Below are 57,671 nucleotides of genomic sequence, written 5' to 3'. Positions count from 1 at the left end.
TGGAGCGTTATCCTTTAATACCTCACAAAGGTAAATTATCGCCTTTTGAGGTCAATTTGATGAAAATGCGTTAATAATAATCAAGGTTGTTTGTGATAGATTTAGGCTCATTCAGTTGGGAAGGCACGTTAAGCCAACCGCCCCTTTAGCCTGACTCTGCTAGAATCCGCGTCTATTCGAGTATTTGACTGCCTCACCATACATAACAACATTGCTGCACAACAAGGAATGCAAATGAAGAAACTGCTCCCCCTTCTCATCGGACTCAGCCTGGGCGGCTTTAGTGCGATGAGCCAGGCCGAAAACCTGATGCAGGTCTATCAGCAAGCCAGGACGAGTAACCCGGACCTGCGTAAATCAGCTGCTGACCGGGATGCCGCATTCGAAAAAATTAACGAAAGCCGCAGTCCTTTATTACCGCAACTTGGATTGGGTGCGGATTATGGTTATACCAATGGCTACCGCGATGCAAATGGCGTAAACAGCAATGTTGGCAGTGCCAGCCTGCAATTAACGCAGACCCTTTTTGATATGTCAAAATGGCGCGCGCTGACCCTGCAGGAAAAAACCGCAGGTATTCAGGACGTGTCTTATCAGACTGATCAACAGTCTTTGATCCTCAATTCTGCAACAGCTTATTTTAACGTATTGAGTGCAATCGATTCACTCTCCTATACCGAAGCGCAGAAACAGGCTATTTATCGCCAGTTAGATCAAACCACTCAGCGTTTTAACGTGGGTCTGGTGGCTATCACTGACGTGCAGAACGCCCGTTCACAATACGATACTGTGCTGGCTAATGAAGTCACTGCGCGCAATAACCTGGATAACGCACTGGAATCCCTGCGTCAGGTGACCGGCACTTATTATCCGCAGCTGTCTTCCCTGAACGTCGACAACTTCAACACCACGCGTCCGCAGCCGGTCGCCACACTGTTGAAAGAAGCAGAAAGCCGCAACCTGAGCTTGCTGTCTGCGCGTCTGTCACAAGATTTAGCTCGTGAACAAATCCGTTATGCTGAAACCGGCCACATGCCGACCGTGGATCTGACTGCCTCTACCGGCATCAGCAACACCAAGTACAACGGCGACAAAACCGGTGGCGCATCCAGCTATCAGGATGCCGATGCAGGCCAGAACAAAATTGGCCTGAGCTTCTCCCTGCCACTGTACAGCGGCGGTTCTGTCACCTCTCAGGTGAAACAGGCTCAGTACAACTTTGTAGGCGCCAGCGAGCAGCTTGAAAGCGCGCACCGCAGCGTAGTGCAGACCGTACGTTCTTCGTTCAACAATATCTCTGCGTCCATCAGCAGTATCAACGCTTACAAACAAGCCGTTGTCTCTGCGCAAAGTTCTTTGGATGCGATGGAAGCCGGTTACCAGGTCGGTACCCGTACTATCGTTGATGTGCTGGACGCGACCACCACGCTGTACAACGCCAAGCAACAGCTTTCCAGTGCGCGCTATACCTATCTGATTAACCAGCTGAACATCAAATCAGCGCTGGGAACACTGAACGAAAGTGATCTTCTGGCACTCAATGGTGCGCTGGGTAAACCGGTTCCGACGGCACCGGATCAGGTAGCGCCTGAAACGCCAAACCAGGATGCTGCGGCGGACGGTTATAACAGTGACGGCACGCAGGCAGCGGCGCCACGCACTGAAAGAGCCAGCGCAACAACCACCACCAATACCACCAAAAAAAGCGGCAATCCTTTCCAGAACTGATCCTGAAAAGTCGCCATTTTTGTTGAGCGTAAATCCCTAAAGCAGCCTGAAAAGGCTGCTTTTTTTTGCCTTGGTCACGTCCCTCTGTAAAGTCTGGTAACAATTGACCTGCGCTGCTTTAACAATCACCCTGTTTCCCCTATCCTTAAGCCCTACTGGGAAAGGGCAAAAAGCCCTGTATATGGGATAAGAACGATGAAACGGACACAACACGTCAACCTCGCTACCTTCCGTAAATCATGGCGTAGCGCTCGAATCACTCCTGTCGCACTGGCTGTCGGCGCTGTATTCATGCTGTCAGGCTGTGAGAAAACCGATGAAACGGTGTCTTTGTATCAGAACGCAGACGACTGCTCTAAAGCGAATCCGTCTGGCAGCGCGCAATGCGTCGCAGCCTATGATGCAGCGAAGAAAGACGCCGAAAAAACCGCACCGAAATACGCCTCACGTGAAGACTGTATTGCCGAATTCGGCGAAGGCCAGTGTACGCAGACGCCAGCGCAGTCCGGTGTGGCTTCTGCCGAAGGCCAGAGCAGCGGCAGCATGTGGATGCCGCTGATGGCGGGTTACATGATGGGCCGCATGATGAGCGGCGGCGCTTACGCGCAGCAGCCACTTTTCAGCTCTAAAAACCCGGCCAGCCCGGCGAACGGCAAATTCGTCGATGCGACAGGTAAAAACTACGGCCCGGCAACTGCGGGCGGCCGTACCATGAACGTGCCGAAAACCGCGATGGCACCGAAACCTGCTGTCACTAAAACCATCACCCGTGGCGGCTTTGGCGAAAGCGTAGCGAAACAAACGTCAATGCAACGCAACTCAACTGCCGCTCCGCGCAGTGCTGGCCGCAGCATGGGTGGCTAAGACGCACATGAAACGTTTACCGATCACCGAGCGCCCGGACTGGCGCGAAAAAGCCACGGAATTTGGCTTCAATTTTCACACCATGTATGGCGAACCCTACTGGTGTGAAGATGCTTATTATCAGTTCACGCTGGCGCAGATCGAAGAGATCGAGGACGCTACCGCCGACATCCACCAGATGTGTTTAAAAGTGGTCGAACGCGTGGTGGGTGACGATGCGCTGATGGCCAAATTCCAGATCCCAAAACATGTCTGGGAATTTGTCCGCAGTTCGTGGCGTACCCAGCAACCTTCGCTGTATTCTCGGTTGGATCTCGCTTACGACGGTGTCAATCCGCCAAAGCTTCTGGAAAACAACGCCGATACGCCGACCTCATTGTACGAAGCGGCGTTCTTCCAATGGCTGTGGCTTGAAGACCAAATCGCGGCCGGTAACCTGCCGCAGGATGCCGATCAGTACAACAGTTTGCAGGAAAAGCTGATTGAGCGTTTTGCCGGGCTGAAAAATCAACACGGTTTTTCACTGCTGCACATCGCCTGCTGTCAGGACACCGAAGAAGATCGCGGCACCGTGCAATATTTGCAAGACTGTGCGCTGGAAGCGGAACTGGCCAGCGAGTTTCTGTATATCGAAGAGATCGGTCTGGGCGAACGCGGCCAGTTTACCGATCCTCAGGATCAGGTGATTTCCAACCTGTTTAAGCTGTATCCGTGGGAGTTTATGTTCCGCGAAATCTTCGCCACCAAGCTGGAAGATGCCGGTGTGCGCTGGCTGGAACCGGCCTGGAAAGCCATTCTCTCGAATAAAGCCTTACTGCCGTTGCTGTGGGATATGTTCCCGGATCACCCGAATCTGTTACCGGCATACTTCGCAGATGATGCGCATCCGGAACTGGATCATTATGTGGTGAAACCGCTGTTTTCCCGCGAAGGCGCAAATATTAAGGTGATCGAGAAAGGTCAGGAAGTCGCGAGCGTGGAAGGCCCGTACGGCGCGGAAGGCATGATTGTGCAGCAGTTCCACCCGCTTCCGGTTTTTGACGGCAGCTATGTGTTGATCGGCAGCTGGCTGGTGAACGATCAGCCTTGCGGGATCGGCATCCGCGAAGACAAGGCGCTGATCACTCAGGATCTGTCACGTTTCTATCCGCACACCATCGTCGGCTAAAAAGCGTAAGAAAGGATAATGAAAAAATCATTATCCTTTTTATTTTCCGATTCAGCCCACCTGCACTGAAAGCATTGAGAGCGATCCCATCACCAGCCCCTCGGTCGGCTGAGTCACCGGCTCAACGCCGTCCCACGCCCCCAGCACATACAACAGCGGAAGATAATGATCCGGTGACGGATTAGAAAGCGCACCGCCTTCGTGATCCATAAAGTTCACCAGCGGATGATCCTTCGTGTCGCCCTTCCAGCTCAGATTATCTTTCACATATTGATCGAACGTGATCGCCCACGGATAAGGCTCGCCGTTACCGTCCCATTTCACCATCCGCAGGTTATGCACCACGTTGCCGCTGGCGACAATCATCACACCCTCATCACGCAGCGCGGCCAGTTTTCTGCCAAGCTCGAAGTGATATTCCGGCGGCTGTGTGCCGTCAATACTCAGCTGAACTACCGGGATATCGGCGTCAGGATACATCTTAATCAGTACGCCCCAGGTGCCGTGGTCAAAGCCCCATTCACTGGTATCCGCCAGCACACTCACCGGGCTGAGCAACTCCTGCACGCGTTTTGCCAGCGCGGGCGAACCCGGTGCCGGATAGCGCTTGTCGAACAACGCCTGCGGGAAACCGCCGAAGTCATGAATAGTGCGCGGATTTTCCATCGCCGTCACCGCCGTCCCACGGGTAAACCAGTGGGCTGACACCGCCAGAATCGCTTTTGGCCGGGGTAATGTTTCGCCCAGCGTATGCCAGGCACGGGTGTAGATATTGTCTTCCAGCACGTTCATCGGGCTGCCGTGGCCTAAGAAAAGTGCGGGCATACGTTGAGTCGTCATCATAAATTCCTTACCGCAAAATAAAAGAGAGCGGCGCTCACCAGCGGACTGCCGCGTAATGAAAATACGGTACTCTTTTTCAGTACGGGTTACAGCCGCATAACCATGAAGGAGATGTTCAATAAATTTGAAGGGAAAAATCAAAGGCAGTCTGGCTGGATTTTATTAACAGCATTCGTTCAGACAAAAATCAGCAATAAAAAGCAAAAAGGCCGCATAAGCGACCTTTTCTACACAATACCGCCAACAGTTAACTGGCCTGACGGGTCTGCGCCTGGCGATATTCCACCAGATCGGCAATGGTCACTACCGGCATATTGTGTTGTTTCGCAAAAACAATGGCTTCTGGCGCGTGTGCCATGCTGCCGTCGTCGTTGGTCAGCTCGCACAGCACGCCGAAAGGTTTGAGGCCGGCCAGCGTCACCAGATCGATGGATGCTTCAGTGTGACCACCACGGGTAAGCACGCCGCCCGCCTGTGCGCGCAGCGGGAAGATGTGCCCCGGACGGCTCAGGTCAGAAGGTTTCACGCCGTCTTTAATCGCGGTGCGGATGGTGGTGATACGGTCAGCGGCAGAAACGCCGGTGGTTACGCCTTCAGCCGCTTCAATGGTCACGGTGAAAGGCGTCTGGAACTGACTGGAGTTGTTCTCCACCATCATCGGCAGGTCGAGCTTTTTACGGCTGTCTTCGTTCATGGTGAGACACACGATGCCGCTGCCGTGGCGAATAGTCAGCGCCATTTGTGCAACGGTCATGTTTTCGGCGGCAAAGATTAAATCGCCTTCGTTTTCACGATCTTCGTCATCCAGCACCATCACACCAACGCCGTTACGAATGGCGTCAATAGCACGCTCAACACGTTCAGCAGGTGTACCGAATTCGGAAAGTAGGGTCTGATTCATGGTAAAAATAACCTCATGTTCTGTATGTGGATTACCAGAATCAGGGCGTCTTGAGGAGGCTAGCTGCAGCGGCCTGATGGCGTGCTACAGTTATAAAAAATAACGCAGCGGACAAATTTTGTCCGGCTTGAATCGTTACTCTCTCCCATCCGGACTTTAACCGTCGGCCCCGGAATTACACCGGATCTGCTGACCTCTAATCCCGAAGGATTGAGCGCTCGCGGGCTTCCACGTGGAAGGGATTAAGATCCTTCCGATATTCTGTGGTTTACCGCCGGTGGGGACTTTCACCCCGCCCTGAGAATAAGCAAATCAACTATAACGCCAATAAATGACCAGAGCAATCCTGCGGATTGGCCAATTAGTGCCCCGGAAGGTTTATAGAAACGTCATCTGCGATTACACTAAGCAAAAGCACCTCCTTCGAGAAAAGGAAATAACATGATTGACCCGAAAAAAATTGAACAAATTGCCCGCCAGGTTCACGAGTCTATGCCGAAAGGGATCCGCGAATTTGGTGAAGATGCCGAGAAGAAAATCCGTCAGGTATTGCAGGCACAGTTCAGCCGTATGGATTTAGTCAATCGCGAAGAGTTTGACGTGCAGACTCAGGTTTTACTGCGCACCCGCGAAAAACTGACCGCGCTGGAACAACGTCTGGCCGCACTGGAAAGTAAACTGACCGACGCCGAAAAATCGCAAGACCCGGTCTGATTTTCCGCTCGTCAGAAACGATAAAGGCCTGCTCAGCAGGCCTTTTTTATGTCTCGCTCTCAGACAGTTACCGTGTGTGAAGCACCGTTTTAGCACGCGGTAAAAGTAGCCAGAGCGCGGCAAACACCATCAGCGCGTACGCGGCTTTCCAGCCCACCATTGCCAGCAATACGCAGCACAATACCGCGCCGAGCATCGCCATCCACCTCGAACGGCCTTTGAGGATCCGCGCCCCGGCAAGCATGCACAGCAGATAGATCAGGATGAAGATCCCATTGGCGTAAGTGATCAGCGCACCAAGTGGCAGATGGAGCCAGTAAATCAGCAGCGTGAACAGCACGCAGCAACCGACGACCAGATTCAGTGCGGCAACCGGCACCCGCTCTGAGGACAGCTGCGCCAGCCTGCTTTGCGGCTTGAGCTGCGCCTGCGACCACACCAGCCGCGCGAAGCTTTGAGTATAAATATTTACGCTGGCGAAGCAGGCCAGATAGCCAATGATGCAGGCCACCCACAACGCTTTTTGCCCGAACAGCTGCACCACAATACCCGGCAGTGATGCGCCCGCTTCCCGCCCTTCTCCCCACGCATGGAATTTCAGCACCGCCACGGTACAGCCCCAGTAGACGGCTCCGGCAACCAGCATACCGATGAGTAAAGCACGCGGAAAATCCCGTTCCGGGTTACGAAATTCTGTCGCCAGATGGGCGAACGCTTCCAGCCCGACGAAGCACCAAAACATCACAGCCAGCGCATCAAACAGGTTTGATGGCGAAATATCCCGAATGGCCGGCAACGGAATTTCCGGCAGCGTAATATCGCCTTTCCACCAGATGGCGATGACCAGAGCAATCACCAGAGCCGCAATCAGCGTCTGAATATTGGCGCTCGAACCCGCGCTGCGCGTGCCAAGGAACCAGATCACCAAAAGCGTACCAAGCTGAACCAGCAGCAGATTTTCGCTGCTCCAGCCAAATGCTGCCTGCCAGAAGCCGGCGGCGATGTGCAACGCAGCAGGTAAACCAACCGGGATCACCGATAAAAACAACCAGCCGGTCACGCGTGCCATGTGCGGCCCGAAGGCTTTACCCACAAAATGGGCCGCCCCGCCCGCGCTGGGAAAATGTCTCCCGAGTGCAGCGAAGCCGATGGCTATCGGAAACACCAGCAGAATAAGCACCGGCCACGCCCACAGGCTGTCGTTTTGCGCCAGCTGCGCCGCCAGCGCGGGCACCGCGAATACACCGGTGCCGAGCAATGAGGTGGAAAGCAAACCGACGCCCTGCGCCAGACTGAGTTCCTGTTTTAATCCGCTCACAACAGAGTCACTTCCGTTTTGGGTTCTGAATTGAAATTTCGATAAAGAAAAAGGGCTTATCAGATAAGCCCTTCGGTCAGTCCGCGGAGGACAGAATCAGTCCTGCGCTTTGATCTGATTGATGATCTTGGTCGTAGACAACCCGTCTTCAAAGTTCAGCACGCGGACTTCGCCGCCGTTGGCCCAGACTTCATCACAACCGGCGATTTGCTCCGGTTTGTAGTCTCCGCCTTTGACCAGCAGATCCGGCAAGATCCCGGCGATCAGGCGCTGCGGGGTATCTTCTTCAAATGAGACCACCCAGTCCACGGCGCCTAGTGCACCCAGCACGATCATACGGTTTTGCAGCGCATTAACCGGACGGGTTTCGCCTTTCAGACGTTTGGTGGACGCGTCGCTGTTCACTGCGACGATCAGACGATCGCCGAGTTTACGGGCGTTCGCCAGATAGGAAACGTGCCCGGCGTGCAGAATGTCGAAGATGCCGTTGGTCATCACCACTTTCTCGCCGCGCTGACGCGCCATCGCCACAGCCGCTTTTAACTGTTCTTCCGTCATTACGCCGAAACCGACGTCCGAACGGCCACCGATGGCGTTTTCCAGTTCGACCGGAGACACGGTGGATGTGCCGAGCTTACCGACCACCACACCTGCGGCGGCGTTGGCCAGGAAGCAGGATTCTTCCAGCGTATTCCCTGCCGCCAGCGCAGCCGCCAGCGTGCCGATCACCGTGTCACCGGCACCGGTTACGTCATACACTTCCTGCGCCTGGGTCGGCAGATGCAGCGGCTCTTTGCCCGGCTGCAACAGCGTCATACCGTGTTCGGAACGGGTCACCAGCAGCGCAGACAGCTCAAAATCAGCAATCAGCTGCATACCACGCGCGACCAGTTCGTCTTCATTCTTACAGCGGCCGACCACGGCTTCGAATTCTGACAAGTTAGGTGTCAGCAACGTCGCACCGCGATAGCGTTCAAAGTCAGATCCTTTTGGATCAACCAAAACAGGAACGCCCGCTTTGCGCGCCAGCTGGATCATCTTCTGCACTTCAGTCAGCGCGCCCTTGGCATAATCTGACAGCACCAGCGCCCCGCTTTCCGGCAGAGCCTGCTCGATTTTAGTCAGCATCGGTTGCAGATCGACGCCTTCGAAACCTTCTTCGAAGTCGAGGCGGATCAGTTGCTGGTTACGCGACAAAATACGCAGCTTGGTGATGGTCGGATGCGTCGGCAATGCCACGAAATCGCAGTGAACCTTCACTTCCGCCAGACGTTCGCTCAGTGCGCGAGCCGCATCGTCCACGCCGGTCAGACCGATCAGACGGGAAGAAGCACCGAGGGACGAAATATTCATCGCCACGTTAGCCGCGCCGCCTGGCCGTTCTTCGATGGTATTCACCTTGACCACCGGCACGGGTGCTTCCGGTGAAATACGGTTGGTCGGGCCATACCAGTAGCGGTCTAACATTACGTCACCGACCACCAGCACGCCGGCACGGTGAAAATCAGGCAAAGTCACTTTCATCCCAAGACTCCAAAACAGGTAAAACCAGACATAAAAAGAGTGCGGCGGATAATATCACACCCCGAATAAAAACCCTCAGCCGAGCCATTTCGCCCAGCTGGCGCGGATTTGCTCACGTTCCGTTGCAAAGCTGCCTGCTGCCACTTTGCCGCTGTGTTCCTGCAATGCAAGGTGATGGATTTCATCGCGCAACGTGACATAAGCGTGGGTCAGATCCCGCGCTTCTTCCTCCGGCATGATGTCGTTTTGCGCCATCAGTTCGAAAATTCGCACGTTATCCGACCAGCGCGTTAGTTTCGGCTTTTCATGCGCAAACCGCAGGACCAGATATTGTGCAATGAATTCAATATCAGTGATGCCACCCGGATCGGCTTTCAAATCAAACTCGGCAGATTTTTTGCTGCCGAGATGCGCGTACATTTTTTCGCGCATCTCGCGGACTTCTTTGCGCAACTCGTCGCCCTCGCGCTCGCGGCAGAGAATATCGTGGCGCGTGGCGTTAAACTGCTGTGCCAGCTGCGGATCGCCGTACACGACGCGCGCGCGCACCAGCGCCTGATGTTCCCAGGTCCAGGCCTCATTCGCCTGATAGTCAGCGAAGGCTTCAATAGTGCTGACCAGCATACCGGACGCGCCGGAAGGGCGCAGGCGCGGATCAACCTCGTACAGAATGCCGGAAGCCGTACGCGTGCTGAATAAATGCATGATGCGCTGCGCCAGTCGTAGATAAAATTGTCGCCCGTCGATACTGCGCTCGCCGTCGGTCATCACCTCCGGTGCACAGTCGAGCAGGAATACCAGATCCAGATCGGAGCTGTATCCCAGTTCCCAACCGCCCAGTTTTCCATATCCAACCACCGCAAACCCGCGCCCTTCACGCTGCGCAAGATGCGTCGGCTGACCGTAACGCACAACCATCTGATCCCAGGCCTGCTGAACAACCACGTCCAGTATTGCTTCGGCCAGATAGGTTAAGTGATCGCTGACTTTCATCACCGGCAGCGCCCCGGAAATATCCCCAGCGGCGATACGCAGATGTTGCGCCTGTTTGAACTGGCGGACGGCTTCAAGCTGCTGTTCTTCATCTTCCGTCGGCACGCGCATCAGGTACTGGCGCAGTTCGTCGCGGTAAGCGCCCGGCTCAATCGGATGATAAAGCGTGCGTGAATCGAGGAGTTCATCAAGCAATAACGGATGACGCGCCAGCTGTGAAGCGACCATCGGCGAGGCGGCACACAGGCGGATAAGCTGTTTAAGCGCACCCGGATATTCCACCAGCAGCTCAATGTAGGTCGTGCGCGTGACGATGTTCAGCAACAGCTGCATCAGGCGCTGCAAAGTCACATCAGCATTTTTATAGGTGCAAACCTGCGCCAGCAGGCGGGGCATCAGCAAATCCAGCTGATCGCGACCGCGCGGCCCGATGGTGCGTTTATCAACGTCCCGGCGAAATTCGCCGATTTGTTGCAAAATATGCCGCTGCGCACCCTCGTCCAGCTGCGGCACCCAGGGTGCCAGCTCGGACGGCTCCAGTGAATCACTCCATAAACTGCTGAAGGATGACTGCTGCTGATCGTCCTCGGTATCCGGCGTGTCATCACCAATCAGATCGTTAAACACGGCACGCACGGCTTGCATGTGAGCATTCACTGCGTCAAGCAGCTGCGGCCAGTCATTGAAATTCATGCCCCACGCCAGACGCGCCTGATTCAACTCGTCTGCAGGCAGCGTTTGCGTTTGCTCGTCGCCGATAGCCTGCAGCAGATTTTCAAGACGACGCAGGAACAGATAGCTGGCGCGCAGTTGCATCACTTGTTCGACAGGCAGCAGCCCGAGTTTTTCCAGCGCCTGCAAGGTCGGCAGCAAAGCGCGTTGTTGCAGCGCAGGCTCTCGCCCGCCGCGGATCAATTGGAAAACCTGCACGATAAATTCAATTTCGCGGATCCCCCCCGCGCCCAGCTTGATGTTGTCTCTCAAACCCCGGCGGCGGACTTCGCGGGCGATCATCCCTTTCATATTGCGCAGGGACTGGATCACGCTGAAATCGATGTAACGGCGGAATACAAAAGGCTTCAGCATCTTGCGCAGTTCCTGACTGCTGATGTCTTCCGCGCCGCCCATCAGCCGCGCTTTGACCATCGCGTAGCGTTCCCAGTCGCGCCCCTGTTCCTGATAATAATCTTCCAGCGCCGGGAAGCTCATCACCAGCGGGCCGCTGTCGCCGAACGGCCGCAGTCGCATATCGACGCGGTAGACAAAGCCGTCCAGCGTCGGCTGATCCAGCGCTTTGATCAACCGCTGACCGAGACGCAGGAAAAACTGTGAATTCTCCAGTTCACGGCGGCCACCACGGGTCTGGCCGTTTTCCGGATACGCAAAAATCAGGTCGATATCAGACGAGAAATTCAGTTCGCCGCCGCCGAGTTTGCCCATTCCGAGGATCAGCATACGTTGCGGTTCACCGGTTTCGTTGACGGGCGTACCGAACTCGCGGCAGCAGGCCTCATACAGCCAGTCACGGGCGCTGACGATCAGCAATTCCGCCAGTTCACTCAGCTGCTGTAACGTATCCTGTGCTTCGCTGGTTTGCGCCGACTGTGACCACGCAATGCGGGTCAGCGTCCGGCGTCGGAACAGCCGCAGCGCCTTCATGAGCCCGTTCTCATCGGTCACACTTTCCAGCGCAGCCTCCAGCCACTGGCGGTAAAATTGCCATTCCTGCGCCTGTGGCGGATTTTCTACGATTTCATGCCACCACTGCGGAAATGCCAGCAGGCTGTCGGTCACAAACTGACTGCTCGCCAGCACCGCCAGCTGATCCTGGTCGGGAAGCGGCAGTGGTTCAGGATGTTCACGCCATTGCTCAAGCAAACTCTCGGCGTGGCTTTGCAAAACAGGAGAAAGTGGCAACATGAAATCAGATTCCTTGCAAAAAAAAGCCCGGGCAATGAGCCCAGGCTTATCAGTCAATTAACGTGGCTGGCCGTTTAACCAGAACGCATCCATCATCACCGCATGGGAACGGGCGGAATCCTCCAGCGCCAGTTGCTTCTGGATAATCGCCTGTTGCAGCTCCGTCCAGCCCGCCAGATAGTCAGCGACGTCGCGTTCAGGATAGGCACCCGACAGCAAATGGAAGGTGATGATCTGACGCTTCAGACGCGCCAGCTGGTCGCGATAACCTTCTTCGGTCAGCGGCTGTGCAAAGGCCTCTTTCAGATCGGCAGCGGTACGGCCAAGCATGATGTCAGAGAAGCGCTTGAAGGAGCCTTCCAGTTTCTTCGCCGATTTATCATCGATGAACGGCGTCCAGCCTGACGTGGTCAGCCATGATGTGAGCACTAACTTACTTTTCAGATAGGTCGCGCTGAAGGAGACGTCTTGCCCATCGGCAGATTTCTGTTCCAGTACCGGCACCAGATCGGTCAGCAACGTGCGCAACTCAGAGGAGGCTTTACGTGGCACCAGCCCGCCAAACAGCACCAAAATCTGACGCACGGTTTCAACCGCCTGTAAGACCACCGGGCGCGCCAGTTTGTCGCCGCGCACCCACAACTCTTCATGGTACTGCCAGTGATCGAGCGCCAGCTCGAACATCCCGGCCATCGCCTGCTCAACGGTGGCTTTTGGTTGCGCTTTGTAGATGGGTAATGGTTTGATTTCACGCAGCGGATTGCCTTTCGCCAGATGATAACCGCGTGCGGCTTTGCTGAATCCGCCCTGGCGTAAACCACCGTGCTCGCCGATTTCAGCGGCCAGCGCCAGCAAATCCACGGTGTTGCCTTTTTTCAGCTCAAGTTCGATTTCAGCCAGCGGTTCGGACAACTCACCGGCAACCACTTCGCCCTGATCCAGACCCAGTTCAATCTCGCTTTCCCCGTAAGTGATCACCCACTTCTCACGGGTGAAATCGGTGCGGAATAACGGCGCTAAGGCTTTTTGCAGCGCCGCCACTTTGCAACCTTCCGGCCAGATATCTTTCGGGAAAGCGCTGAGCTTAAGCACTGGCTTTTTCAGCTCAACGTTATATTCCGGACGCTGGTGCAAACCACCTACCACTTTCCCGCCGGTTTTAATGGTCATTTCGTACTGATCGTCAAAACCACGGATACGCAGACCGATGTCATGCGAACGTAAATAGTTTTCCGCAGTCTCAAAATAGATGTTGGTCAGTTTCGAAGGCGCGGTGTGCTCGCTGGTAAATCGAGCGAGCTGTGCCGGTAACTCGGCAATTGCGGCCGGGGTGGCGATAAATTTTAATTCTATTTCTACGGTCATAAGGGTTTTCACACCGATTCTTTGCTGCCAAAAGGGATAAACGCGTCGCCTGAATTCTACCATAAGGACAGCGCGCAAGCCGCATGTTGCGGGATTGTAAGATAGTTCTCATTCCGGTTTATGCATTGCGTCGTCACACTGTTGCCCTTACTATCGGTCACCAAATTAACGCGAACGCCCAAAACCGCGGTCGCTGGAAGACGTATCCTGATAAAACGGATCCACACTTCACGTTCCCTAAATTCACAAAGAAACGATGAAATAATGCATAAATTACGCCTGATTGGTTTCGCTTTGCTTGGCTTAAGCATCACTTGGGGCGCTCATGCCGATGAGAAGCGCTACATTTCCGACGATTTGATCACCTATATCCATAGCGGTCCGGGTAATCAGTATCGCATTGTTGGCACCCTGAATGCCGGTGATGAAGTCACCCTGCGCAGTGTCAACGACAGCACTAAATACGGTGAAATCATTGACTCGAAAGGGAAAACCGCCTGGATCCCTCTCGACCAGCTGAGCAATTTACCGAGTATCCGTACCCGCGTTCCCGATCTCGAGAAGCAAGTCAAAACGCTGACCGACAAGCTGACGAACATTGATTCCAGCTGGAACCAGCGCACAGCGGAAATGCAGAGTAAAGTCGCCTCCAGCGACAGCATCATCAACGCCCTGAAGAAAGAAAATCAGGAGTTGAAAAACCAGAAGATCATCGCGGAGAAGAAAGTTAACGCGGTAAACGTCCAGCTCGACGACAAACAGCGCACCATTATTTTACAGTGGTTTATGTACGGTGGCGGTGTCGCGGGTGTGGGTCTGGTTCTCGGCCTGCTGCTCCCACACCTCATCCCACGTCGTAAGAAAAAAGACCGCTGGATGAGCTGACCGGTTAATTCCGTCACACCTTTCCTGTTTGGATTTTAACCTTAAGGCACTTCGGTGCCTTTTCGTGTTTGCATCAATCGGGAAATCCGTAGCGCAACTTTGCTATGATGAAGACAGAACCCATCCCTGCTTTGGCGCCACGGTGCGCTTCATGAGCCATATTTCAGGAGTTATCGCGTGGAGATTTACCTGGTCGGCGGCGCAGTCCGAGACAGTTTATTAAACCTGCCTGTGTCTGAATACGATTGGGTGGTCGTGGGCGCGACACCTGAATATATGCTGGAAAACGGCTATCAACAGGTCGGTAAAGATTTCCCGGTGTTCGTGCATCCGGTCAGCCGCGATGAATATGCGCTGGCCAGAACGGAACGCAAATCAGGTTCCGGCTATAACGGTTTTACCTGTTACGCCGCGCCGGACGTCACGTTAGAGCAAGATCTGATGCGTCGTGATCTCACCATCAACGCCATTGCCAAAAGTGCGGATGGCCAGTTAATCGATCCTTATCACGGTCAGCGCGATATCGAAAAACGCCAGTTACGCCATGTTTCTGATGCCTTTGGTGAAGATCCGCTGCGCGTTCTGCGCGTTGCGCGTTTCGCCGCACGCTTTGCGCATCTGGGTTTCACCGTTGCAGCAGAAACGCAGACGCTCATGCAGCAGATGGCGGAAAGCGGCGAACTGGAAGCACTGACGCCAGAACGCGTGTGGAAAGAAACTGAAAAGGCGTTGCAGACTCAGGATCCGCAGGTGTACTTCCAGGTACTACGCGACTGTGGCGCGCTGAAAGTGCTGTTCCCGGAAGTTAATGCGCTGTTTGGCGTACCTGCGCCAGAGAAATGGCATCCGGAAATCGATACGGGCATTCACACGCTGATGACGCTGAAAATCGCCAGCCAGCTCTCTCCTGACGTTGACGTGCGTTTCTCAGCACTGTGCCACGATTTGGGCAAAGGCCTGACGCCGCCGCAATATTGGCCACACCATCACGGTCACGGCCCGGCCGGCGTTAAGCTGGTAGAAAATATCTGCCAGCGACTGAAAGTCCCGACGCATATTCGTGACCTGGCGAAACTGGTGGCAGAATTCCATGACCTTATCCACACCGTGAATAAATTGCGCCCGGAAACCCTGCTCAAACTGTTTGATACCATTGATGTGTGGCGCAAACCGCAGCGCCTTGAGCAAATGATCATGACCAGCGAAGCCGATGCGCGTGGACGCACAACGTTTGAAGATAATCCGTACCCGCAGGGCGATTTCCTGCGTGAAGCCTTTACTATCGCCAGCAGTATTTCCAACAAAGAAGTGCTGGATGACGGTTTTCAGGGGATCGAAATCCGTGATGAGCTGAAAAAACGTCGGACGCAGGCTTTGGCCGAATGGAAGACAATGCAGGATCCCGTTCTCTGATCAGGACGAGTGCTAAAAAAGCCCCGCACGGTTTCCCGTCGGGGCTTTTTTTGGTCTTGAAATGCTGAAAATCAGGCAATAAAGACGAAGTAGACTGCCAGCGCGACGAAGAAACGATAAATCGCGAACGGAATAAACGAGATACGCTTAATCACGGCCAGGAAGGTTTTGATAGCAAACAACGCGACGATGAACGCGGTGATGAAACCGGTCGCGAACATCGGCAGATCGGCCATACTTAAAAAGCTGTAGCTTTTATAAAGATCCAGCGCTGTGGCACCCAGCATCATCGGCACGGCTAACAGGAAAGAGAATTCAGACGCAGCAAAACGGCTGACGCCCAGCAACATCCCACCACCGATCGTCGCTCCGGAACGCGAGAATCCCGGCCATAACGCCAGACACTGGAACATCCCAATCAGGAAGGCCTGCGTATAGGTCATGTCATCCAGACCTTCTGCGCGTGGTTTTTTCGGTTTTAGCAACTCGGCGGCGATCAGTAAAAAGCCCCCGACTACCAGCGCATACATTACGTTTTTCGGCTCGAAAAGCGATTTTATCTGCGAATGTAGCAGCAAACCCAACACCGTCGCAGGGATCATGCCCAGAATAATGTGCAGTAAGTTCAGACGGCGGGTTCCCGTGCCTTCATGAACCGGTGGTTTGCCAAAATGCAGGCCAAGCATGCCGAATAAACGACGCCAGAACATCACCACGACCGCCAGAATAGAGCCCAACTGGATGATCACTTCGAACGATTTGGCTTTATCTCCGGTGAACCCTAAAAGGTTACCCACGATGATCATATGCCCGGTGGAGGAAACCGGTAAAAACTCGGTCAGCCCTTCCACCACTCCCATAATTACGGCAACCAGCAAAGAATGATTTTCAGCGATCATTAGTTTACCCAACCCTCATAGTGGCCCGCATGCGGGCAAAATATGCTGCAAAACAGACAATAAAAAAGCGACATCATGCTGAGTCGCTTCAATCAAGCGTAACCGGCGAGCCGGCTTCTACTTGTAATGCTTCTTTATGACAATCAATAGACAAGCTGATTCTGAATTCTATCCATTATAGAAATTAAAAACGTTGGCCGCGCTCAATGATCACTCCAACGTTGGCAGCCTGCGCCACGGCGCCGGGCTTGCTGAGCTTGATCCGCACCCATGGCGAATTAAAACGCGCCAGAAGCAGCGTTGCCACTTCTTCCGCCACCCGCTCAACCAGCGCAAAATTCTGCGTGGAGACGTGCTCAATGACGGCATCACTGACATCCGCATAACTTAAACAGTCATTCACATCATCGCTGGAAGCCGACTTGCGGTTATCCCACGCCAGTTCGATATCGAACACCAGTTTCTGTTTAATGGTCTGTTCCCAATCGTAGGCACCAATAGTAGTGATTACATTTAGTTGCTCAATAAATACGATATCCATCACGCGATTCTCTGTTTTTGGCCAAGCCGGATACCACTTCCAGCAGAAAATGCGTATTATCCATGTATGTTGCGATTAAAACGACCCTTATTAGACGGAACGGCTTTATGAGTGCTACCGCGCTTGGAATGATTATTTTCGCCTACCTTTGCGGCTCGATTTCCAGTGCGATTCTGGTCTGCCGGGTAGCCCGTTTGCCTGATCCGCGTACGGCGGGTTCATGCAATCCAGGCGCGACTAACGTGTTGCGCCTGGGTGGACGTCTTGCCGCGGCGGCAGTCCTGATCTTTGATGTACTCAAAGGGATGCTGCCGGTCTGGCTGGCTTATCTTCTCAACATTCCGCCGATGTACCTTGGCCTTACCGCTATCGCGGCCTGCCTCGGCCATATCTACCCGGTCTTCTTCCGCTTTAAAGGCGGCAAGGGCGTGGCGACAGCATTCGGTGCTATCGCGCCTATCGGCTGGGACTTAACTGGCCTGATGACCGGCACATGGCTGCTGACAGTACTGCTAAGCGGCTACTCGTCGCTGGGTGCGATCGTCAGCGCGCTGATCGCCCCGTTTTACGTCTGGTGGTTCAAACCCGAATTCACCTTCCCGGTAGCTATGCTTTCCTGCCTTATCTTGTTGCGTCACCATGACAATATCCAGCGGTTGTGGCGGGGTCAGGAAGGGAAAATCTGGGATAAGCTGAAGAAGAAACGTAAAGCTGAAAAAGAAGATAAAGACGAGTAACGCCAGATTTCAGACAAAAAAAACGACCTCATTGAAGGTCGTTTTTTGTTTGTATCCATCCGGCTCAGACGGGCGGCAACTCAGCCAGCGGCCAGCGGGGACGGACGGTGACACCTAAATCGGCAGTCGCACCGGTTTTCAGCCGCACCATGCCCGCATAAGCGATCATCGCGCCATTATCGGTGCAGAACTCAGGACGGGCGTAGAAAACTTCGCCGCCACGCTTGGTCATCATTTCGGCTAATTTTGCCCGCAACGTGCGGTTGGCGCTAACGCCACCGGCCATCACCAGCCGTTTAAAACCGGTCTGATCCAGTGCGCGTTTGCACTTGATCGCCAGCGTATCCACAACCGCATCTTCGAATGCGCGCGCAATGTCCGCATGCGTTTGTGCGTCACTGTCATTGCCACGAATGGTGTTCGCCGCAAACGTTTTCAGGCCCGAGAAACTGAAATCCAGCCCCGGACGATCGGTCATCGGACGCGGGAACGTAAACCGCCCTGCCACGCCCTGTGAGGCCATTTTCGACAGCAACGGGCCGCCCGGATAATCCAGCCCTAATAATTTGGCCGTTTTATCGAAGGCTTCACCGGCGGCATCATCAATGGATTCGCCAAGCAGAGTGTATTCACCGATGCCGGTGACACTGATTAATTGCGTGTGACCGCCGGAAACCAACAACGCGACGAACGGAAAATCAGGAGGGTTATCTTCCAGCATAGGTGCCAGCAGATGCCCTTCCATGTGGTGAACAGGTACCGCAGGAACATCCCAGGCAAACGCCAGAGAGCGGCCTATCGTGGCCCCGACCAGCAACGCGCCGACCAGGCCAGGACCTGCGGTATAAGCCACGCCGTCGATATCCTGTGCGCTCAGCCCGGCTTCTTTAAGCGCGGCCTGAATCAGGGGTATTGTTTTACGAACGTGGTCACGTGAAGCCAGTTCTGGCACCACTCCGCCGTAATCTGCATGTAGTTTTACCTGACTATACAGTTGGTTAGCCAACAAACCGGCTTCGCTGTCATAAACTGCAATTCCGGTTTCATCGCAGGACGTTTCAATACCCAGTACTCGCATCACTCTTTCCATCATTGTTTGGCGCTCACTCGCGGCGCGCAGTTTAGCACACAAGCGCCCGCAGGCGCTGCAACGGCGTTGGAATTCCTGCCACTTTACTAATCATCGTTACGACCAATTAATGTCGAGCAATTTGGGTTGATTGGTATATAATCGCCGCCCGACGCAAAAGCGAGCGCACAATGTTGCAGAAGGGTTGCAAAGAGCACCCGTTTCAATTTGCCGTTATGCTTTACAAGGCGACGCGAATTGGAGTAAAATTCCGCACCATTTTGAAATGTGCTGGTACAACATCAGCAAACAAACCGATTTTATCGAGGTGAGAGGCACATGCCTGTAATTAAAGTACGTGAAAACGAGCCGTTCGACGTAGCTCTGCGTCGCTTCAAACGTTCCTGCGAAAAAGCAGGTGTATTAGCCGAAGTTCGTCGTCGTGAGTTCTATGAAAAACCGACTACAGAACGTAAACGCGCTAAAGCATCTGCAGTAAAACGCCACGCCAAGAAACTGGCTCGCGAAAACGCACGTCGCACTCGTCTGTATTAATCTTCGGGGGCAACCCCAAATCGCGTGATTTGCAATATTAAGAACGCGCAGACTGCGTAGTAGCATACGAAGGCCGTGCTTTCCGAAAGGGATGCGCGGCTTGTTCTCGTTTATAGGCTAGTGAGTAAGGGGCTTATGGCTGGGAGAATTCCGCGCGTATTTATCAATGACTTGCTGGCTCGTATCGATATCGTCGATTTGATCGACGCCCGGGTAAAGCTCAAGAAACAAGGTAAAAATTATCACGCGTGCTGCCCTTTCCACCATGAGAAAACACCCTCATTTACCGTAAATGGCGATAAGCAGTTTTATCACTGTTTCGGCTGTGGTGCCCACGGCAATGCCGTCGATTTCCTGATGAACTATGACAGGCTTGAGTTTGTCGAAAGCATTGAGGAACTGGCGACAATGCAGGGTTTGGAAGTGCCGTACGAAGCAGGCACCGGCCCGACCCAGATGGAGCGTCATCAGCGTCAAAGCCTCTACCAGTTGATGGCCCCGCTCAGCGAGTTCTATCAACAGTCACTTAAACAACCCGCAGGTGCCCCCGCACGGGATTATCTTGCCCAGCGTGGTTTAAGTGCAGACGTCATCCAACATTTTGCCATTGGTTTCGCCCCGCCGGGTTGGGACAACGCCCTAAAGCGTTTTGGTAAAAATGCCGATGACAAAGCATCACTGATTGACGCCGGTATGTTGGTCACCAATGACAACGGACGCAGTTATGATCGCTTCCGCGAACGGGTTATGTTCCCGATACGTGATAAGCGTGGCCGCGTGATCGCATTTGGTGGCAGGGTTTTGGGCGACGGTACCCCGAAATACCTCAACTCACCGGAAACTGAAATTTTCCATAAAGGCCGCCAGTTGTATGGCCTGTATGAAGCGCAGTTGAAACACCCGACCCCAATGCGTCTCTTGGTGGTTGAAGGGTATATGGATGTCGTGGCACTGGCGCAGTTCGGTATTGATTATGCCGTGGCGTCACTGGGAACCTCCACCACAGCCGACCATATTCAGCTGATGTTCCGCAGTACGGATAACGTCGTCTGTTGTTATGACGGCGACCGCGCGGGGCGTGAAGCGGCATGGCGTGCGCTGGAAACGGCGCTGCCGTATCTCAATGATGGCCGCCAGTTGCGGTTTATGTTTTTACCGGACGGCGAAGATCCGGACACGCTGGTGCGTCAGGAAGGCAAAGAAGCTTTCGAACAGAGAATGGAGCAGGCGATGCCGCTTTCCACGTTCCTGTTTGATTCGCTGATGCCGCAGGTGGATTTGAGCAGCCCAGACGGGCGCACCAAACTCAGCATGCTGGCATTGCCGCTGATTCGTCAGGTACCCGGTGAGACGTTGCGGATGTATTTGCGTCAGCAGTTAGGGAACAAGCTCGGTATTTTGGATGACAGCCAGCTCGAAAAGCTGATGCCCAAACAGGCTGAGAATGGCAATACCTATCAGGCGCCCCAGCTAAAACGCACAACCATGCGTATACTTATAGGGTTACTGGTACAAAACCCACAACTGGCTACACTTATACCCTCGCTGCAAGGTTTGGAGCAAGCGAAGCAACCTGGACTGGATTTATTCAGTGAGTTGGTGACCACTTGCTTAGCCCAGCCGGGGCTGACCACAGGCCAGTTACTTGAACTTTATCGCGACAATAAGTTCTACCAACAGCTTGAAACTCTGGCGACATGGAACCACATGATCGTAGAGGACATGGTCGAAGAGGAATTTCGTGCCACGCTCGCCAGCCTGTATGACTCAATCTTAGAGCAACGGCTTGAAACCTTAATTGCAAAAGCCAGGACGCACGGCCTGAGCCCGGAGGAACGCACAGAAGTCAGTTCCCTGAATCAGGTGTTAGCGAGAAAGAACTAAAAAATAAGAACATAGAGATAGCGCGTGAAGCGTTATCGCAGAAAACACGGCTTAAGTGCCGATATATAGCGGGGCATGGCCCTGCGCAGAGCCGCCCTGGTGGGCCGCGGCACAATAAACGCCCCTAACGTTATTGTTGGCGATATCACCCGACCGACACGAACCCAAATACTCTGAAGTGTGGATACCGTCTTATGGAGCAAAACCCGCAGTCACAGCTTAAGCTACTTGTCACCCGTGGTAAGGAGCAAGGCTATCTGACCTTTGCTGAGGTCAATGACCATCTGCCGGAAGATATCGTCGACTCCGACCAGATCGAAGACATCATCCAGATGATTAACGACATGGGCATCCAGGTTCTTGAAGAAGCGCCGGACGCCGATGATTTGATGCTGGCCGAAAACCGTCCTGATACCGATGAAGATGCTGCAGAAGCAGCGGCTCAGGTGCTTTCCAGCGTTGAATCTGAAATTGGCCGTACCACCGACCCTGTGCGTATGTATATGCGCGAAATGGGTACCGTTGAGCTCCTGACCCGTGAAGGCGAAATCGACATCGCCAAACGTATCGAAGACGGTATCAATCAGGTCCAGTGCTCCGTTGCTGAATATCCTGAAGCTATCACCTATTTGTTAGAGCAATATGACCGTGTTGAAGCAGGCGAAGCACGTCTGTCAGATTTGATCACCGGTTTTGTTGATCCGAACGCCGAAGAAGAAATCGCGCCGACTGCGACTCACGTGGGTTCTGAACTGACCACTGAAGAGCAGAACGATACCGATGACGATGAAGAAGACGACGACGATGCTGAAGACGACAACAGCATCGACCCGGAACTGGCGCGTCAGAAGTTCACCGATCTGCGTGAGCAACATGAAGCGACACGTGCCGTTATCAAGAAAAATGGCCGTAGCCACAAAAGCGCCGCAGAAGAAATTCTGAAGCTGTCCGATGTGTTTAAACAGTTCCGTCTGGTACCAAAACAGTTCGATTTCCTGGTTAACAGCATGCGCTCCATGATGGATCGCGTCCGTACTCAGGAACGTCTGATCATGAAAGTGTGCGTTGAACAGTGCAAAATGCCGAAGAAAAACTTCGTCAATCTGTTCGCCGGTAACGAAACCAGCAGTACCTGGTTTGATGCCGCTCTGGCAATGGGTAAACCATGGTCTGAGAAGCTGAAAGAAGTCACCGAAGACGTGCAGCGCGGCCTGATGAAACTGCGCCAGATCGAAGAAGAAACTGGCCTGACTATCGAACAGGTAAAAGACATTAACCGTCGCATGTCGATCGGCGAAGCGAAAGCCCGCCGTGCGAAGAAAGAGATGGTTGAAGCGAACTTACGTCTGGTTATCTCTATCGCGAAGAAATACACCAACCGTGGCTTGCAGTTCCTTGATCTGATTCAGGAAGGTAACATCGGCCTGATGAAAGCCGTTGATAAGTTTGAATATCGCCGTGGTTATAAGTTCTCTACTTATGCGACCTGGTGGATCCGTCAGGCTATCACCCGCTCCATCGCCGACCAGGCACGTACCATCCGTATTCCGGTGCATATGATTGAGACCATTAACAAACTCAACCGTATTTCACGCCAGATGCTGCAAGAGATGGGCCGTGAGCCAACGCCGGAAGAGCTGGCTGAACGCATGCTGATGCCGGAAGATAAAATTCGTAAAGTGCTGAAAATCGCTAAAGAGCCAATCTCCATGGAAACGCCAATCGGCGACGATGAAGATTCGCATCTGGGTGATTTCATCGAGGATACAACCCTCGAACTGCCACTGGACTCTGCGACCTCGGAAAGCCTGCGTTCTGCAACGCACGATGTTCTGGCTGGCCTGACCGCACGTGAAGCGAAAGTTCTGCGTATGCGTTTCGGTATCGATATGAACACTGACCACACGTTGGAAGAAGTGGGCAAACAGTTCGATGTTACCCGTGAACGTATCCGTCAGATCGAAGCCAAAGCGTTGCGTAAACTGCGCCACCCAAGCCGCTCCGAAGTGCTGCGCAGCTTCCTCGACGACTAGTCGTCCTGAAGCTCCCGGCGATTAAAAGCCCCGCCTTTCTCTGGAAATGGCGGGGCTTTTTTTTTCTACTAATGTGTATTTTCAGGCATTAAGCGCGTCATACAACTCGCGATAAGACGCGACCAGCTCTTCCAGCTTCGCCCTGTTCAATCCGCTTGGATTGGGTAATACCCAGACCTCGGTCCTGCCGATTTTCAGTGCCTGACGTCCCCAGTTCACTTTGCTTATGCCAAACGCTTTGCTGAATGCCTGCTTACCCAGTACGGCCAACGCCTTCGGCTGATACCGCTCGATCTTCTCCGTCAGCATCGCCCCGCCTTCGCGCAGTTCCTCGCGCACCAGTTCTGTCGCTTCCACCGTCGGACGCTCCACCAGCATGGTGATGCCACAGCCGGTATCCAGCAAATGCTGCTCTTCCTCAGGTTTCAGGAGACGTTCGGTAAAACCCGCCTGATGGATCACTTTCCAGAAACGGTTGTTGGCATTGGCAAAATGATAGCCATGATGCGCCGTCGATAAACCGGGGTTAATACCGCAGAACACCACGGTCAGATCCTCATCAATGATATCGGTGATCATAATCTTGCCCTGTGACGTATTTACGGAAGTTATCAATAAAAAGTGCAGCGATCACAATACCCTGCAACTGCGCATAAAACGCGCATACAAGCTGAAGACATATAGACCTGTAAGCAGAGTTTACCGTATAATCCCGCACCTAGGCCCTTTAGCTCAGTTGGTTAGAGCACGCGACTCATAATCGCTTGGTCACTGGTTCAAGTCCAGTAGGGGCCACCAAATAAAACAAGGAGTTAGATGAAAAATCATCTGACTCCTTTTTCATTTTATGGGAATCGGGTCAGGTAATGGGTCAGGTAAGGAATTGCCTCCCAGCCCCCTTCATCTCGCTGCCAGCATCTCCGGATAGTGCTTTGCCACGATATCATTCATCTTTTCTGTCAGATCACACCGCTTAAAAGTGATGTGCGCTGTTCCCTTCTGGAAGTAACGGATACTGAAGAAATCATCTTCGTAAATATCCTTCGACGGGTTGTCCCGAATATGATCCATCAAACGTATAGTGACATCGCCACGGTTGTCGGGTATTGGTTTACCATCGAGCAGAAACAACATTCTCTCCAGGTCCGCTAGTTGATCCCGTCGCCAACCCCAGTTCAAACTAAATCCCCAGCGATTGTGACTCACCAGAGTGTTGACGATGATTTTCTTACTGAAGCTACAAGGACTATTGGTTTTGTAGTCCCATGACAGCCCTTTGAAGACATTGATAATGCCACGCTCAAAGACATCCATTTTGTTCAGATGTAGCTGCTCAAAAGTACTGAGGATATTCGCCTCGCTGATGGCAGGTAGATCCCCCTCCTCAAGGTTCTTATGCCACTGGTCACGGGCCTGAGCGTCCATCAATGCCATCATGCCAGACTTCAGCATCAAGTCCCGCCAGATACTGCGGTCGATATTACGGGTGATAGCAGGCAGCGCTTTATCAGTATTTTCAGTCATCCAACTGTCGTAACGGTGCCCGACTTTCATTGCCCAATCTTGCGCTGTACCACCGCCAATTTCTGAGGTTAGCCGTGAAATGGTATCGAGGTGCTGAATGAGTTGTTCTATCTGTTTAAGTGCGGCATCACGGCCAGTGACCACACATTCGATACTGGTCGAAAGGATGAGTTCATTGTGTTCTGTTAATACATCGGGTTCTGTTTGCATCGTCAATCTTCCATAAAAGCAAATACGCCTGCCGGAATTGGCAGGCGCATTATGTGAGGAATAAAAAAGGAGGAAAGTACAGAGGTAAAAATCAGGAATGAGGCTCGAAGAATTTACGTATTCATTAATCCGGTAGCTCGCTTTGCTCTGAGAATATCGGTAGCGGTCAGGAACGGTGTCTGCTCCTGCCATGTAAACCCTTTGCGGTCAGTGCGTATCAGTTCATAGCGTTCCACAAGGAAATTCACCGCATCAGCAAGCGTTATTCCCGCTTCGATGTGCTCATGAATAGCTGAATCATCGTGGAATGGTGTGTCGTTGAGTGTGAGGCCGTAATGGTGTTCCAGTAGATACGTTAATAGTTGCTGCCAGACCTGCACAGGTGACAGTCGTGACGAAACCGGCAACGTGGCCGGTACAGTTGAGATTTGCATGAGTTGAGTCTCTTAAAGAAAGGAACGTAAGATTTGATTGCTTACAAAGCTAAGATGATGCAGAGGATCAGTCTTTAACCTGATTTGATGGATAAATTGCGATATACACGTACCCATGACTGCCCAGCGTATCGGCTTCACAGGTCAACCCGTTACGATACAGCGTGACGCAGTGCCCGCACCGGGGATTCAACTCATCGGAAAGCAGCATCAATTCCATATGCGCGACAAAGTGCGGGAAGGCTTCATCCAGATCTCGGGCCTGCATCTCGCTGAACGAACCGTTGAATCCTGCCCGGTCCGCCAGAAAATGCAGACGATTACCTTCTTGCACCAGCCTCGCTCCGAAACACGGTGTGATATCTCGTTTAAAACCCCAAGTTTGCGTACGTCTTTATTCATCATTTTATTCCTATTAAAGAAGACCATGTTCGGCGAATGAGAATATTTGCCTGCGACCGACAATCAGATGGTCGGATACTCGAACCTCCACCAGCGTCAGCGCCTGCACCAGTCGTTGAGTGATAGCCTTGTCAGCCTGGCTTGGCGTCATTTCTCCGGATGGATGGTTATGGGCAAATATCACTGCCGCCGCGTTAAAGTACAGGGCGCGTTTCACCACTTCGCGGGGATGGACTTCTGTGTGACTGATAGTGCCGCTAAACAGCGTTTCGTGGGCAAGCAACTGGTTCTGGTTATTCAGATACATCACAATAAATTCTTCACGCTCGAGGGTTCCCATCTTCAGCATGAGCCAGTCGCGAGCCGCGTGTGTGGAGGTAAACGCTACCCCCGGCTCACGCAGATGGTGGTCAAGCAGACTCAGGGCTCGTTTAATGGTACGTTGTGCAGGTAACGGTAGTTCCGACATAAACAAGGTCAGTTGTTTCTCCATAGCAAAACTCCTTAATCGATGATGGCGAGAATGGTTTGGGATTCGGGATGACTAAGGGCGTAGTCCCGCAGACGGTAATAATGCTCTGTCATGACATCACACTCCGTGCGGCAGGCGTGATGGCTGTATTCAACGAGACAGACCGCAATCCCTGCCGCTTCACTGCTCATTTCCGCACTATTGCCGTTCATGTTATTGAACAACGTCCATTTATCGTCATGCTCAGCATCGGGGGCCATAAAAGCCCCGCCATTCCTGAGCGTATAAAAGGACCAGATACCACCGTTGTACTCGTCAGAGAAGCGGTCCATCCAACCAAAAATACGGTGCTCGATAAGCATCCACTGTGGGATCCGTCCAAAGTACTGAGGCCAGAAGTCAGCACGTTCTTCATCGGGTACCAGGCTGGCAGTAATGGCGTTAGTCATTTGTAATTCAGCATCCGGTTTACTGGTTGTATTAGTTCGTGTGGTCATGGTTTTGCTCCGTATTAAAAAAGCCAACCAGTCAGGGCTGGCTTGAAGTGAGTTATAGATCGAGTGCGGGTGAGGAAGGCCACGAAACCGGCTCAGGTATCACGCACGGCTTAAATGCAAAAAGCCCCTGCTGCGTGAGCAACAGGGGCTGGTTTTTTTGTGTCGATAGCGGTGTCAGTATCCGGTTTTAACTTTATACATCAGCAACGTTTTGCTGCCCCGGACAACCTTCACATACAGGCCGTTATCCTTCGTGCCACGCACGAACCCCGCCTTCACATCCCCCTGACAGTCACCGCCATCGTAGGGCACATTAATACCTGTCTGATGTACTAGGTCGATAACACCAAAACTATAATCAGCGCAGGCAAAGCCCGGCCAGTCACGAATCAGGGCAAATTTATGGTCATCACTGACGCCGGTCAGCGAGCAGACGGAGCTGTTAATATCATTCCCCTGACACCAGTAGGACTCACCTGGGTTGTCTTTATCCATCAGATGTTCGGGTAACTGTGCTCCACTGGCGGTGAAAGTAGTTAGGGACAACACAATGGCGGAGATTGCGGAAATCATTCTGAACATGGTTTGCTCCCTAAATTATCAGTGCGTACGACTGCGCAGATCTTATTTGTGCCATTCATGGCATGATTAAAAACGTTTATAACGAAACAGTTCTTTCCCCTGGTAAAGCACTACCAAGTCGTCATAATCCGGTTTTTTGTGGTTAGGCATAAAGGTGACAATCGTCCCAGGACGGCACAAGTCTTTCACGGTCACACCGAATTTCTGGTCCGGGGTGATAGTGAACCCTTTTGACGCTTCATCACGCCTGATGCTTATCCAGCCCCACAGGCCACCCTCGCAGTCTTTAAGCGGTGCTGAACGTATCGTCACCATTGCGCCCATTCGGTCGGCGGACATAGCTTCACATTTTCCCGTGACCTGACGGTGTGCATCACACCAGAATATATTGCCGTTGTTGTCATTGACCACGGCGGGTAATACCCGGTTATAGGGCGCAGCCTGCGCCACGGCGCAGGTCAGCAAACTGCTGGTTAGCAGCAGATTTCTGAACATTTGTTTCATAATGATTTCCTTGAAAGAGAAGCCACGGGTTTAAGCCCGGGGGTAATTAGGCAGCACTATCAGTTGATCCTCCGTTAGGAGATGTCAGTAGCAGGGCTTCGCGAATGACACTGAAGTGAGGAAGTGCGCGGATAAAATCAGGCTGACTGGTCAGCTGACTGATGGTTTTTCTGGGCGTAAAGGTGGTGTTCAACACCGTGACGGCGTGAATGTCTGTCAGCGGGTGGACCTTGATGTGCCCCCGTACCTCGCCGGCCAGATACCAGGATCCAGCTAGTGAAATCAGTCGGTACGGGGCCAGGCTGCCGCATCTTTGTCCCTCGGCCAGCAGCGTCACCCGCTGCCGTGAGGTAATGGCACTGACCAGCCGGTAAAACACCAGTGAGCCGGAAGGACTCATCCCGTGTGGTAACTGCCACACAAGACAAGGCGCATCATCAGACGCCAGCAGGGCACTGACCAGCCTCCGGTCAAAACCCGGGAAGGCATCAGCCAGCCCTGTGCGGTGAGCGAAGGTCAGCACCTCCAGCTCACCCTGTGTACCATTAGCACCGGTACGCAGGCGACAGAGGCCCTGACGGTACTCCAGGTCCAAATACATCAGTCGCTCACGAAAATCCCGCCGCAGAGTGCGAACCGACACCCCGAACTCGATGGCAAGTTTTGTCACGTTCAGGGTTTCTCCCGCCAGCAGGCGACCAATGATTAGTGACAGTCTGACCGCCAGCCGGTCATGGCGGCGTTCTGTCTGTGTCATGGAACATTCTCCGTGAAAGATTAACTGACTGAAATTAATGTGATTACTTTACAGAGGGGGTTGGACAGGGAATGGACACTGCGGGAACTATTTTTCGCATCTGCATTATGCGAGAACGGACGCGGCCTGCAGCAATATCAGATTATTTTATAAACAATCTCAGTGAGGGGGAACGGACAGGTGGTGTCCATTATTAACGCAGCGATAACAATACCGGTGTTATGGAGAGTTCAATTCGCTCTGTTACAGCTTCTCAAGCAGGGTTTCTGCCAGCACCCACAGGGCACGATTAAGCTTCACATCGCCATCTATGCCCCGTACTGCCCGGGTATGTAGGCGCTTCCCTTTTGCAGATGCACCCTGTAAACCACCTTTAATCAGGTTCTCCTGAATACGCTGATAAGTGGTCCACAAATCATCGCTGTAATCCTCATAACGCCTTGGCGTAAGGACCTGTACCGGGGTCACCGGCTGGTGGTCTTCACCAAACCGGTAAGTAATGGCTGCTTTCGCCAGCGCGTATCGGGCTGGTGATGACAGCTTCAGCGACTGCATGGCATCGCGCTTTTCTTCCACCCGGTCAAAAATCCCCAGTACCTCATATGCCCCCTCAATCACCTTACTCACCACGTCTCCCTTATGCGGAACGCGCACCTCGCCAAAAGTCTCACCGCAAATCAGCCCATTCTGGCAAACCTGGCGAAATAAACCCGGCAGCATCTGGTATGAACTGGTGCCATCATGTGAGTTCAGCAGAATAATTTCCGCCACCTGCTCGCCGGTAATTTGTCCCTCACGGCGCAGACGCAGCATATGCTTGGTATGTTCACGGCGCTCAGGGTCACGAACCCGGGTCTGACAGGCAAAGAAAGGCTGGAAGCCTTCGCGTTGCAGGCTATCGAGGAGAGTAATAGTCGGAATGTAGGTGTATCGCTCACTGCGTGAAGCATGCTTGTCTTCGCTGAAGACACTTGGCACCGTGCGGAACAGCTCTTCATGAGTTAACGGGCGGTCACGACGGATAACATTTGCTGCGCCAAAGCGCGAAGCCAGACGGGTCATAAGCAGACTCCTTGCGGAATTACATAAAGAAAAGCCCTGTCGCACAGGCGATAGGGCTCAGGGAACAGCAGAGGGTTGAAGAAAATTCAGAAGAAGAAACTCCAGACGACGCGTGCAACCGACACTACCGTATCGCGGACAGTCTGAATAAGGGTACGAACGGGGGTTGGGATAAACGGCAGGTTGTACACCGTATCCAACAAGGTACCTACGGTTTCACCAAAATCATCACGGGCTTTTTGGTTGACCGTATCGGTACGAAAGGAATGCTGGAGTTGAGTCACAACGGGGCTGCTGGCCTGGCGGGGAAGGCTACGGATCATACTTTCAGCCATTACCCCGAGCCCCCACTTCATTCTGACGGACACAGCACAAACCGGATTTACCGGCTGAAACAGTCCATGAAGATTGCATATTTTACGGCTGATGTTACGTTTCTGCTCTGTGGACAAATACTCAGTTCCACCAGCAGGCTCAATCTTATCTGCCTGGCTGATAACAAACAGCACCTTATGCCGATATGCCTTACCAATCACCTGATAATAAAAGTGTTCATCCACTGCCAGCGCCCGGTCATCGGCCTTAATCAGCCACAGAACGAGATCGAGGCGGGGAACCTGTTCACGGTAAAGTGAAGCATATTCGGTATCACGTGCACCACTTTCTCCGACACCAGGCAGATCAACGATCGTCATAAAATGATCACATATCTTCAGACGAAAGCGCAGCGGTTCGCGGGTGCATGCAGTCACATCGCTGACTGGCGATACGTTACCCGCGAATAGGGCATTGCAGAGGCTGGATTTCCCTGCCCCAGTCTTCCCCATAATGCCGATCACCGGCTCATACTCAGTAAGCGAGTGTATTCGCTTCAGGATCGTATCAGACAGTAGTGTGGGCAGCGCGGCCATCGCTCTGCTGATGGCGTCGATACCCTCTTGTTTACTCATGATTTTTTCCTAAACAGAAAATAAAAACAACAACTGCGAACCTGTAGGATCGCCGTATGGATGGCTGTGTTCAGGAGGATGATATATATCTGAAATTATTTAGGATTGCCTGATCTCTTGATAGCGGTATTTGGTCTACAGACATACTAGAAATACCCTGTAGACATCGGTTTTAGGATCGCTGAAGTCGTTGATTAGTGTTAACATTAAAGCCAATTTTTCAGCGTTCTGATTCCGTAAAAGAATCAACATATTCGGTGTTCATGTGAACCGAACGTTCAGAACTTTCAATGCTCAGAATTGATAAGAAAAAAGGAATATATGTCCAGGCTGACTGATTTAATTGCCAAAGCGAAGGCTAAAGACCCGCAACTGGGTGCCGATCTGGATCGAGAAATCAAGATCCTATCGTCACGCCTTCCCTTTGGGTTGAATTTCGAGCGGCATAGCCCTGAAGTCGTAGAGTTACCCTTGCGACCAGTACGCAAGGGGGACAAAGTTCGCATTTTGCCGGAGCGTGGCTCCACTAAGAAAGGCGATCAGCGGCTGTGGCAGGTGAAAGCAATCCACAAGGCGAAGAAGGCCGCCGATCTGGAATTGCTGGGTGCGGCTGACATCGAGACTCAGACTGTGGCGCTGAGTGACCTGGTGGTTATAGCCGAATTTCGTGACACAATCTGGCCGGGACTGGTCAGTACGGGAAAAGTACAGCGTGGTGGTGATAAGCCTTTCCACTCGGTCATCAATGGCGAAAACTATCATGTGTTGAAAGCGTTAACCTACACGCATAGAGGCAAGGTGGATGCCATTTATATTGACCCGCCTTATAACACAGGGGCGAAGGACTGGAAATACAATAACGATTACGTCGAAGGTGACGATATCTATCGACACAGCAAATGGCTGGCGATGATAGAACGTCGCTTGCTGGTAGCGAAGGAGTTGTTGAATCCGGCGAATTCGGTGCTGATCGTCGCCATTGACGAGAAGGAATTTCTACGACTGGGATTGTTGCTTGAACAAATATTCCCAGAGGGAAATGTCTCTATGGTCACCAGCGTTATTAGTGCAAAAGGCGCAGTTAGGCCAGGACGATTCTCGCGCGTTGAGGAGCATATTTACTTCGTTTTCTTTGGGACAGCTACAGTCGAGTGGTGGAGTAGCAACATGTTACCTAGTGGTAGCAATGAGGACACTCGTGAGGCGGCTCAAGAGCTTGCTCCTATTGAGTGGTTGTTGTTGCGGCGACGCGAACCGACTAGCGTTCGTGCCGCTCGTCCCAACCAGTTCTATCCAATATTTGTTAATCTTATCAATGGACATATCCATTCTGTGGGTGACGCAATTACTACTGATGTTGACCGCTATTCGGTGCCCAGCCCTGATGGTACAGTAGCAATGTGGCCATTGAAGCCTGATGGTACCGAGATGCTCTGGGGGTTGACGCCGGATGTCTTAAGGCGAAATTTGGCGGCTGGTTATGTTCGAGTAGATAACTGGAAGCCAGCAAAAAAAACTGGCTCGGTGAAATACCTTCAAACTGGTGTGATCGCAAAGATCAAGTCTGGAGACATAACCGTTACCGGCAGAACAGATGATGGCTCAGTGATTGGACACGTTTCGGTAGGTGTGCATACAGGGACATCACCGAAGAGAGTTTGGAACATGAAGTCTCATAATGCTGAAACGGGTGGTACAAATATGATTTCAGCATTGATTCCTGGTCGTAGATTTCCATTTCCAAAATCGTTGTATGCTGTTGAAGATGCCTTGCGATTTGTGGTTGCACATAAACCAGAGGCTGTTGTACTAGATTTCTTCAGCGGCTCTGGAACAACTGCCCATGCAGTTATGCGCCTGAACAAGCAGGATGGCGGCCGCCGTCAGTGCATATCAGTCACTAACAATGAAGTCGCTGCCGACGAACAGAAAAAATTACGTGAACAGAGCTTGCGCCCCGGTGATTATGATTGGGAGAAGTGGGGTATCTGTGACTTTATCACCAAGCCGCGCGTGCAGGCCGCTATCACGGGAAGAACGCCGGACGGAGAGCCGATCAAAGGCAATTATAGATTTACCGACGATTTCCCGATATCTGAAGGTTTCGAGGAAAACGCCGAGTTTTTCACCCTGACTTACGAAGCTGAGAAGTCAGTTAGCCATAACCTGGCCTATGCCAACATTGCGCCATTGCTGTGGCTACGTGCGGGTGCACGCGGCAAACGTATTGACAAACTGCCTGCTGAAGGATGGGCGGTAGCTAATGCCTATGGCCTGTTGTCGGCAGTGGATCAGGCCACACCTTTCATTGAAGCCATTAGCCAAGCCAGTGACTTGCGAGTGGCATTCATCGTTACCGACGATGATCGTCACTTCCAGGCTGTCACCAGACGTCTGCCAAAAGGCGTTGAGCCGGTGCGTTTGTACGAATCGTACCTGACCAATTTCAGCTTCAACAATGGGGAATTGACAGAATGAAGTTCACTCTCAAGGATTACCAGCGCGATGCGGTACGTGATGCGCTGGCAAATCTCAGAAAGGCTCGCCGTTACTGGCATAATGAGAGCGACAAGAGCGCCTTCTCTTTAACGGCGGCGACCGGTGCAGGTAAGACCGTTATGGCCGCTGCTGCATTCGAGGCATTGTTTCATGGCGACGACGAATTTGATTTCGATGCGGATCCTGGAGCGGTAGTGATCTGGTTCAGTGACGATCCTTCACTTAACGAGCAGACCCGCTTTCGCTTACTGGAAGCTAGTGATCGTATCAACTACAGCGATATGGTGGTAGTTGAGCATCCTTTCAGTCGGCGCAAATTTCAGGCAGGGAAAATTTATTTCCTTAATACGCAAAAATTTGGCAAGAAAAGCCTGTTGGTGCGCGGATTCGACGATAAAGGCGGACTTTTCGAGACTGCCCCTGATGCACAAGCTTACACGCTGTGGGATACCATCCAGAACACCATCGAAGACCCGGACCTGACCCTTTACTTGGTGCTAGATGAAGCGCACAGAGGAATGGGTTCGTCAACGGCTTCCAGTGAAGCAACTAAAAAAACCATTGTACAACGACTCATTAATGGCTCGGTTGGGGTTAAGGGTATTCCGGTGGTATGGGGTATCTCGGCCACAGTTGAACGTTTCGACAACGCTATTGCGAATGCTGGTCATCATCTCAAACTGCCTAACGTGGTGGTTGACCCGGCAAAAGTACAGGAATCTGGCCTTATCAAGGATGACATTATTCTTGGTGTGCCGGATGAAATCGGTGACTTCGATACCGTGTGGGTACGCCGTGCTGCCGACAGGCTTAAGGAATCGACAAATGACTGGGCTGAGTACGCCAGACAGCAGGAAACCGTGCGCGGAGTTGTGCCGTTGATGGTATTCCAAGTTCCCAATACGCCTGATCCGAACGAAGTCGGGCGTTGGCTAGATACGCTATTTTCTCGTTACCCCGAATTGCCTATTAGCAGTGTTGCACATGTCTTAGGTGAACACACCACACAGCGTTTCGGCCAACACCAGGTGCCTTACATTGAACCACAGCGGGTGCAGGAATCAACTTGGGTGCGTGTGCTGATCGCTAAAGATGCCATCAGCACTGGCTGGGATTGCCCACGTGCCGAAGTGATGGTCTCCTTCCGCGCTGCCAACGACAGGACGCATATTACGCAATTGCTGGGGCGCATGGTGCGTACTCCACTGGCAAGACGTATCCCGGGTAATGAGCGCTTAAATTCAGTGGAATGCCTGTTGCCCAGATTTAATACGAATACCGTGAGAGATGTCGTCAATACCTTGTTTAAGGGCGATGATACATCTCCCCCTGGCGGACGCATCCTAGTTAACCCTGTGGAAATGAAACCCAACCCGGCTGTGTCGGCTGCCCTATGGGAAGCTTTTGAAGCGCTACCTTCGCAGACACGACCACAGAAAGGAGCCAGACCAGCCAGACGCCTTACCGCGTTGGCACAGGAACTGGTTGATGACAGCATCCTTGAAAGGGCAGTCAGTAAGGCTCATGCCGCTTTGCACGAAGCCCTAAACAAATTTCAGATCGATAATGCTGAAAAAATCAAAAACAAGCGAGATTCAGTGCTTATCGTGGATGGCAAGACTGTAGTTGCCAGCCTGAAGAACAAAGTAATGACCTTCAACGAATTCTGGGAAGAAGCGGATGTAGCGGTGATCGATGAAGCTTATCGGCGCGCAGCCCGAATCTTCAGCCCGGATGTTGCACGTACCTACGTCGAATATCTGGCCGATAAGGTAGCGGATCGGGAAGAGGATGCAGAGGAATATCTGGATGCCATCATGGAAGCCCGTGTAACCGTCGCTGGCCTGGGGCTGGTGATGGAAGTACAGGATAACTTCGACGCCGAGGCAGATAAACTGGCGAAGGCATGGCTGGCCAAGTACACGCTGCAGATCAAGACACTGAAACATGAGCGTAAAGAAGCTTATCGGCAGATCGTTGAAATGAGTACCGAACCGCAGGACATAGATCTGGTCAGGCCGGAGAACAAGTTTGAAATGACCAAGGCGCGTGAAGGCGAAAAGGAAACTGACCTTCCGACCTTGAAACACCATTTATTGTGTGATGAAAGCGAGAACTATCCTGCACAGTTGAACCATTGGGAAACCACGGTTTTCGAGATCGAAACCAAACGTGAAGGATTTTCTTTCTGGTATCGTAACCCACAGTATACAGGGCAATCTTCACTAGGCATCGCCTACGTTGAAGCCGAGCAATACAAAATTGTTCGTCCCGATTTCCTGTTCTTTGCCGAACATGATGGCAAAGTGGTTGTGGATCTAGTAGATCCACATGGACTGCATCTGGCTGATGCTTTGCCCAAACTGAAAGGGTTGGCGTTATATGCCAAACATCATTCCGATGCTTATGGGCGAATCGAATCGGTCGCCGAAGTGAAGGGTAAATTGCGGGTTTTGGATTTAAAACGACAGGATGTGCAAGAGGCAGTTGCTGTGGCCATAAATGCACAAGCTTTATTCAGCAGCAATCTTGCTAATTATTATCAGTAATCTATTGGTAATCGCGAGACGAAATGGCCTTTTTATAAATAGAAAGGCCAGTATTATAAAATTCTATTTATATACTGATTAGCAATCCCACTGGTTAAATGAAATAAGCAGGTGATGACTATGAATTTAGGATTTTTTTTTGGCGCTGGAGCAGAAATTGGTTATGGCTTGCCAAGTGGTGGGAAGTTTGCCATTGATCTTTTTCGGCAAGATCCAAGTCAGTATAAAACTGAGCTCCGCCAGCAACTGAGATTAGTGGATTCGCGCTCACCTTATGCCAATGATTGGCTGCCTCAGGGATATGCTGATAAGAGTATTTATGCTTTTGGACGTAACGAATTTACTAGTATTATCGAATCATCTATCGAATATAAACGCGAAGAAATAATTCGGCGTCTAAACCGTTTTGATCAAGAATGTGATGATGCCATATTGGCCCTAGGCATCGATAAAGCCACATTAGAAAATGTGTTTTCAGAGTTGACAGGAAATGTTATTGGTGAGCGTTTGTACACACACGATATTCGCCTTAATGAGTTATTGGCCAGAGACGTCAGATTATTTGAGTCCGAATATTACTCGGCCATGTTGGATATGGTACGAGTATCAGACAACAACGATGATCTAAAAAGGTACGTCACGTCTTTTTTGCAATTATTAGTCGGTGCACACGGTCAAGCTCTTGTGCAACGCCTGAACCAAGAATTGTTTGAGGCAGCACCGGATGATTTGCCCATCTTCGATGATATCACAGGCATGTTCCGTCTGGAGTTTAACCGCATAGGTTCAACAGCCTTGGAACTATTGCTGGAAGAGAATAGAAACTTCGATATTGATGAAAACGCAACAGCCCTGACACTTTTCTGCGCGTTAGCCCAAAAAGTTTTAGAGAATCTGTTTACGACAGTACTCGACTACCAGAAATTAATAGATGACCATTTTCGCTATCTCTTCTCGCCATCCACCGAATGGGCTAAATTCACTCGTATGGTTATTTTCCTTAAGATAGCCCGTGATTACATCAGCGCCCAAGCACCATCTGTCGAAGATCTTCCCGATCATGGCTATTATCATGATTTAGCTAGATTCACTGGTGATCTAAGAATTTCAGCTATTGGTACAGCTAATTACAACAGCCTTTTGGCAGAAGTTTTCCGTGGTATGAATATAGAATTGCCACAAATAATCCATCTTAATGGCAGCGTGCATGATTATTATAATCCCTATAAAAATGCGGTCGTCACTTGTGAAAATCCAGATGACGTAGATCAAAGTCAGATCCATGTTCCATTCATGCTAACGCAAAGTGGTCTAAAGCCTTTGACATCAGTAACTATGTCAAGACGATACGTTAATCTTTTTGATGCTTATGCTGAATCTGATGCTATTGTTGTTGTAGGTTTTGGATTTAATAAGGATGATAGCCATATCAACGGACTTTTCCGTGAACTGGTTGAGAATAAAGGACGGAAATTAATTCTTATTTCCAGGCGTGTGGATGGAACTGTTGAAGAACAGAAACGGCGGTTGCGTAACAAATTACGTATTTCTCATGAGTTTAACCATTTACTAACAGTAATTCCAGTAGATGATCTCACAAGGTGTCAAGATGATCGGCTATGGTTAGACCAAGTCATTGATACTTTGAACGAGGAATAAGGTAGTTGGTGGTGGTACTATAACCATCATTGCTTCTATTGATACTCTTCAGCCCTTATCTTCCTGATAAGGGCACCAGTTAATTCCGGTTAATTATTACTACTCCCAAACGTTCTACAACCATCATCAAAGATCTTACTTTTCACTTTTGTTAGATAATCAATTCTGTTCAGTAAATCACTGGGATAAATGCCACTGAGAATATCCTCACGGTTCAAGATATATTTACCATTAGAGGGATAGTGCGCTAGATGCTGCCCCTCTTCAGGTGCTAGTTTTAATGCGCTGCACCATGCCGAGGTGATCATAGTTCTTAACGTATCTTCATCCAAATTGAAATCCCCCAAGTGATAGTAAGCATCCTTATTAAGAAACAGAAAGAGGTGAAAGTGGCGTTTACCATTCTGGGTAAATTCCCGTACCCACGCATATCGGAGCGTATTAGGATGTACCCGTTTACTCTCCTTGCGCCTACGCTGTTCATCTGCTACCAGTTTGGCTTTCAGGGAATTAGTAAATCTTGATATGGATTTTGAATCAGTATTAGCGTTACAGGAAATGGTATCACCATTGTCCAGAATAATCGGATCATGGAGATCAACTCGTATTGCCAGTGTACGACTATGTTCTTTAACAGATTTTTTAATAACATCGATAATCCTTTCTTTGTATGTTTTAACATGACTGCCATACCCGCTATCGTAGATATTCATAATAATTTACCCCTCGATGGATAACAGTCATCACATTACTGGCTATGGCCTATTAGTGTGATATATTTACAGGCATCGTTAATCACAATATATAATAACTATCCGACACTGAATTTCAGACAAATAGTAGCCACAGCCTACGATGACTGATTAAAAGTTACTCTTTAATTAGTTGCAATGAAGATCGGTTAATAAAACAATTATTACGTCCTATCTTTGGTCTGTTCGTTATATAAGAATATCGACAGGTTGTATGAAAATGCTTTTCCCTCTCTTTTCCGCCCGTATTTTGTTTTGCGAATAAAGTGTACTGAGCAGTTCATTCACTTTGCTCCGGTTCCTGAACCGGTTTGGACCATATTGCAAGATGGTCGTCTTCCTGATATACGGCACCACACACCGGTAGCAATAATCTTTTATCCACGAATAAAGTTCATCTGCTTCTGAACTGACCAACAGCAACGTCTGGGGTTTAGAGAAAATTCTCACATACTCATCCACATACCAGGCGCTTATCTCTACTGCGGCTTCTACGGCAGTAAGGGATATATCCCCTTCATCACCATTAACCTTATGCAGCAGCGCAGCAATCCTTGCCATATTTTCCGCCATTTTAGAGGCATAATCCTTAAAGCCAGACAGGAAGCCAATCAACCCCATTTCTGACTCAACTTTGTTATAAAATTCGAGCCAGCGTTTTTCAGCTTCGGGAGAGAAACGCAGGCACTGACGCTCATTTTCATCATTTCTGGTAATGCTCTCGTTAACGATCTCCATCAGTCGTTGATGAAATACCGGCAGATGCTCGCTCGAGACAACCGGGCTGGTAATTTGCCTGTAACCCTGTGTTGAACTAGGCTGACATATCAAACACCGTGCGAAGAATCCTATCCCTTTCGCTATATCGCCTTTTCGTTCCAGATACCCTTTTTTAAACACATCAGGCTGAACCATCAGTGCCAGCGTCATTCTGGCATCTTTGATTAATTTATCTGGCTCACTTTTTCTTTCCACGGGAAAGACTGCGCCATCCCACATTTTATTAATGAAAGGCAGTTCATTCAGCGCGTAGCCGTTAAAAATGGTGCCAGCTTCATCAGACATAAGCCCTATGGACCGCCAGCGCCCGCTGAGATAGTCTTTTATCGCAGCTGGTGTGGCATCGTTGAATATCTGCCTGAACCTGACCGGCACTTTCGGGTACGCCGCCAGCAGCGCTTTCAGCCGTTCATTCGTTGTGGAGTGATCTTTGTTACGGCGAATATCTGATTTCAGTTTTGACATCAGGGCTTTCTTTTCAACGTTAAAAACCGTCTCCTTATTCCGCCAGATAATCAGATCCTGGGTATATTTTTCAAACCATTCTTCTTCAAGTTGATACAATGGTTTCATCAGCAGTTTGTCCACCGTGCTTTTGCGTTCGCCAGATTCCGCCAGTGTCAGTAAAAAAAGCGATACCGGGCTGCGCAGATTATTCAGTCTGCACACATCAATCCGGTTCTGGCAGGCAAGAGAAATAACCCCCAGTACCGATGCGGCAATCAAAGCCTGGGGAGCCTGCGTTTGCTGTTCCACTTCATAAACCGCATTTCTGATGATCTGCGGAAACACATGCACAGGGAAAGGACGACCACACAGCATAGATACCTCTTGTTCAGTTAACGTTTAAAACGATTCCCCTCACATCGCTATTCCGCTATTAATGGCAGAAATAGCAGGATGAACACGGGGCTTTCAGGAAAAAAACAAAAAATAAATGCAAAAAAAGCCTGATACTAACGCTCATTGATCCAACAAAGCAGATCACTTAAAAGCCATCCGCAGGACTTCAGGCCGATAGACTTACGTTGTGGAAACTTACCAATCTGTTCCAGTTTCCACGCGGTAGAGCGGGAAATGGACGTTATGTGCTGACGCTCCCGTTCACGCACTAGGCGATCGCCTTGCTCCCCATAATTGCGCAGGATTTTCAGGCGTGCTTCCGGAGTAGGTGTAATAAATTTTGTACTCATACAGCCTCCTTTGTTTCAGTGGAGGCAGCATGTCGCAAGTGGGTAGCTGAATGAAAGCAGCGGACACCTTATTAAGGTGTCAACACTTATTGCGGAGCTTAATGCGGTTGCTGTGGTTCACTATTCAACTGGCGCGGCCACATATTGATAATTTTCCATCTTTAAAGTGGACGAAGCGCCATTATGGCGATTTACTACAAGCGGGAGATTGTCTATTGATTTTCATTCTCAATACGTTTTATCCACTTAGCGATAGTGTCATCATTGAATGAATCAATGAATCCATATTTTTTGGATGCCACAGTAAGCATTTCCGCCATTTTTGAAAAATTAACCTCACCATTGCCATCAAGGTAATGCTCTTTCAGCATGACATACAGTGCTATTCTTTCTGGCCTGGAAATGCGGGTTTGTTTTTCTTTTTTCTCACCGGGCATGCTTTCTCCACTTTGTAGTAACAACTCATTTGCATCAAAAAACAGTTCTGATTTATCTCGAAAAATCTCTTTCGGAAATATCAAATAATCCCAGTCGTCTTTACCATATACCGCAATCGCACCTGCAATATTATTATTTTCTCTGACAGTATCCATATCCGCCAGCACGTAATGACCTTCAGCAAAACGAGTCACTGGCGTTGCTTTTACTCGCCAATAACCATGTGCATGCCCATTGTAGGTATAACGACACAACCCCAAGTCGCCTTCCAGAAGTCGAGCTTCTATTTCTGCATCTTTCTCTGGGTAAAACTGCCTTATTTTAAAATTTGGCATTTTTTCATGTTGATAATAATCCATTCCTAATTTAATTTTCCTCTGCCAGTCTTTCAGAAGAAATTGGCCTCCACCAAGGTACCTGACGATCCGGCATGGCAAAGCCTCCAACCGAATGTAGAGTGGAACCTTATGATCAAGCCAATCATTCAGTACATTGTCAGATATGATATGGTACTTTTCAGATGCCATTGACAAAGGGTAAAAATCGGGCTGCTTTGATGTCATTCGACTTGTCGTCCTGTGTGACGCTTCGCTGATTGCGCTATACGTGCTTTATATAATGATTTATATAACTGAAAAGTGGAATTCAGTCCATGCCTAGCAAGCAGTCTCGTTACCCTCTAAAATTTCCGGATTAACTTAAGAGAACACAGCATCATTAAGAAAACGCCTATAACAAAAGCCCAAATCTATCGCGCCGTTGCCAGCTCAACTGCAATCGAGACTGGTGTTTCTGTGCAGAAAATTGAGCAGCAACTCAAACAAAATCAAGCACAGGCGAAAGCCGTGGGCCTCGCCCGTTAATCTGACAAGATATCACTCACCAATTGCATCATGGGGCTGTAGTTCCCTGATACGCCTGCCTGCATTGCCTTAAAGTAAAACGCCTTGTGCTCATCCCATAGGCTGTAATCCATTCAACCCTTTCCCGCCAGAACCGATAATACATCGCAAAGTAGTCTCGAAAAGCGCCCGTTACCTTCTCTGAAGGGGTGGATCAAAATAAACTCCACGTGGCATTCGGCCAGATAACTTACCAGCTCCAGACGAGCCAAGGATTTCAGTTCACCAGGCCGAGCGAGAAACTGCTTCTCGAAACCATCGAGAAGAAGTGGAATCCTGTCGGCAGCGGCAAACTGAAAGCCGTCCTTAGTCAGGTTAGCGTTAAGTAGCCTCCCTGCACAGTTATACACATTCCCCAGCCATTGGCGATGCCGTGCACTTATGTGCTCAAAAACCAGCGCTACTGGGTCTGACTTGACGTCCAACTTATCGTTCCCAGCGTAACTTAGCAGGCCGTACGGGCTTAAATGCTGCACGTATTACATTTCCCTAAATTTTTTACTCAAGTGACCAAGCCACAGGCCGATAACACCTAAAGTTATATTTCACATGATTATCAATATGATAATCTTTCAGGGACAACACAGCCCTAGTTTAACGGATCTTAAACATCTATCTATGAATGACGATCTTATGTCAACGCACAGTAACAATTCAGCACCATTTAGACAGCCGTTATCTCCACAAGATGACGACGAAAATGGTAAGAAAAATATACCGACAGACCCGAGATTTACTCTCGATAAAGATGTCATCTTATCCCAGGCCACCCGCTCCTCTCTTGATGAATGCATGGCTCGTCTGCGTTTTCATACAACGATCTACCAGGAATGGAATTTTTCAGTCGTTGATCCTATGGGGTCGACGGCGATACTAAATTTCTATGGCCCTCCCGGCACAGGGAAAACGCTTTGCGCCGAGGCACTGGCTGGACAGTTAAGGATGCCCTTTATTGCTCTTGGTATTGCAGAACTGGAAAGCAAGTTTATGGGAGAAACGGCTAAAAATATCCAGGCTGCTTTCGCGCAGGCTAAGGAAACCGGAGCACTGCTCTTTTTCGATGAAGCTGACACGTTACTGGGGAAACGACTCTCCTCTGTCACACAAGGCGTTGATAATGAAGTTAATGCGATGCGCTCTACGTTATTGATCGAGCTGGAGCGTTTTGACGGCATTGTAGTTTTCGCGACTAATTTCGCACGTAACTATGATGAGGCGTTCCGCAGCCGTATTGGCTATCACGTTGAATTTACGCTTCCTGATCTTACAGCCCGCTACCATCTCTGGAACAAATTCCTGGTTGCTGAAATTCCACTCGCAGAAGAAAGAGAAAGTCTTCTCACCGCCGCAAGCGAACTATCCGAAGGCCTGGCAGGACGAGAGATCCGTACCTGTATGCGTCTGGCACTGCCAAAAGTGCTGCTGGAAGCAGAACGCACCGGAAAGGCTGCACATCTTAACATCGCTCATTTACGGAGTGCGATAGAACAGGTTTTGGCCTCCCACCAGGCGATAGCCAATCATTCGGGACGTACAGCCAGTGAAGTCAACACAGCAAAAAAATTATTAGGTATCCAATAAAAACAACAGGAGAAGATTATGGGTTTCTGGTCAAGTGTCGGCAGTTTTTGCAGCAGCGTAGCAAGTGCTGTGACAAGCACTGCTAGCCGGGTATGGAATGGTATTAAAGAAACCGCAGCTAAAACCGTTTCTTGGATGGCAGAGAAAGCTGAGACCTTTGTGGGAAGCGTAAAGAGCGTCTGGGAAAAGGTGAAGCCATTTATCAGTAATGTGATTCGCCCTATCGTGCAAAACGCAGCAAAATTAGCTGAAAAGATGTTGCCACAATTCCCGTGGGTGGGTGGCGCTTTGAAAGCGCTGGATAAGGCGTTGGGGCTGCTGGTCGAATGGGATAAGAGTGTTCTGGCGAAACGTATTGGTAAGGCCATTGAGTGGGCAATTAATAAAGCCAAACAACTTAAAGATTTGTTTCTTACACCAGAAGAAATGGATGAGGCCAGTGAGCATGAGCAAGCACTACGCGAAGCGCGTAATCAGATGCGCGGGGAAGCAGCAAGTGCTGTTGATCTGGCGAGCTTGATTACCTTATATGCCCAACTCTCAACGCGTATTAAGGACGTCCTGGATAACATTCAGATCAACGATTTCGAACATTATCTACGGTTACGCGCTTCGCAGAAGTTACTGAAAGATACTGAGCAACATCTTACGCGTGCGCAGGACATTGATACGATAACCAATGACGACCTGTTTCTTATTGAAACCGGAAACGAATTGCTAAAACCCAACCCTCAGCTGAGCGATGACGCAACGCAACGTCTGGATCGCGTTGTGATGGCGCGTTTTGGTAAGAAACTCATCCCCTTCGTGTTCGAAGAAATGATAATGGCCTGGGGGTATAACCTGCAGGATATGGAAAATGAATGGAAATCGCTGAATGACGGTCTGTCCAAAGAACAAGTACTTCTGCGACGTCTACAGATTGGCCAGCGCCTTGGTGATCTTCAGGAAGATGAAGTACCAATGCTCAACGAGCTAGAAGCTCGTTTAACAGTGCAACAGGCTGAGATGGAAGCAAAACGCAAACGAACCAATGAAATGCGTAATTATGTTTTTGCAGCAGAAGGATTTCTGCAAATGCTCGAAAAAGAGCCTGAAGAATTTGCTGACCAAGAATATTTGATGGAAGACAGCAGCACGGTTGGGATGATTATTATTGAGTGTGCTCAGTTTGGTAAACGTTGGGAAGAACTTAATACCGAGCAACAAAGTTTAATTATCGATTTTGCCAATATCTTTGAAAAAGCCAGCCGCGCGCGCGCAAGCCAGCTTGTCGAGGTGGCAGCATGACGTTTCATGAGTTTTTTGCCTTTATCTTGCCGGAATTTGACGTCATTCAGATGCTGTTTGGCGGCACAATGCTTTTTCTGGTTTTACTGACGATTGGTTTATTGCTCTGGCAGGCAAATCAGAGATTTTGGGACAGAAAATGGCAGGGTGATGCGCTGAATAATGGGGCTGACCATCTCGATGTTGAGCATGGTTCAGTCAACGAAATCAGTGCAGCTGTTGCCAGTCCCGCAGAAAAAATGGCCGATATTATGCCGGGCATTTTGTTAATTTTGGGGTTGCTGGGCACCTTTCTCGGTCTGGGAATTGCGCTTAATAAAGCATCGGATATTTTGATTGATGCTAACTCCGCAGGCATGGATAACGCCATGTCGAATCTGATGGGGATGATGGAAGGGCTGGGGACGAAATTTAAAACGTCAACATGGGGGATCATGGCGTATCTGATCCTTAAAGCCTGTGCTGCTGGACTAGGATATGACGAGAAGCGTTTGCGCTGGTGCGCACAGCAGATGAAACAAGTGTTCGACCAGTCACGAGAGCAAAAGCGTGCTGAACATGAAGAGACCCAGTTGCAGTATCTGGCAGCATTACAAGGTTTGAACGACAGAATGCAGGTGGAAAGCGAAGCCACACGGCAGTCGCTTAGCAAGCTCTCTTCAAGCATGGAATCGTTTTTACAAACCCTGATTGACCAAGGTAAAACCGCTGCTCAGCAGAGCAAGTTACTGGAAACAAATCTAGTGCAATTGGCTGATGTATCTCGCAATAATCAGCAGCAACTCATGAAAGGTTTGCAAGACGCAAGTAGCCGTATTTGCCATGAGAGTGAAATCTCCAGGCGGGAGAACCATTCGCTCTTTACAGATGTCATTGCGGCATGTACGAAGATTTCGAAGCAAGGGGATAATGGTGAGCAACAGCGTGCGACCCAAAATGCACAGTTGATGGAAACGCATAAATTGCTGCAGGGCATTCAAAAAGACAGGGTTACTGACGGCAAAGCCCTGCTGGCTCAGGGGCAACAACAAGTGACTGAATTGGCAACGACACGTAAATCATTACAGCACTTTATTGATACCAACAGTAGCAACCTGTCCGCCATTCAATATTCAGCCGAAAAAATGTCATCGGCAGCACAAGAAATGGGTGATTCCGCCGGTGATTTGCAACAAGTTATCGGAGATTTCCGTACCGGCATTACCGATATGTTAGGTACGGTTAAAACCGATCTTGGTTCCACCATCGCCCAAATGGGCGAAAGTTTTAGCGAGAATATGGAATCGATCTCCGCAAGTATGGCAAACGCAACGGACGGCATTTCCACTGCAGTTACCGACCTATCTCAAAATGTTGGCTCGACAATGAGTGAAGTACGAATTTCTATCGATCAATCGATGAAAACTCAGCGTGAGGCACAGCGTGAATTTATGATCACCAGTGAAACCTTGAACGAAAAAGTGATCGCTATGACGAGACTGGTTGATGATCTGCGCGAGCAGATCGTTAACGGACTGACAGCGGTGTCCAGCAGCAACCGACAGGTTGCCAGTTTGAATAACCGTTATACAGAAATGACGACATCTGGCGAAAGAAATGCAGATGCTATTGAAGCGCTAGTGAATCAACTTCAGCTTATGCAGAAGGAGAGTCCTCTTCAACCAGGCATGGACATTATCACTGCGGACGTCGGTAAACTGGTGCGCAGTATTGAATCATTACATGATGAAATGCTGAGTAATGCTAATGAGTTACCTACCACACTTTCTTCGCTCGATGACAGATTGTTCCGTTCTCTGACAGAGCTGGAGGAAATTCGTACAACGCTGTCATCACCGGAACGGAACCTGTTCGTTCAGCAAATTGAAAAAAGCCTGACGCCACTTACAGTGACATTGCAACATATTGATCAAACGCTATCGGCAATGAACATTGTTAATGATGCAGCCTGAGGCTCTCACTTATGAAAGATAAACCTAATGAATGGGTCTCGATCTCCGATCTGATGTCAGGAGTGATGGCTGTCGTTATGTTGCTATTGGTGATGTCTGTACTACAGAAAACATGGTCAGATATTAAGCATAAGCAGGAAATGGAGCAGGGAACCAATGCCCAGCGAGCCAGAGTGGGTGAGATGCTGGGAAGTATTAAGACCACGCTTGATGGAACGGCGAATGAAGGCTTAGTTGCGCTGGATGTCAACTCGCAAAAAATTACGTTGCGCGATGGGGTTTTCAACCGTGGCAGTGCATGTGTTGCATCTCAGGCAAGTCAGGCATTAGCGACGATTGAAACGCAGGTTGTCAGATTTTTGACCGAATTTACAAGCGGACAAGTTTATATCGAGGGGTATACGGATAATCTTCCTGTTAACCGTCCGGTGACAAACTTTGAAGTTTTCTGCACCGTCTATGACGATAATTTTACCTTATCGGCAGCGCGTGCAAGAGAGGCGCGTAAATTTATCGTCGGCGATCTTGCTCCGGCTTTTGCACGTCGGGTAATTGTTGCCGGATATGGTGATTCACAGCCTATTCCTGGTGTTGCGCCAGAAGATGCACGTCAGCGGCGCATTGAGGTTCGGTTCGTGCTGCCAGAAAAATAGTATTACCTGTCGTGATATTAATCGGGGTACCTGCGCGAAAAGTAAGTACCGGTGCCCCATTCAGTTTTCTGCCATTTATCAGACGTGACATCTCAGGCGGTATCGTCTATTTTTTGATGCCGCCGGGAACGCCAGCCACACTGCTTTCTTACCTAGCAGCTAAATGCTACTTCCGCCCAAATAGGTTCACAACGTTGTTTTCCTGCTGTCGCTGATAGCTGTTAACCCGATCTTCCCAGATCTCAAGCGCCCTGCGCTTTTCAGTCAGGTAATCATAACGATCATAGTGTTTCGAGCTGACGTCGTTCAAAGCGTGATTCTGAATACGGTCCCGGATCTCTTTGCTGATCCCCGCCTCCCCCATCAGCGTTTTACAGGTCCGACGTAAATCTCGCGCTGTGAAAACTTTAAACTCAGGATTAAAGGCCCGGAAATACATGATGGAACGTGCCAGGCTGTCGGTACGTACAGGGCGCTCACCGTTGGTTGATAGTGGGAAAATATAGGGGCTGTTACTTTCCTTAGTCAGCTCTTTCACTGAGGCTAATTCCTGTAACGCCGATTCAGTCAGCGGGATCAGGTGCTCACGCTTGTTTTTCGATACATCAGCTATTACCAGCAACGTCTTTTGTTGCCAATCAATAGCACTCCACTGGCTGGCAATCATTTCAAACGGTCGCTGCCCGCCAACGTAAGTACAGAAACGAATTAAGTGTTGCATCAAGGGACCCACACCTGTCGCCTCGGAGAAATGTTCCATGACAAAACGAAGCTCTTCCAGCACTAACCATGTATCGCCAACTTTTTCCGCCGAAGACTGCTTCGGTATGGCCGATACCGGGTTAACTTCAAGGCCGAACGTAATACCCACGCTGGTATTCATCGGATCGTTATCAGCTTTCAAACCGTAGTTGAATGCCGCCATCAGGTAAGAACGAACCCGGTTTGCATGGACCACAGCATCACGCTGGATAATGCCTGAGAGGATGGTTTTGATCTGCAGAGGCGTCACGTCCTTAGCTTTAGTATCACGGGGAATAACGGTGTAGCACTCTCGCTCCATGCGCTTCAATACATCAGCCCAAGTCCGCTTGTTGTCGAGCTTCATCTTGTTAACGTAGCCATGTACCAGCTCCTCAAACGATCCTTGTGAGCGATGGATCTGCATAATGTGCTGCTCGACCAGACGTTGTTGCTCAAGTTCTTGCTGGGGCTCTTTTCCTTCAACAAGCCAGGCACCATACTTTTTCGCCAGTTCATTGGCCGTCACCAGTTTCATCTCAGGCCAGATGCCCAACTGGATGAACTTCTCTTTCTTCCCTTTCTCAACGTAGTAACGGAAATAAAAAACTTTGCTGCCTGAAGGCTGAATCTTAACGCCAAGCCTGCCAGTACCACGTTGAGCGCTGTTGCTCCACACGTAGTACGCCGTGCTTTTTGTCTTCAATCCACGTATAGCAGTCTCGGTAAGATTAGCGGCCATGAGTTTACCTTTCTTGGGATAAGCGTTACCTGACCCGATGCCCATTTCGGGTCAGGTAACGGGTCAGGTAAGGATAGTACAATGGGGAAATGAGAGAACCAATCAGAAACAAAAATAACTTCATAACTGATTGATTATAGACAATTAAAAATACAAACAGAGACGATGGCGAACAATTAAAAACATGCCAATTTTATGACTCATAATCGCTTGGTCGCTGGTTCAAGTCCAGCAAGGGCCACCAAATTTTAGCTTTAGATTCAAATAATTAAGCCACTTCTCGCGAAGTGGCTTTTTTGTTGGATAACCAAAGTGGCGCTAAATTGTCGCTCCGGATTTACAACACGCCCTGTGCCAGCATCGCATCGGCGACTTTCACGAAGCCTGCGATGTTCGCCCCACGCACATATTGCGTCTGCTGACTTTCTCCGCCGTATTCTACGCACGACTGATGGATGTCTGACATGATGTGGCGTAATCGTGCATCGACTTCTTCGGCTTTCCAGCTCAGGCGCGCGGCGTTCTGCGCCATCTCCAGACCAGACGTTGCTACGCCACCGGCATTGGCGGCCTTACCCGGTGCAAACAGCACGCCTGCCTCGATAAACAGATCCGTAGCTTCGATGGTCGTCGGCATATTCGCGCCCTCGGCCACGGCTTTCACACCGTTGGCGATGAGCGTGCGCGCAGCCTCTGCATCCAGCTCGTTTTGCGTGGCACAAGGCAGCGCGATATCTGCAGGTACACTCCACGGCTGTTGGCCTTCAAGATACTGAAGCCCCAGTTTTTGCGCATAATCCGCCACGCGGCCATCGCGGCTGGCTTTGATTTCCATCAGCAACGCCAATTTTTCAGGGGTAAAACCGGCTTCGTCGACGACAGTGCCGTTGGAGTCAGAGGCGGTGATCACACGTGCACCGAGTGACATGGCTTTTTCGATCGCGTACTGCGCCACATTACCCGAGCCGGAAACCGCCACGCGCATGCCTTCGAAATCCAGACCATGACGTTTTAGCATCGATTCGGTGAAATAGATCAGACCATAACCGGTAGCTTCGGGGCGGATCAGGCTGCCGCCAAACGACAATCCTTTGCCGGTGAACACGCTGGCAGTGTTGTTGGAGAGCTTTTTCATCATGCCCGCCATATAGCCGACTTCGCGCCCGCCGACACCGATATCGCCCGCAGGCACGTCAGTGTCCGGGCCGAGGTGACGATACAGTTCGAGCATCAGCGCCTGACAGAAGCGCATGATCTCACCTTCACTTTTTCCTTTCGGATTGAAGTCACTGCCGCCTTTCCCGCCGCCCATCGGCAGCGTGGTCAGCGCATTCTTGAAGGTCTGTTCGAAACCAAGGAATTTAAGGATCGACAGGTTTACCGACGGGTGAAAACGCATACCGCCTTTGTAAGGGCCGATAGCCGCGCTGAACTGCACGCGCCAGCCACGGTTCACCTGCACCTGGTTTTTATCATCCACCCACGCAATACGGAACTGAATAACGCGCTCCGGCTCGACCAGACGCTCAAGTAAAGCCGAACGACGGTACTGCGGATTTTGTTCGAGGAACGGCCAGAGAGTCGTCATGACTTCACGTACCGCCTGAGAGAATTCGACCTGATGCGGGTCGCGCTGCTGGACTGAGGATAAGAACTGTTCGAGGGATTGAATCTGATCCATTGACTAAAAACTCCGTTTCTAAGTGATGTTGTTTTTGCTTTTTACGACTTCATTATTTACTGCTTATTTTTTGACTATGCATCGACTTACAAACCAACATCAAGGAATTTTTCGCTCCCGGAACCTGCACCATGGATTAAAATTTACGCCCCTCCAGGCGAAGCAATAACTCTTTATTCGCCAGCCCGCCCGCAAAGCCGGTGAGCTTACCGGAAGTACCGATCACCCGATGGCACGGCGCAACAATAGAAATCGGATTGCGGCCGTTAGCGGCACCGACGGCGCGAACGGCTTTCGGGCGTCCGATGCGGCGGGCAATATCGCTATAACTGCGCGTTTCACTAAACGGGATTTCGAGCAAGGCAGCCCAGACTTCTTTCTGGAAATCAGTGCCGTTGAAGTCAAGATCCAGCTCAAAGCGCGTACGCTTGCCAGCGAAATATTCATTCAGCTGTTGTTCGGTTTTCAGCAGGATCGGAAACGTCGGATCTTCGAGCATCTCGCCCAGCTTCACTCTGCCGTCAATTTCACATTCCCATAAGATAGCCGTCAGATTGTCACCTTTGGCGGCCAGCGTCAGTAACCCTACCGGTGAATCAATTCGCTTGAATCTGTATTCCATCTGTTCTGCCCTCGGCGTAAATAGCGAACATCACTTTACCGGAAATGCCGGAAGTGAACCAAGCAGCAAAACAGAAAATTGCGCAATGCCTTCCAGATAATTTCAAAGAAATGAAAGCGTTACATGCCGAAATGTAACGCTTCAGGGGTAGATTTTAAGAAGAGGTTACTTCAGGCCGAGCTGCGCGCGCAGTTCGTTTTTTGCTGCGTCGAATTCAGTCTGGAAATCCGGCTGCTCTGCCATTTTTTGGGCGATCAGCGCTGCGCCTGTACGGCTCATCACGGTATCTGAACGGTAATGGAAACCCGCCACCAGGCGGTTTTCGGCATACACAGACGCACGGGCGAACAGCGCATTACGTTTTTCCGGCACCAGATCGCCGAGCACGGTCGCCATCAGATAACCGACGGTGGAATGCCCGGAAGGCCAGGAACCGGATTTGGATTTTTTCAGCAGCGGATGGATCTGCTCATCGAGCATGTACGGACGCGGGCGGTTGAAGGCTTTTTTGGCGTGATCGTCCACCACGTCTTCGGTCGCAATAATACGGTCAAACAGCGCGGCGGTTTTCGGCAATTTTGCCGCGGTAAAGTCTGGCCCCATCACATCGGCAAAGCGCCAGACGTTCTCTTCGGCGTCGGCAACGGCGGCCTTTTCCTGCTCAGGCGTGCGGGTGGCCTGGATCTCCAGCAACTCTTTCAGCTCAGCTTTTGTCTGCGCAGAATCATCTGCCGGAGGTGCCGGCAGATATTTAGTCAGATCAAGCTCCTGGCTGGTGATAAAGGGTTTGGTTTCTTGCGCAGCCTGAACGGCAAAGGATGACGTCAGAGTGAAAAGCAGCAAAGCGATGACGGACTTATGCACGGTGAAATTCCTGATATGAGTTTGAATATCAGGAGAGTAGACAGGAAATGTGACGGTTCAATGACAGCTATGCGCCGAGCAGACCGAGTTTACCAGTCAGCTTTCTGACGACTTTCTTATTGCCGGCCAGCGCGATCCCCAGCAGTTGCAAATCTCCCGTCGCCACCACAGAAACCGCCTCGCGAAACGCAGCGTAATCGGTGGTCTGTTGCCCTTCGACCGGAAAAATGATGCCGTCCATCTCGTCGTCATTTAATAAATGCTGATGAAGATGCGTCAGTTGTTCACTGTTGGCGACCAGCACGCTGATACCAATTGGGATAAGCCCCGGATGCTGGCGTTTATCGGCGTCAATCAACGGTGCACCGACCAGCACCGGATGGCGTTGTCCGAGCGTCAGCGCCAGTACGGCAGCGGCATTGGCGGCATGTCCGGTGGAGAGTTGCTGGTTGATGACAATCACGCAGCGTTCAGGGGGCGATAAAAGCAGGGTTGCAGGCGTATTCATTATTATGGGCTCCGGTTGAGTTGAAACCCGAGCTTAGCCTGTGGCGTTTTCTCAATCTGGAAGATTTGTGCACAGACGCCGGTAATGTGCGGGCGTGAGCTGATAAGCGCGGCGAAACCAGCGCCCGAGATGACTTTGGTCGGCGAAACCTAAATCTGCCGCCACCGCGGCGGGCGTGCCTCCTGCGGCCAGTCCGTCGCGGGCGCGGGTCAGTTTTAGCTGGATGAGATAGGCGTGCGGCGGCAGACCGAACTCAGCTTTAAAAGCGCGGCTGACCACAAAATGACTTTCGCCGGTGGCGGCGGCCAGCTGGTCGAGGCCGATATCTTCATGCAAATGCGCATGCAGATATTCCCGCGCCTGATGCGCCACCCGCGACCAGGGTGCAGAAGGCTGTGACGGCGACGGCTGCCACGTCAGGTGTCCGCCCAGTGCGCCGAGTAATCCGTCAAGCGCGGTCTGGCGCACAATGCGCAGCTCTTTGCCGTGCAGAGCCTGAAACGCCCGCGAGTTAGCCAGCGCCAGTTGCGGATCCTGCGCTAAAGTATTTTCGAAACTCGGGTCGCCAGCGGAAGAAAGAGAGTCGCGCCGGGCAGCCAGCTCGCGGCTGAGCCACTGCGGATCGAGATACAGCATGTGATAGGTGAAACCGCCGGGCGAAATGGCGTCACCGTCGTGGATTTCACCCGGTTCGAGCATAAAGACTTTGCCCGGCAGGCTCTGATGTTTCTGGCGGCGACAGCTGAACTGCTGCAATCCCTGCTGCGTGACGCCGACCAGATAAGTGTCGTGCCAGTGAGGATCGTAGGCGTGGCCTTCGAAATGTGCGTGGATCGTCTCGATCCCGCTGTCCGTATCTTTGGAGAAATTGACCCAGTTTGCAGATGCCATAAATCCCCCGCTGATTGAATTAACAACAGAGTAACAAACGGGAGAGATGAATAAAACAGGGCGTGCCCCCTGCGAATGGGGAAGCTGGGAGGAGGATTACCCCCCCCAACCCTCCCTTTCGCAGGAGAGGATGCTAACGCTTGACGCTTTCGATAAAGGTTTTACGGGCTGTTTTAGAACCCAGACGTTCGGCTTCATCCAGCAATTTCAGGGCCTTATCCACATCGCCTGCTTTCACGGCTTTCTTGATAGCGTCATTGAAGTAGCTTTCTGAATCGCTGAGCATTGGCTCGCTCGGCTTCACCGGTGCAGCAGCCGGTGCGGCAGCGGCAGGCTGGGTATTACCGACGACCACTGGCGTGGCCGCCGGCGTTGTTGAAGACGGGAATAGCTGTCCTATCATCACGTTACCGGTTCTTTGTTCGGCGCTGACTTTCAGGCTCAGGGTACCGGTTGGGGTATGACGGGCGATCGGATCCGGGATATCCGGCACTGCGTTACCCACGCCAGCCGCAAAGGCTTTGGCCGGGTTGGTCATCTGGGTGGTGCCCGCCAGATCCTGACGCGTGGTGTACACCAGCAGATAAATTTGTTTCTGACCCAGCGCTGGCGTCAGCTTCATGGTCCCTTCCAGACGATCGCTGGAGACGATCCCGGGTTTCTGATACGGGAAGTAACTGGAAGGATAAAACGCCGCCGGACGCATTTGCTCATCGAGCACTAAGACGTTCGGCGCATAAATGGTTTTGCCGGTGGCAATACTGGTCAACGTGATCTCAAGGGATCCGCGATCGGCAGGCAAAGAATATGCCCCGACAGCCCCCTGAATCTCACCCTGATTAATTTGTACACTGGTGGTTCCGAGCGTCACATCCTGCGTCACTGGCGGAACCAGCGGCGTCCATGAAAGGTTGCGTAAGGTCTGGCTGGAAATCGCCGGTGCCGTATTCGCATCACTTTGCGCGGCGTATGACACCACAGGAACAGCCCCCATCAGGCTTAGCGACAGACACAGTGACAGCAGATTTTTTCTCATTGTTATTTCCTTTTGAATCACCATGAAGGCTGGCGGCTATCGTTGGATATTCCGCCAGCCAGCACATCTTCTTACTGCGAATTATTTGTAGAGGTTTCCACTTTTTTCCTAACTCATTCGTGTTGCTGGAAGGCGGCAACCGGCCAAGTCCCCGGGAGCGTACATCAGTACGTGACCGGGGCGAGACCGGGCAGCCAACGCACCAGCAGCGCGAAGGAGGACGGAAAAATTTACCACCAGATTTCCATCTGGGCACCGAATGTCACTTCATCGTCATTACCACGGCTGAAAGTACGGGTGCTGGTGTCATTCATCGCTAAACCATTACTTGCGCCGCTGTCGGTGTCATAGCCCCATTTCTCATCCCAGTTTGCATAGGTGGCGAACACACGGATAGCCGGACGTGACCAGATGCTGTCGCCTGCCTGCCACTGTTGTGCCAGAGTCACTTTGTACTGACCGTTGGTCTCGCTGGTGCGCTGAGATTTCACGTTGTCGTAGCCGACTTCCAGCAAGGTGCTCATGATTGGCGTCCATTTGTACATCGGACGCACACCCACGGTGTACCAGGTCGCACCGTTGTTGTTATCACGGTCAACGTCCTGATACATCGCCACATACATCAGGCCCCAGGTATCATTGAAGTCAATCGCACCGTGATCCAGAACGCGAACCATGTGGCCGTTGCTGTTGATGTTCCCGCCGTTGGAGTGACCCGTCGCTGCGCCGGTATTCGGATCCGTCATGGAATCCGTTGCGTACTGCAGGACGAATTTGTTGTAGCCGTTGTAGATACTTTGCGTATGTTCTGCAGTCAGCAACACGCCATCTTTGGCGGAGTTTTTATCCAGTGAATAACCGTCACGCGCATTGGCACGACCGTAATCGACACCCAGTTCCAGCACGCCGCCCGGGTTCAGGTTCAGACCGGCCAGACGCACGTCAAACACGTCGTTTGAGGTCGGGACTTCGTTACGCTGATCGGCGATATACCCGTAGGAACCGCCACTTTCAGTGTTACGGGTCGCCGCCAGAGACAGCTTACCGAAGCCCAGATCCACATCTTCCAGACCGGCACCCGGGCCTGAAATATCCCAGTAATAGAAGTCGATCATGTGAACGTCATGACGTTGGTAGAAACGCTTACCGGCCCAGATGGTGGAGCCTGGCAGCCATTCGATCAGGTTCTTACCTTTCACGTTTGCTTCGCGGAAAGCCGGATCGGTTGACTCCCAGTCGTTCTGCTGTGAAACGGAATACGCGACGTTGGTATCAAAGTAGAAGCTCTTATCCCCTTCCTTCCACACTTCCTGGCCCAGTTTTAACTCGGCATAGGTTTCGCACTCGTTACCCAGACGGTATTTGCTGTCAGCGCCGGTGGCTTTGAAACATTGCTGCTCGCCGCCGCTGCCAGTCCAGCCAATGCCCGAACGGGCATAACCGGTGAAATCCACTGCCATTGCTTGTGTAGAAAGGATGCCAGCAGCCACTGCCAGCGCCAGGGAAGAACTACGCATTGTGATCATCATTTTCTCCTGTAGGGGATCGCGTGCTTTCAAACACCAGGTTCGGGGTGTAACCGGCGACAGGCTGTTCCATCCTCGTGGAACAGGTGGCAGCGGTGTGGCGGCAAACCGATGGCGAATGTTGCACCTTCTTCTACCAGCACCACGTCGTTCTGGCGGTACACCAGGTTTTGACGAATTGCCGGAATTTGGATGTGAATCTGTGTTTCGTTGCCCAACTGCTCAACAACCTGTACCTCGCCGGAGAGCGTCACTTCGGCGACGTCGCTTGGCAGAAGGTGTTCCGGGCGGATCCCCAGTGACAGATTGCTGCCGACTTTCACGTTGCCGCCTTCCACCGGCAGCCAGACCTGCTGGCGATTCGGCAATTCGACCTGCACGCGTGAAGCTTCGGCACCGGTGACTTTCACCGGCAGGAAATTCATTTTGGGTGAGCCGATAAAACCGGCGACAAAGCGGTTGGCGGGATAGTGATACAACTCGAGCGGCTTACCGACCTGCGCGATATGTCCGGCGTCGAGCACCACGATTTTATCGGCCAGCGTCATCGCTTCGACCTGATCGTGGGTCACGTAAATCATGGTGCGTTTCAGGCGCTTATGCAGACGTGAGATTTCGATACGCATCTGTACACGCAGCGCGGCATCTAAGTTTGACAGCGGTTCATCGAGCAGGAAGACCGTCGGTTCGGCAACCAGCGTACGGCCAATCGCCACGCGCTGACGCTGTCCGCCAGAAAGCGCTTTCGGACGTCGGTCCAGCAGATGCGCCAGCTGCAACACTTCAGAAACCTGATTCACGCGCTGATTGATTTCGGCTTTCTTCGCGCCGGCCAGCTTCAGGCCGAACGACATGTTTTCTGCCACGGAAAGGTGGGGGTACAGCGCATAAGACTGGAACACCATGCCAATACCGCGTTCCGCGGGCGGCACTTCATTCATACGTTTATCGCCAATCTTCAGCTCGCCGGAAGTGATGTCTTCCAGGCCGGCAATCATGCGCAGCAGCGTCGATTTACCGCAGCCCGACGGGCCGACAAACACCACGAATTCGCCTTCGTCGATGTCCAGGTTGATGTCACTGGAAATCACGGTGTCGCCAAAGGCTTTGTACACGCTGTTAAGGGAAACGCTCGCCATCCTGAACTCCTGTACTTGCTGCCAGCGATGAAACTCAATGCAACGAAGAGTGAAGGATTAGCGATAAAGCGTAATCATCCGTAACAAAGTTTTTCATGGGGGAGGAGCAAGGAGGATGACCGGTTCGCGCAACCGGATGAAAGTTCACATCAAAAATCAAATTCGTGATCTGAATGGCAAAAATCGAACCATATTTTTGAGTGATGAACCACATAACGCCTGAGAGTGTCGGTGGGATCACACTCTGAGAGGCGGGGGCGTAGAGGGGGGGATGATGAAGCCCCGGCGGGTTGAATCCACACTGGCGTCGTACCCTGTCTTTTCCGTCTATGACGTTTGAAAACCGACTCCCTACAGGAATAAAAAGGATTGGATTATGACCCTCAGCATTAAGGCTCCTTTCATCAAAAAAGTCGTGAAACACACACTGGCACTTTCAGCGCTGGCTACGCTGGTGCTGTCATCTTCCGCTTTTGCCAAAATAGAAGAAGGAAAGCTGGTCATTTGGATCAACGGTGACAAAGGCTATAACGGCCTGGCGGAAGTCGGTAAGAAATTCGAAAAAGACACCGGCATTAAAGTCACGGTAGAACATCCGGACAAGCTGGAAGAGAAATACCCGCAGGTTGCAGCCACCGGCGGCGGCCCTGACATCATCTTCTGGGCACACGACCGTTTTGGCGGCTACGCACAGTCCGGTCTGCTGGCTGAAATCAGCCCGGATCAGACCTTCAAAGACAAACTGTTCCCGTTCACCTGGGACGCCGTGACCTTTAACGGCAAGCTTATCGGTTACCCGGTCGCTGTCGAAGCGCTGTCGCTGATTTACAACAAAGACATCATTAAAGAAGCACCAAAAACCTGGGAAGAAATCCCGGCGCTGGACAAGGAGCTTCGTGCTAAAGGCAAAAGCGCCATCATGTGG

General features: G+C 51.2%; 51 protein-coding genes, 1 tRNA gene, 2 pseudogenes and 1 riboswitch (1 of these 55 running past the window's edge). Of the genes and pseudogenes, 19 read left to right on the top strand and 35 right to left on the bottom strand.

Translation table 11 applies throughout. The annotated features are described in order from the left end of the window. Window position 1: a 1-nt sliver of an ADP-ribose diphosphatase gene (nudF, locus tag ACMHLI_RS16305; RefSeq protein ID WP_413530364.1), read on the bottom strand. Its footprint begins 635 nt before the window's first position; a 1-nt sliver of its 636-nt coding sequence is all that appears in the window; its start codon straddles the left edge of the window (only 1 of its three bases is visible, at window position 1); the stop codon falls past the left edge of the window. Between the two features lie 233 nt (window positions 2–234). Between nudF and tolC the strand changes: the two genes are divergently transcribed. The 3 genes from tolC (at window position 235) to ACMHLI_RS16290 (ending at window position 3,760) form a co-directional block, all read left to right on the top strand. Beyond that, window positions 235–1,728 carry an outer membrane channel protein TolC gene (gene tolC / locus ACMHLI_RS16300; RefSeq protein WP_413530363.1) on the top strand — a complete coding sequence of 498 codons (1,494 nt, stop codon included), beginning with the start codon at window positions 235–237 and terminating at the stop codon, window positions 1,726–1,728. Window positions 1,729–1,923: 195 nt separating this feature from the next. Continuing rightward, entirely contained in the window at window positions 1,924–2,592 is a 669-nt protein-coding gene (locus tag ACMHLI_RS16295; protein ID WP_413530362.1) for a DUF1190 family protein, read from the top strand. A 7-nt stretch (window positions 2,593–2,599) separates the two neighbouring features. After that, window positions 2,600–3,760 carry a glutathionylspermidine synthase family protein gene (locus tag ACMHLI_RS16290; protein WP_413530361.1) on the top strand — a complete coding sequence of 387 codons (1,161 nt, stop codon included), beginning with the start codon at window positions 2,600–2,602 and terminating at the stop codon, window positions 3,758–3,760. A gap of 51 nt (window positions 3,761–3,811) precedes the next feature. On the opposite strand, the gene ygiD is transcribed toward ACMHLI_RS16290, so the two are convergent. Together ygiD and ribB are read right to left on the bottom strand one after the other, a co-directional pair. Continuing rightward, entirely contained in the window at window positions 3,812–4,600 is a 789-nt protein-coding gene (ygiD, locus tag ACMHLI_RS16285) for a 4,5-DOPA dioxygenase extradiol (protein WP_413530416.1), read from the bottom strand. A 250-nt stretch (window positions 4,601–4,850) separates the two neighbouring features. Next, window positions 4,851–5,504, bottom strand: coding sequence for a 3,4-dihydroxy-2-butanone-4-phosphate synthase (gene ribB, locus ACMHLI_RS16280; protein WP_413530360.1), 654 nt, complete (start codon window positions 5,502–5,504; stop codon window positions 4,851–4,853). Window positions 5,505–5,637: 133 nt separating this feature from the next. After that, window positions 5,638–5,813, bottom strand: a riboswitch (FMN riboswitch). Between the two features lie 132 nt (window positions 5,814–5,945). On the opposite strand from ribB, the gene ubiK reads away from it, so the two are divergent. Then, window positions 5,946–6,218 carry a ubiquinone biosynthesis accessory factor UbiK gene (ubiK, locus tag ACMHLI_RS16275; RefSeq protein WP_413530359.1) on the top strand — a complete coding sequence of 91 codons (273 nt, stop codon included), beginning with the start codon at window positions 5,946–5,948 and terminating at the stop codon, window positions 6,216–6,218. A gap of 67 nt (window positions 6,219–6,285) precedes the next feature. Here the strand turns inward: ubiK and yjeH are convergent, their stop codons facing one another. The 4 genes from yjeH to ACMHLI_RS16255 form a co-directional block, all read right to left on the bottom strand. After that, window positions 6,286–7,536 (bottom strand): L-methionine/branched-chain amino acid transporter, encoded by a 1,251-nt coding sequence (gene yjeH, locus ACMHLI_RS16270; RefSeq protein WP_413530358.1) that lies wholly within the window; start codon window positions 7,534–7,536, stop codon window positions 6,286–6,288. A gap of 96 nt (window positions 7,537–7,632) precedes the next feature. Then, complete coding sequence (hldE, locus tag ACMHLI_RS16265; RefSeq protein ID WP_413530357.1) at window positions 7,633–9,060, bottom strand: bifunctional D-glycero-beta-D-manno-heptose-7-phosphate kinase/D-glycero-beta-D-manno-heptose 1-phosphate adenylyltransferase HldE; 1,428 nt, start codon at window positions 9,058–9,060, stop codon at window positions 7,633–7,635. A gap of 75 nt (window positions 9,061–9,135) precedes the next feature. Continuing rightward, complete coding sequence (gene glnE / locus ACMHLI_RS16260) at window positions 9,136–11,973, bottom strand: bifunctional [glutamate--ammonia ligase]-adenylyl-L-tyrosine phosphorylase/[glutamate--ammonia-ligase] adenylyltransferase (RefSeq protein ID WP_413530356.1); 2,838 nt, start codon at window positions 11,971–11,973, stop codon at window positions 9,136–9,138. A gap of 57 nt (window positions 11,974–12,030) precedes the next feature. Further along, window positions 12,031–13,338 carry a CYTH domain-containing protein gene (locus ACMHLI_RS16255; RefSeq protein ID WP_413530355.1) on the bottom strand — a complete coding sequence of 436 codons (1,308 nt, stop codon included), beginning with the start codon at window positions 13,336–13,338 and terminating at the stop codon, window positions 12,031–12,033. 264 nt (window positions 13,339–13,602) lie between these two features. On the opposite strand from ACMHLI_RS16255, the gene ACMHLI_RS16250 reads away from it, so the two are divergent. Next, complete coding sequence (locus tag ACMHLI_RS16250; RefSeq protein WP_112164647.1) at window positions 13,603–14,223, top strand: TIGR04211 family SH3 domain-containing protein; 621 nt, start codon at window positions 13,603–13,605, stop codon at window positions 14,221–14,223. 177 nt (window positions 14,224–14,400) lie between these two features. Continuing rightward, on the top strand, window positions 14,401–15,636 hold the full coding sequence (locus tag ACMHLI_RS16245) for a multifunctional CCA addition/repair protein (RefSeq protein ID WP_413530354.1): 1,236 nt from the start codon (window positions 14,401–14,403) through the stop codon (window positions 15,634–15,636). 71 nt (window positions 15,637–15,707) lie between these two features. On the opposite strand, the gene bacA is transcribed toward ACMHLI_RS16245, so the two are convergent. Beyond that, complete coding sequence (gene bacA / locus ACMHLI_RS16240; protein WP_413530415.1) at window positions 15,708–16,532, bottom strand: undecaprenyl-diphosphate phosphatase; 825 nt, start codon at window positions 16,530–16,532, stop codon at window positions 15,708–15,710. Between the two features lie 187 nt (window positions 16,533–16,719). Then, window positions 16,720–17,076, bottom strand: coding sequence for a bifunctional dihydroneopterin aldolase/7,8-dihydroneopterin epimerase (folB, locus tag ACMHLI_RS16235; protein ID WP_213051928.1), 357 nt, complete (start codon window positions 17,074–17,076; stop codon window positions 16,720–16,722). A gap of 107 nt (window positions 17,077–17,183) precedes the next feature. Here folB and plsY point away from each other — a divergent pair, with 107 nt between their 5' ends. Next, window positions 17,184–17,813: a glycerol-3-phosphate 1-O-acyltransferase PlsY gene (gene plsY / locus ACMHLI_RS16230; RefSeq protein ID WP_413530353.1), complete on the top strand. Its 630-nt coding sequence runs from the start codon at window positions 17,184–17,186 to the stop codon at window positions 17,811–17,813. A gap of 64 nt (window positions 17,814–17,877) precedes the next feature. Here plsY and tsaD read toward each other — a convergent pair whose 3' ends face one another. Continuing rightward, window positions 17,878–18,891: a tRNA (adenosine(37)-N6)-threonylcarbamoyltransferase complex transferase subunit TsaD gene (tsaD, locus tag ACMHLI_RS16225; RefSeq protein ID WP_413530352.1), complete on the bottom strand. Its 1,014-nt coding sequence runs from the start codon at window positions 18,889–18,891 to the stop codon at window positions 17,878–17,880. A 330-nt stretch (window positions 18,892–19,221) separates the two neighbouring features. On the opposite strand from tsaD, the gene rpsU reads away from it, so the two are divergent. The 3 genes from rpsU to rpoD all read left to right on the top strand — a co-directional run bounded on the left by rpsU (window position 19,222) and on the right by rpoD (window position 23,354). Further along, complete coding sequence (gene rpsU / locus ACMHLI_RS16220; protein ID WP_001144069.1) at window positions 19,222–19,437, top strand: 30S ribosomal protein S21; 216 nt, start codon at window positions 19,222–19,224, stop codon at window positions 19,435–19,437. Between the two features lie 135 nt (window positions 19,438–19,572). Further along, a complete protein-coding gene (dnaG, locus tag ACMHLI_RS16215) occupies window positions 19,573–21,321 on the top strand; it encodes a DNA primase (RefSeq protein WP_413530351.1) in 1,749 nt (582 codons plus the stop codon). Between the two features lie 194 nt (window positions 21,322–21,515). Further along, window positions 21,516–23,354: an RNA polymerase sigma factor RpoD gene (gene rpoD / locus ACMHLI_RS16210; RefSeq protein ID WP_112164641.1), complete on the top strand. Its 1,839-nt coding sequence runs from the start codon at window positions 21,516–21,518 to the stop codon at window positions 23,352–23,354. Between the two features lie 81 nt (window positions 23,355–23,435). Here the strand turns inward: rpoD and mug are convergent, their stop codons facing one another. After that, entirely contained in the window at window positions 23,436–23,933 is a 498-nt protein-coding gene (gene mug, locus ACMHLI_RS16205; protein ID WP_413530350.1) for a G/U mismatch-specific DNA glycosylase, read from the bottom strand. A gap of 142 nt (window positions 23,934–24,075) precedes the next feature. On the opposite strand from mug, the gene ACMHLI_RS16200 reads away from it, so the two are divergent. Then, a tRNA-Ile gene (locus ACMHLI_RS16200) sits at window positions 24,076–24,152 on the top strand. A gap of 102 nt (window positions 24,153–24,254) precedes the next feature. On the opposite strand, the gene ACMHLI_RS16195 is transcribed toward ACMHLI_RS16200, so the two are convergent. The 10 genes and pseudogenes from ACMHLI_RS16195 to ACMHLI_RS16150 form a co-directional block, all read right to left on the bottom strand. Further along, entirely contained in the window at window positions 24,255–25,088 is an 834-nt protein-coding gene (locus ACMHLI_RS16195) for a DUF4942 domain-containing protein (RefSeq protein WP_413530349.1), read from the bottom strand. 113 nt (window positions 25,089–25,201) lie between these two features. After that, window positions 25,202–25,522: a TA system toxin CbtA family protein gene (locus ACMHLI_RS16190; RefSeq protein ID WP_413530348.1), complete on the bottom strand. Its 321-nt coding sequence runs from the start codon at window positions 25,520–25,522 to the stop codon at window positions 25,202–25,204. 67 nt (window positions 25,523–25,589) lie between these two features. After that, window positions 25,590–25,924, bottom strand: a pseudogene (locus ACMHLI_RS16185) (type IV toxin-antitoxin system YeeU family antitoxin). Between the two features lie 13 nt (window positions 25,925–25,937). Then, a complete protein-coding gene (locus ACMHLI_RS16180; protein WP_413530347.1) occupies window positions 25,938–26,417 on the bottom strand; it encodes a JAB domain-containing protein in 480 nt (159 codons plus the stop codon). Window positions 26,418–26,428: 11 nt separating this feature from the next. Beyond that, complete coding sequence (locus tag ACMHLI_RS16175; RefSeq protein WP_413530414.1) at window positions 26,429–26,845, bottom strand: antirestriction protein; 417 nt, start codon at window positions 26,843–26,845, stop codon at window positions 26,429–26,431. 222 nt (window positions 26,846–27,067) lie between these two features. After that, window positions 27,068–27,466, bottom strand: a complete 399-nt coding sequence (locus ACMHLI_RS16170) for a hypothetical protein (RefSeq protein WP_413530413.1) — start codon at window positions 27,464–27,466, stop codon at window positions 27,068–27,070. A 75-nt stretch (window positions 27,467–27,541) separates the two neighbouring features. Beyond that, window positions 27,542–27,979 (bottom strand): hypothetical protein, encoded by a 438-nt coding sequence (locus tag ACMHLI_RS16165; RefSeq protein WP_413530346.1) that lies wholly within the window; start codon window positions 27,977–27,979, stop codon window positions 27,542–27,544. A gap of 46 nt (window positions 27,980–28,025) precedes the next feature. Beyond that, window positions 28,026–28,736, bottom strand: coding sequence for a helix-turn-helix transcriptional regulator (locus tag ACMHLI_RS16160; RefSeq protein WP_413530345.1), 711 nt, complete (start codon window positions 28,734–28,736; stop codon window positions 28,026–28,028). Between the two features lie 243 nt (window positions 28,737–28,979). Continuing rightward, complete coding sequence (locus ACMHLI_RS16155) at window positions 28,980–29,798, bottom strand: DUF932 domain-containing protein (RefSeq protein WP_413530344.1); 819 nt, start codon at window positions 29,796–29,798, stop codon at window positions 28,980–28,982. An 86-nt stretch (window positions 29,799–29,884) separates the two neighbouring features. After that, window positions 29,885–30,709, bottom strand: coding sequence for a GTPase family protein (locus tag ACMHLI_RS16150; protein ID WP_413530412.1), 825 nt, complete (start codon window positions 30,707–30,709; stop codon window positions 29,885–29,887). A gap of 360 nt (window positions 30,710–31,069) precedes the next feature. Between ACMHLI_RS16150 and ACMHLI_RS16145 the strand changes: the two genes are divergently transcribed. The 3 genes from ACMHLI_RS16145 to ACMHLI_RS16135 all read left to right on the top strand — a co-directional run bounded on the left by ACMHLI_RS16145 (window position 31,070) and on the right by ACMHLI_RS16135 (window position 37,455). Beyond that, entirely contained in the window at window positions 31,070–33,226 is a 2,157-nt protein-coding gene (locus ACMHLI_RS16145; RefSeq protein ID WP_413530343.1) for a site-specific DNA-methyltransferase, read from the top strand. Beyond that, window positions 33,223–35,796, top strand: a complete 2,574-nt coding sequence (locus ACMHLI_RS16140; protein WP_413530342.1) for a DEAD/DEAH box helicase — start codon at window positions 33,223–33,225, stop codon at window positions 35,794–35,796. Before ACMHLI_RS16145 ends, ACMHLI_RS16140 begins: the two co-directional genes overlap by 4 nt. Window positions 35,797–35,916: 120 nt before the next feature. Next, on the top strand, window positions 35,917–37,455 hold the full coding sequence (locus ACMHLI_RS16135; RefSeq protein WP_413530341.1) for a hypothetical protein: 1,539 nt from the start codon (window positions 35,917–35,919) through the stop codon (window positions 37,453–37,455). A gap of 89 nt (window positions 37,456–37,544) precedes the next feature. Here ACMHLI_RS16135 and ACMHLI_RS16130 read toward each other — a convergent pair whose 3' ends face one another. The 5 genes and pseudogenes from ACMHLI_RS16130 to ACMHLI_RS16110 form a co-directional block, all read right to left on the bottom strand. Beyond that, entirely contained in the window at window positions 37,545–38,168 is a 624-nt protein-coding gene (locus ACMHLI_RS16130; protein WP_413530340.1) for an inovirus Gp2 family protein, read from the bottom strand. A gap of 228 nt (window positions 38,169–38,396) precedes the next feature. Beyond that, complete coding sequence (locus ACMHLI_RS16125; RefSeq protein ID WP_413530339.1) at window positions 38,397–39,809, bottom strand: YfjI family protein; 1,413 nt, start codon at window positions 39,807–39,809, stop codon at window positions 38,397–38,399. A 134-nt stretch (window positions 39,810–39,943) separates the two neighbouring features. Then, entirely contained in the window at window positions 39,944–40,180 is a 237-nt protein-coding gene (locus ACMHLI_RS16120; protein WP_413530338.1) for a helix-turn-helix transcriptional regulator, read from the bottom strand. Window positions 40,181–40,392: 212 nt separating this feature from the next. Continuing rightward, complete coding sequence (locus ACMHLI_RS16115; RefSeq protein WP_413530337.1) at window positions 40,393–41,181, bottom strand: hypothetical protein; 789 nt, start codon at window positions 41,179–41,181, stop codon at window positions 40,393–40,395. A 296-nt stretch (window positions 41,182–41,477) separates the two neighbouring features. After that, window positions 41,478–41,927: pseudogene (locus ACMHLI_RS16110) on the bottom strand (Fic/DOC family protein); the annotation flags it as partial. A 142-nt stretch (window positions 41,928–42,069) separates the two neighbouring features. Between ACMHLI_RS16110 and ACMHLI_RS16105 the strand changes: the two are divergent. Genes ACMHLI_RS16105 through ACMHLI_RS16090 form a run of 4 tightly spaced genes read left to right on the top strand, consistent with a single transcriptional unit; the run spans window position 42,070 to window position 46,996 of the window. Continuing rightward, window positions 42,070–43,101 (top strand): ATP-binding protein, encoded by a 1,032-nt coding sequence (locus tag ACMHLI_RS16105; RefSeq protein ID WP_413530336.1) that lies wholly within the window; start codon window positions 42,070–42,072, stop codon window positions 43,099–43,101. Between the two features lie 18 nt (window positions 43,102–43,119). Then, a complete protein-coding gene (locus ACMHLI_RS16100; RefSeq protein WP_413530335.1) occupies window positions 43,120–44,391 on the top strand; it encodes a hypothetical protein in 1,272 nt (423 codons plus the stop codon). Then, a complete protein-coding gene (locus ACMHLI_RS16095) occupies window positions 44,388–46,343 on the top strand; it encodes a hypothetical protein (protein ID WP_413530334.1) in 1,956 nt (651 codons plus the stop codon). Before ACMHLI_RS16100 ends, ACMHLI_RS16095 begins: the two co-directional genes overlap by 4 nt. An 11-nt stretch (window positions 46,344–46,354) precedes the next feature. Beyond that, entirely contained in the window at window positions 46,355–46,996 is a 642-nt protein-coding gene (locus tag ACMHLI_RS16090) for a flagellar motor protein MotB (protein ID WP_413530333.1), read from the top strand. A gap of 166 nt (window positions 46,997–47,162) precedes the next feature. Here the strand turns inward: ACMHLI_RS16090 and ACMHLI_RS16085 are convergent, their stop codons facing one another. The 9 genes from ACMHLI_RS16085 to malK all read right to left on the bottom strand — a co-directional run bounded on the left by ACMHLI_RS16085 (window position 47,163) and on the right by malK (window position 56,746). Further along, window positions 47,163–48,479, bottom strand: a complete 1,317-nt coding sequence (locus tag ACMHLI_RS16085; protein WP_413530332.1) for a tyrosine-type recombinase/integrase — start codon at window positions 48,477–48,479, stop codon at window positions 47,163–47,165. A gap of 337 nt (window positions 48,480–48,816) precedes the next feature. Next, the gene (gene gdhA, locus ACMHLI_RS16080; protein ID WP_413530331.1) at window positions 48,817–50,160 is read right to left on the bottom strand and encodes an NADP-specific glutamate dehydrogenase; all 1,344 of its coding nucleotides are present in this window, start codon (window positions 50,158–50,160) and stop codon (window positions 48,817–48,819) included. Window positions 50,161–50,296: 136 nt separating this feature from the next. Continuing rightward, on the bottom strand, window positions 50,297–50,782 hold the full coding sequence (locus ACMHLI_RS16075) for a methylated-DNA--[protein]-cysteine S-methyltransferase (RefSeq protein WP_413530330.1): 486 nt from the start codon (window positions 50,780–50,782) through the stop codon (window positions 50,297–50,299). A 165-nt stretch (window positions 50,783–50,947) separates the two neighbouring features. After that, window positions 50,948–51,646 carry an acid phosphatase gene (locus ACMHLI_RS16070; RefSeq protein WP_413530329.1) on the bottom strand — a complete coding sequence of 233 codons (699 nt, stop codon included), beginning with the start codon at window positions 51,644–51,646 and terminating at the stop codon, window positions 50,948–50,950. Window positions 51,647–51,713: 67 nt separating this feature from the next. Further along, window positions 51,714–52,154, bottom strand: coding sequence for a DUF2000 domain-containing protein (locus tag ACMHLI_RS16065; protein WP_413530328.1), 441 nt, complete (start codon window positions 52,152–52,154; stop codon window positions 51,714–51,716). 51 nt (window positions 52,155–52,205) lie between these two features. Continuing rightward, window positions 52,206–53,045, bottom strand: a complete 840-nt coding sequence (locus ACMHLI_RS16060; RefSeq protein ID WP_413530327.1) for an AraC family ligand binding domain-containing protein — start codon at window positions 53,043–53,045, stop codon at window positions 52,206–52,208. A gap of 133 nt (window positions 53,046–53,178) precedes the next feature. Beyond that, window positions 53,179–54,081 carry a maltose operon protein MalM gene (gene malM / locus ACMHLI_RS16055; protein ID WP_413530326.1) on the bottom strand — a complete coding sequence of 301 codons (903 nt, stop codon included), beginning with the start codon at window positions 54,079–54,081 and terminating at the stop codon, window positions 53,179–53,181. A 230-nt stretch (window positions 54,082–54,311) separates the two neighbouring features. Beyond that, window positions 54,312–55,610: a maltoporin gene (locus ACMHLI_RS16050; RefSeq protein ID WP_413530325.1), complete on the bottom strand. Its 1,299-nt coding sequence runs from the start codon at window positions 55,608–55,610 to the stop codon at window positions 54,312–54,314. 26 nt (window positions 55,611–55,636) lie between these two features. Continuing rightward, window positions 55,637–56,746 carry a maltose/maltodextrin ABC transporter ATP-binding protein MalK gene (gene malK / locus ACMHLI_RS16045; protein WP_112164632.1) on the bottom strand — a complete coding sequence of 370 codons (1,110 nt, stop codon included), beginning with the start codon at window positions 56,744–56,746 and terminating at the stop codon, window positions 55,637–55,639. Between the two features lie 376 nt (window positions 56,747–57,122). Between malK and malE the strand changes: the two genes are divergently transcribed. Further along, window positions 57,123–57,671 (top strand): maltose/maltodextrin ABC transporter substrate-binding protein MalE (gene malE, locus ACMHLI_RS16040; protein WP_413530324.1); only part of this gene is annotated, 549 nt, incomplete at its 3' end.

The sequence above is a fragment of the Rahnella inusitata genome (assembly GCF_965118895.1).
GTDB lineage: Bacteria > Pseudomonadota > Gammaproteobacteria > Enterobacterales > Enterobacteriaceae > Rahnella > Rahnella inusitata_A.
Note: the sequence above shows the minus strand (reverse complement) of the source record. Positions and strands in the feature narration are given on the sequence as shown.

Bases quoted from the DNA above. Each gene is read 5' to 3' on its own strand.
- ACMHLI_RS16295 (WP_413530362.1), top strand. From the start codon at position 1,924: ATGAAACGGACACAACACGTCAACCTCGCTACCTTCCGTAAATCATGG.
- hldE (WP_413530357.1), bottom strand. From the start codon at position 9,060: ATGAAAGTGACTTTGCCTGATTTTCACCGTGCCGGCGTGCTGGTGGTC.
- ACMHLI_RS16060 (WP_413530327.1), bottom strand. From the start codon at position 53,045: ATGGCATCTGCAAACTGGGTCAATTTCTCCAAAGATACGGACAGCGGG.
- tsaD (WP_413530352.1), bottom strand. From the start codon at position 18,891: ATGCGAGTACTGGGTATTGAAACGTCCTGCGATGAAACCGGAATTGCA.
- ACMHLI_RS16135 (WP_413530341.1), top strand. From the start codon at position 35,917: ATGAATTTAGGATTTTTTTTTGGCGCTGGAGCAGAAATTGGTTATGGC.
- ACMHLI_RS16090 (WP_413530333.1), top strand. From the start codon at position 46,355: ATGAAAGATAAACCTAATGAATGGGTCTCGATCTCCGATCTGATGTCA.
- folB (WP_213051928.1), bottom strand. From the start codon at position 17,076: ATGGATATCGTATTTATTGAGCAACTAAATGTAATCACTACTATTGGT.
- ACMHLI_RS16150 (WP_413530412.1), bottom strand. From the start codon at position 30,709: ATGGCCGCGCTGCCCACACTACTGTCTGATACGATCCTGAAGCGAATA.
- ACMHLI_RS16130 (WP_413530340.1), bottom strand. From the start codon at position 38,168: ATGAATATCTACGATAGCGGGTATGGCAGTCATGTTAAAACATACAAA.
- ACMHLI_RS16100 (WP_413530335.1), top strand. From the start codon at position 43,120: ATGGGTTTCTGGTCAAGTGTCGGCAGTTTTTGCAGCAGCGTAGCAAGT.
- ACMHLI_RS16165 (WP_413530346.1), bottom strand. From the start codon at position 27,979: ATGAAACAAATGTTCAGAAATCTGCTGCTAACCAGCAGTTTGCTGACC.
- rpsU (WP_001144069.1), top strand. From the start codon at position 19,222: ATGCCTGTAATTAAAGTACGTGAAAACGAGCCGTTCGACGTAGCTCTG.
- ACMHLI_RS16255 (WP_413530355.1), bottom strand. From the start codon at position 13,338: ATGACCGTAGAAATAGAATTAAAATTTATCGCCACCCCGGCCGCAATT.
- glnE (WP_413530356.1), bottom strand. From the start codon at position 11,973: ATGTTGCCACTTTCTCCTGTTTTGCAAAGCCACGCCGAGAGTTTGCTT.
- ACMHLI_RS16075 (WP_413530330.1), bottom strand. From the start codon at position 50,782: ATGGAATACAGATTCAAGCGAATTGATTCACCGGTAGGGTTACTGACG.
- ACMHLI_RS16170 (WP_413530413.1), bottom strand. From the start codon at position 27,466: ATGATTTCCGCAATCTCCGCCATTGTGTTGTCCCTAACTACTTTCACC.
- ACMHLI_RS16115 (WP_413530337.1), bottom strand. From the start codon at position 41,181: ATGACATCAAAGCAGCCCGATTTTTACCCTTTGTCAATGGCATCTGAA.
- ACMHLI_RS16250 (WP_112164647.1), top strand. From the start codon at position 13,603: ATGCATAAATTACGCCTGATTGGTTTCGCTTTGCTTGGCTTAAGCATC.
- ACMHLI_RS16085 (WP_413530332.1), bottom strand. From the start codon at position 48,479: ATGGCCGCTAATCTTACCGAGACTGCTATACGTGGATTGAAGACAAAA.
- ACMHLI_RS16095 (WP_413530334.1), top strand. From the start codon at position 44,388: ATGACGTTTCATGAGTTTTTTGCCTTTATCTTGCCGGAATTTGACGTC.
- ACMHLI_RS16120 (WP_413530338.1), bottom strand. From the start codon at position 40,180: ATGAGTACAAAATTTATTACACCTACTCCGGAAGCACGCCTGAAAATC.
- ACMHLI_RS16105 (WP_413530336.1), top strand. From the start codon at position 42,070: ATGATTATCAATATGATAATCTTTCAGGGACAACACAGCCCTAGTTTA.
- ACMHLI_RS16290 (WP_413530361.1), top strand. From the start codon at position 2,600: ATGAAACGTTTACCGATCACCGAGCGCCCGGACTGGCGCGAAAAAGCC.
- gdhA (WP_413530331.1), bottom strand. From the start codon at position 50,160: ATGGATCAGATTCAATCCCTCGAACAGTTCTTATCCTCAGTCCAGCAG.
- malM (WP_413530326.1), bottom strand. From the start codon at position 54,081: ATGAGAAAAAATCTGCTGTCACTGTGTCTGTCGCTAAGCCTGATGGGG.
- ACMHLI_RS16160 (WP_413530345.1), bottom strand. From the start codon at position 28,736: ATGACACAGACAGAACGCCGCCATGACCGGCTGGCGGTCAGACTGTCA.
- ACMHLI_RS16125 (WP_413530339.1), bottom strand. From the start codon at position 39,809: ATGCTGTGTGGTCGTCCTTTCCCTGTGCATGTGTTTCCGCAGATCATC.
- ACMHLI_RS16145 (WP_413530343.1), top strand. From the start codon at position 31,070: ATGTCCAGGCTGACTGATTTAATTGCCAAAGCGAAGGCTAAAGACCCG.
- ygiD (WP_413530416.1), bottom strand. From the start codon at position 4,600: ATGACGACTCAACGTATGCCCGCACTTTTCTTAGGCCACGGCAGCCCG.
- ACMHLI_RS16180 (WP_413530347.1), bottom strand. From the start codon at position 26,417: ATGGAGAAACAACTGACCTTGTTTATGTCGGAACTACCGTTACCTGCA.
- rpoD (WP_112164641.1), top strand. From the start codon at position 21,516: ATGGAGCAAAACCCGCAGTCACAGCTTAAGCTACTTGTCACCCGTGGT.
- tolC (WP_413530363.1), top strand. From the start codon at position 235: ATGAAGAAACTGCTCCCCCTTCTCATCGGACTCAGCCTGGGCGGCTTT.
- ACMHLI_RS16065 (WP_413530328.1), bottom strand. From the start codon at position 52,154: ATGAATACGCCTGCAACCCTGCTTTTATCGCCCCCTGAACGCTGCGTG.
- mug (WP_413530350.1), bottom strand. From the start codon at position 23,933: ATGATCACCGATATCATTGATGAGGATCTGACCGTGGTGTTCTGCGGT.
- ACMHLI_RS16190 (WP_413530348.1), bottom strand. From the start codon at position 25,522: ATGCAAATCTCAACTGTACCGGCCACGTTGCCGGTTTCGTCACGACTG.
- ACMHLI_RS16175 (WP_413530414.1), bottom strand. From the start codon at position 26,845: ATGACTAACGCCATTACTGCCAGCCTGGTACCCGATGAAGAACGTGCT.
- dnaG (WP_413530351.1), top strand. From the start codon at position 19,573: ATGGCTGGGAGAATTCCGCGCGTATTTATCAATGACTTGCTGGCTCGT.
- ribB (WP_413530360.1), bottom strand. From the start codon at position 5,504: ATGAATCAGACCCTACTTTCCGAATTCGGTACACCTGCTGAACGTGTT.
- ACMHLI_RS16155 (WP_413530344.1), bottom strand. From the start codon at position 29,798: ATGACCCGTCTGGCTTCGCGCTTTGGCGCAGCAAATGTTATCCGTCGT.
- plsY (WP_413530353.1), top strand. From the start codon at position 17,184: ATGAGTGCTACCGCGCTTGGAATGATTATTTTCGCCTACCTTTGCGGC.
- ubiK (WP_413530359.1), top strand. From the start codon at position 5,946: ATGATTGACCCGAAAAAAATTGAACAAATTGCCCGCCAGGTTCACGAG.
- ACMHLI_RS16195 (WP_413530349.1), bottom strand. From the start codon at position 25,088: ATGCAAACAGAACCCGATGTATTAACAGAACACAATGAACTCATCCTT.
- ACMHLI_RS16050 (WP_413530325.1), bottom strand. From the start codon at position 55,610: ATGATGATCACAATGCGTAGTTCTTCCCTGGCGCTGGCAGTGGCTGCT.
- malK (WP_112164632.1), bottom strand. From the start codon at position 56,746: ATGGCGAGCGTTTCCCTTAACAGCGTGTACAAAGCCTTTGGCGACACC.
- ACMHLI_RS16140 (WP_413530342.1), top strand. From the start codon at position 33,223: ATGAAGTTCACTCTCAAGGATTACCAGCGCGATGCGGTACGTGATGCG.